Source organism: Blautia sp. An46, from assembly GCF_002161645.1.
Lineage (GTDB): Bacteria > Bacillota > Clostridia > Lachnospirales > Lachnospiraceae > Blautia > Blautia ornithocaccae.
On the sequence record NZ_NFIF01000004.1, the window covers coordinates 115,344 to 172,825 of the forward strand.

Consider the following 57,482-nt stretch of genomic DNA (forward strand, 5'->3'; position numbering starts at 1 on the left):
ACAATCTGTCCCTCGGTAATATATCCTGTCAGGTCCGGGATAGGATGAGTGATATCGTCGTTAGGCATGGTCAGAATAGGAATCTGGGTAACAGAACCTGTTCCCCCTCTTACGATGCCGGCTCTTTCATACAGAGTGGCAAGCTCGCTGTAAAGATATCCGGGATAACCCTTTCTGGAGGGAATCTCTCCTTTTGAAGAGGATACCTCACGCATTGCCTCACAGAAGGAAGTGATATCTGTCAGGATTACCAGGATATGCATGCCCTTCTCAAAAGCCAGATATTCTGCGGCAGTGAGAGCTACCTTTGGAGTGATCAGTCTTTCCACCACCGGGTCGTTGGCAAGGTTGAGATACATGACTACATGGTCGGATACGCCGCTTTCCTCAAAGGTCCGGCGGAAAAACTCCGCTACGTCGTATTTTACACCCATTGCCGCAAAGACAATGGCGAAGTTTTCATCACTGTCCCCTCCCAGAGAAGCCTGCTGTACGATCTGGGCTGCCAGCTGGTCATGGGGAAGGCCGTTGCCGGAGAAAATAGGCAGCTTCTGCCCACGGATCAGAGTAGTCAGTCCATCGATGGCAGAAATACCGGTCTGGATAAAGTTTCTGGGGTATTCTCTGGTCACCGGATTCAGAGGCAGGCCGTTAATATTCAGACGGGCCTCGGCGGCTACTGGCCCCAGGCCGTCTATGGGCCTTCCGATGCCATCAAAGGTACGGCCCAGGATTTCCAGAGAAAGATCAATTTCCATAGGCCGCCCGCTGAGTCTTGTGTGGGTATTCATAAGGGACATGTTCTCTGTGCCTTCGAATACCTGGATAACTGCTTTATCTTCGTAAATCTCTACGATACGTCCCAGCTTTCTGCTTCCGTCATCAACACGGAATTCTACGATCTCATCGTAGGAGGCGTCCTTTATTCCTTCCAGAACAACAAGAGGGCCGTTAATCTCGCTTAATCCTAAATATTCTATTGCCATTTCCAGTCCCTCCTTAACCGTTCTTTTCCATTACTGTATTATAAAAATCGTCAATGGCTTTCATGTAATCATCCATCATTTCCAGATGATCGTTGGGAACATCATATTTAATGGAGATTACTTTTTCAAAAATGTTCTCCCGTTTCAGCACCGATACGGGCATTCCCATGCCCACCAGGATCTTGCATTTCTGGTTCAGATAGAGGATGACCTCCATCATTTTAAACTGCTTCTCCAGGGAAACGCAGGTGTCGTCAGGATGGAAGGCGTTCTGCTGGAGGAAGCCCAGGCGGATCACTCTGGAGATTTCCAGAGTCAGTTTCTGGTCATCAGGGAGCACGTCGCTTCCGATGAGCTTTACAATTTCCATAAGGCTGCTTTCAGAGTTCAGGATAGCCATAAGCTGATTCCGGTCTTCCACAAATTTGGGAGAAACGTTTTCACTGTACCAGTGAGCCAGGTCTCCCAGATATTCGCTGTAGCTGGTAAGCCAGTGAATAGCGGGAAAGTGCCGGGCATAGGCCAGAGACTTATCCAGTCCCCAGAAGCAGCGGACGAAACGTTTGGTGTTCTGGGTAACAGGCTCAGAGAAATCTCCTCCCTGAGGAGATACAGCTCCAATAATGGATACAGAGCCTTCTGTGCCGTTTAAGTTCTGCATCATTCCAGCTCTTTCGTAAAAACCAGAGAGACGGGAGGCCAGATAGGCGGGAAAACCTTCTTCAGCAGGCATCTCTTCCAGACGTCCGGAAAGCTCTCTTAAAGCTTCGGCCCAGCGGGAAGTTGAGTCAGCCATGATAGCCACGTCATATCCCATATCCCTGTAATATTCTGCCAGAGTAATGCCGGTATAGATAGAAGCCTCACGGGCAGCCACAGGCATGTTGGAAGTATTGGCGATCAGGGCTGTACGGGCCATAAGGGGATTTCCTGTTTTCGGGTCATGGAGCTTGGAGAAATCCTCCAGTACCTGAGTCATTTCATTGCCGCGCTCGCCGCAGCCGATATATACGATAATATCTGCATCAGACCACTTGGCGATCTGATGCTGGGTCATAGTCTTTCCAGTTCCGAAACCTCCGGGTACAGCAGCTGTGCCTCCCTTGGCAATAGGAAACAGGGTATCCAGGATACGCTGTCCGGTGACCAGGGGCACAGAGGCCGGATAGCGGCGGCTGGTAGGCCGGGGAACACGGATCGGCCATTTCTGGGCCAGCTTTAATTCGTAATCACTGCCGTCTGCCAGGGTCAGCACTCCTATGGTCTGGGTAATATTGTATTTACCATCGGGAACTACAGATTTTACAATTCCATGGATATTTGGAGGAACCATGGATTTGTGGACAATAGAAGAGGTTTCAGGAACCTCGGCTATAATGGTTCCGCCGTAGACCTCCATTCCCGGAGAAATGGTCATGTGCACATCCCAGAGTTTTTCCGTATCCAGGGAATCTACCTGTACACCTCTGGAAATATATTTTCCGGACCCTCTGGCAATTTCAGAAAGAGGCCGCTGTATACCGTCGAAAATATTGTCCAGGATTCCAGGACCCAGGGTTACAGAAATGGCATCTCCTGTGGCAGTAACTGTCTCTCCTGGTTTCAGGCCGCTGGTCTCCTCGAAGACTTGTACCGTAGTGGTATCCTTTTTCAGAGAAATGACCTCCCCTACCAGGTGTTCCTTACCCACATGGACCATCTCGGACATCTTAAACCCGGTATTTCCTTTTAGATAGATGACAGGGCCATTGATGCCGTAAATAATACCAGTTCTACTCATATTTCAGCCCTCCGTCAAAATTAAAGTTTTCCTTCTCCCCTTCCAGCAGGGTCAGGAGCGTGTAGTCAATAAGAATATTTTTTTCGGGGATTACTGCCCGGATACCTCCCAGGAAAGAAGTCTGGGAGATCAGAGGACAGATTCCTGTGCGTTTTTCAAGTTCCTCTGCCAGAGCCTGGTCACCTGCAGAAAGATAGATTTCCATCTGGTCCTCTCCAGCAGCCTCAAGGGCTCTTTTTATTTTGTCTTCCAGCCAGTCTGTATACTGGGGAGTGGCAATGAAGGCCCGGAGCATGTCTTCTACTTCATCGAAAAGCTTTTCTTCAAGTTCCTGATGCTTTTTGGAAAGACGACGCTTAATATGGAGATGCTCTGAAGAGAGGGCTTTGTTAATCTCTCTGGCAGCATTTTCCGATTCTATTTTAAACTGATTTTCCGAAGCCGCTTTCTTTTCTTTTTTATGCTTTTCCAGGTTTTCCTCCAGAGAAGCACGGTATTCAGAAATGGCTTTAGACGCCTCCTCTTTGGCGCTTTCTATGGAAACTGCGTAAAAGTGCTGCAGTTTTTCTTCCGTTGTCATACCTATCACCTTCCTGTCATAATTTTAGTCCGATAGCTTCATTTACATAGGAAGTAATGAAGTCGGGGGCCCGTCCGGTTCCGTGGCGGTCAGGAATCTCTATAAGAAGAGGAAGGCTGTGATTCAGCCGGACATCGTCTATGATATCCGGAAATTCCTTTCCAAATTTCTCTGTGAGAAGGATCACACCATTTTCCTTGTCGGCGATGGCGCCCTCCAGAGCTTTTTTAAGCTCTTCTCTTTCATGGACAACTACGCCTTCCACCCCGGCCAGACGCATGCCGGTGTAAGTATCAATATTGTCACTGATCAAAAACATTTTCATAGGAAATCATCCTTCCATATATGTCAGCCTAATCTTCCCAGGATCATAAAGGAAATGATCAGACCATAGAGAGCAATACCTTCTGCCATGGCAACGAAGATCATAGACTTACCAAACAGAGAGCCGTCTTCGCTGATCGCACCCAGAGCTGCACTTGCAGAGCTGGCAACGGCGATACCAGAGCCGATGCCGGAAAGACCTGTAACCAGAGCAGCGCCCAGATATCCAAGGCCTTCTGCCAGACCGGAACCTGCAGCGTCTGTAGCAGCCTGAGCGCTTACAGTTCCGCCGAACATAACGATAGTGCCCACCAGAAGGGTTCCGAAAAAGAAGAAGCAGTTGGCTGCCAGAGATTTTTTGTAACGTTTTTTGTTTTTCTCTCCCAGGAAAAATGCTCCAAAGGGAACGATGATGCTTAAGATCAAAGCTGCTGCAATAGTGATTTGGATAATAGTTGTCATAATATAAATCCTCCTAATATTTTCTGTTTTCTATTGAGACCTATGCCTGGTCTGATGAACCTTTGCGGTTTACACGTTTTAAGAAAGGACGGAATTCCTTTCCGCTGCCCTTGTAGAAGCGGCTGAACATTTCGTAGTATTCCAGACGGAGTACCTGGATTCCTACGATCAGGCCCTCCATAGCGCATACAAAAAGATTTCCCAGAACGATGATGAGCCAGTTTGTACTGCCGCCCCCTTCTGCGCCAGCCAGCATAAGGACAACGCCCATCATGGCTGCGTGGCTTACGGCGAAAGCTCCGATACGCACAAAGGAAAGAGTATTCGAAAGAAAACTCAGCATAATTTCAAAAAGTTCAAAGAAACTCTGCACAAAGAACATAGGCTTGCTGCCTTCAATGGCAGGAGTTTTCTTCTCTGCCAGCCGGGTAATGGGCTCCTTCAGCATGATTATGATCAGAGGAACCGCGAAAAGTACCACCAGCACTGCAGCTGCAGGAAGTGGATTTCCTGTGAGCAGCAGGATTGCAGAAACGGTCAGAGTTCCGTAGAATATCAGCCCGCACACCGCATTCTGGTCAAACCAGGTACCTTCCACATCTTTAGCCTTAACAGCATTTATAATGTGGAAGACCATAGTCAGCAGGATCAGGAACATACCAAAGATAATGGCTGCCACGAAGATAGTGTTCATATTTCCAAGTCCCGGGACCAGGGTCATGGCCTCTGCAGGCCTTAGCCACAGGGCGTCTATGATATCCTCGAATCCAAAGACGCTGCCGAACATAAATCCGAAAAAGGTGGAAAAGATACCGGCGGTACCGATAATAGCTGCCAGATCTAAATGTTTCTTCTTATATAACAGGAATCCTCCGATTGCTAAAAGAAGGCCCTGGCCCACATCCCCAAACATAACGCCGAAGATAAAGGAATAAGTGATCGCCACAAAAACAGTAGGATCTAATTCATGATAATCAGGAAGTCCATACATCTTCACATACATTTCAAAAGGCTTGAAGACTTTAGGGTTTTTCAGCTTTGTGGGGGGCTTGCAGCTTATTTTGTTTTTATCATCTTCTACCACGCAGAAAAGGTTAGGGTCATCTTCAATATCCTTCATAAAGGCAGAGGCATCTTTTTCTGTCATCCATCCGCATAATATATAGAAGGTTTCCTGATGCTCTTTTACACAGGCGGCTACTTTCCGCACGTCAAAGTTTGTGGATAGAGCATTTAAGGCTGCCTGAGCGGAAAGGATCTTTGAAGCGTCTCTTTCCAGAAGCTTTTGAATCTCATCCTGCCGGCTGTCGTACTCTCTGCGGAGATTTTCCAGTTTTTTCTCATACTCCGCGCAGAGAGCCTGAGGCGTACCATGATAGTAATCTTTCTTTAAATAGGTACGTTCAAAGTGCATGGAAGAGAATACGGCGTCTACTTTTTCCATTTTGGTCCAGAGAACGAAATACAATCCCCAGACATAATCGGAATCTTCCCTGCAGGGATAGAACATGGTGTCCAGGTCGTCATATACATAGGTTTTGAATTTCTCATAATATTCCCTTTGGATTCTTCCAAACCGTACCTGGACGAAACGATAATGGACCAGTTTATCCACATCTTCAGGCAGAGAAGAAAAAGGGGAGAGACGGTTCAGATCCTCAGCAACAGAGGAACGCTCCGCCATAATGGCATCACATTCCTGACGCAGCTTTGAAATCCTTTCTCCCAGGGAGTCCAGCAGGGGCTGGATTTCTTCCAGAGAAATATCCTGAATAGGGATATTTTTTGTGCTTCCCAGCAGGCTGGCAAATTCATTTACCTTTGCCAGCAGATCTCTGTAGGGATTGATCTGGATATAGGGAGATAAATGCTGGACCTGAGTAAGCTGGGCCATGGCATTTTCCAGATGGATTTCATATTTGGAAAGATAATCGTTTACCACCCGGTCAATATCCGTCTTAGGTCCCGTAATACTCAGGAACTTCATCTTCTCGATCATGTAATCACCTCCGAGTTCTTACGTTTTATGAATATAATCCAGTGTCTCAGCAGGCGAAAGTCCATAACGGACACATTCTATGGCCGTGGTCAGCCTGTCTACTTCGTGTTCCTTGTGATAAAGATAAGAATATATCACAATTACTGAGTGTGGATAATTCCTTGCCTCTTTTTCTATAATTGTTTTCAGATTCAGATTATAGAATTCTTCCAGTTTTTCCGGGGCAAGTTCGGGAAAACGTTTTTTGTAATAAGTGGTATCCAGGGCCCGGCGGAATTCTTCCAGGTCGGAAGCCTCCACCAAAGCAGTAATGTCATTTTTTGAGAGCCGGTAGTGCACCGGAATCAGCAGTGCATAGATATCTGCCGGCGACATATGATAATATTTTTTTGAGCGGTAGATCCACTGAAGATTCAGCATGTCAAATTTATTGCCGTAGGCAGTGGTAATCTCCGCAAGATCCCTTTTTTTGAACAGCTTCTCCTTTACCGACCAGATATTGGCAAAGTAGTACTGATCCAGAGCCATACCATAGTCAAAGAGAGAAGGGGTGAAATCATTGCTCAGCTTTTTTAAAGGGGCATAGTATTCTGTACCCTTCAGCTCTTCTACAAAGCTCTCTATGGCAGGGGCTTCGCTAAGCCTTTCGATATTCAGCTTCGAGTGCTGGTCAAAAAAGGATTTAAAAATAGAGAGATCCAGCTCGCCCCGTCCTTTATCGAATACCTTCCGCAGACAGTCTTTCATAATAGCAATCTCGTATCTTTTAAAATAGAGTTTCATGAAAGTCCTCTGTTCAGGATTAGCAAAACGGTATAGTTTGGCAAAATTTTGATGGACGGTGTGAAGGAGGAGCTTTTCAATGTCTCCTCTGTGAAGGCTGTTCTCATCTAAATCTGCCCATAAATCGGAAAATCCAGGCTGCTTTTTCAGATAGGCCATTACCTGGGGAACAGAGTCCATCTGAGCGATTTCCTGAAACTGGGACTCGCCGACAAGCTTGCTCTGCATGGCCCGGATTTTAGTGGACAGACCGCTGTAAGAAAGCAGATTTCCCATAGTCTCACATCCTTAATATTCGGTTATATATTTGAGCAGCCAGGTCTTTATGGTGTTCCTCATAGTGGTCCTCCATCTGCTTCAGTGTACGGGCTGTTTCAGATTCCTGATGAGAAAGCTTTTCCTTCATCCGGACTTCCAGCTCTTTCCTGATACTGGCTGTCTTTTTTTGGGTTTCTTCGTCTATGGCCCGGTCAAAATCCTGAACTGCCTGGTCATATTCCAAAGCCAGCTGTTTCTTCTGTTCCGACACATCATCCATGATGTGAGAGGCAGCAGCTTCTATTTCAGCCAGTTTGTTGATGATGTCTTCCATAGAATTTCCTCCTCGTAAATTACTACCACTTATCATACACCATTTTTAGAGAAAAGTCATATAAAATCCAAGGAAAAAACAGGAAAAAACATAAAATTGCATCAACAAATCAGAAAAGAAAAGGGGTAAGGCAGGAATTCGGGAAATGTACTTGAAATACCCATGGAAAATCATGTATACTCTTTTTTGTAAATAAGGAAAGGCAGGAATACCATGAGATTAAGAAACATACCGGGAGCGAAAGAAACCATTGAAAATAATAGATTTGTAGTTCATGAGCTTCAGGAAAAGAGGGGAAACTGGAAAGAGGTTTTTGGGAACAGCAATCCCATACATATAGAGGTTGGAATGGGAAAGGGCCGATTTCTTATGGAAATGGCGGATTTGAATCCGGAAATCAATTATCTGGGGATCGAGATGTATGACAGTGTTCTTCTCAGGGCTGTTCAGAAAATGGAAGAAAAGGCGGAGGAGGGAACTGCTCCGGAAAATCTCCGTTTTATCCGGATGGACGCCAGGGAACTCCCGCTGATATTTGATAAGAATGAAATAGATAGAATTTATTTAAACTTTTCTGATCCCTGGCCTAAGGAACGCCACGCTAAGAGGCGGCTTACTTCCCGGCAGTTTTTTCAGCGGTATGACCAGATTTTGGCTCCCCGTGGGGTAGTGGAATTTAAGACAGATAACCGTCCTCTCTTTGAGTTTTCTCTGGAAGAAACAGAGGAAGCAGGATGGAAACTTATGGCTCATACCTTTGACCTCCACCATGACCCGTCTATGAACGAGGGAAATGTTATGACAGAATATGAAGAGAAATTTTCCTCTATGGGAAACCCTATCTATAAAATGATCGCCGGGCGTTAATGTATCGGGTAATCAGTCTCTGATACAGTATTCCAGATAAGCAGGTCAGATATCCAGGACCTTTCTTCCTCTGATATCATATATTATAAAGAAGATCTTTTTGGGGGGAATTTATGGGGAAAAAGAAAGGCGGGCTGGAGAATGCCCTGTTTCAGTGGGCTTACCAGAACCGGAAGGCTGGTACACGAGCAGCAGAAATCCTCAAATCTATAGAAGAGACAGAAAAGATTTTAGAAAGTGTAAAATTCAAAAAAAGAGGATGAAAATAAAAAATTAAAAAAATATAAAAAAAAGCTTGCATTTTGTAAAAGCCTGAGTTATAATATCTCTTGCGTTAAGGAAAACGCAAAAAAACATAAGAGATGCGCCTTTAGCTCAGTTGGTAGAGCAGTAGACTCTTAATCTATTTGTCCAGGGTTCGAGTCCCTGAAGGCGCAGTTAAAGCACTGTTTTTGAGGCCGTAGAGCTTCGGGGACGGTGTTTTTTTGTTTTGAATTTACATAGATTTGAAAGAACCATAATATGTTTCAAACATTCTTGTGCTATTATAAATATGCAGCCACAGAATCAATGTCTGCAGGCCGTAGGAAAAACAAAGATCCGGCAGGCCTGCAGGCAGAAAAAAGGCATAAAACAGGCTGTGTTTATTCTATAAAGAAAACAGCGAGGTGTTTGAAATGAGAAAAGAAAGAAGAAACCGGAAGCAGATGAAATATGATCTTATGCGCAGCTATTCAGGAATGGAAGCTAAAGTCAGCCAGAAGGCAAAAGATATTTTCAAAAGAAAACCCTACGCTGTTGCCCATTAGACTCAGCTTAGTTTTTGGCTGGGAAAATTAAAATAAGAATATAAGGGAGTGCGCCCTATTAGGCAAAGACAAAAGGTATGCTTTGCGTGGGCCGCTCCTTTTTTATTATATAAAAGTCCTTGGGCGCCAGATGAGCATAAATGCTCGCGTGGCTTTCTACTTTATGGTATAATAACATCTACTCTGGGTGGGGAGAAGGGGAAGGGAGGATTTTTACCATGAATGAAAAGACAAAATATCAGCTTATGAAAAACAGAGAGCTATTAAAGGGATATCAGAAAAGTGATGCAGGAGAGGAGCCTACAGATCAGCAGCAGAAACTGCCTGGGCCCAGGCCTTTAAAGGAAAAACTTGGGCGGGGAGAGATATCTTTGCCAAAGGACTTTGGAGAACTTTCCATAAACGGGAATTTTCTGGAACTTGTCACAGGGAGAAAGAGCAGAAGACAGTACAGGGAAGAGACTCTTACTCTTCTGGAACTGTCTTACCTTCTGTGGACAACCCAGGGCGTCCGGAATATGGCGGGACATAAAAATCCGGTAACTTTCCGGAACGTACCCTCTGCAGGCTCCAGACATCCTTTTGAAACCTACCTGTTTGTCAGCAGTGTAGAGGGGCTGAAAAAAGGAATTTATCATTACCTTCCGGAAAACCACCGGCTGGAACTTTGGGAAGACCGGCAAGATTATGAGACAGAGCTGACTCAGGCGCTATGTGGACAGTTTTTTGCAGCTTCCGCTCCTGTGGTTTTTGTCTGGAGCGCCCTTCCTTACAGGACCGAATGGCGTTATGGACAAAAAGCGGCAAAATATATTCTTCTGGATGCAGGCCACATATGCCAGAACCTATACCTTGCCTGTGAGTCTATTGGATGCGGTACCTGTGCCATAGGCGCTTACGACCAGGAGTGCCTGGATGAGCTTTTGGGTTTTGCACCAGGACCCTCAGGGGAAAAAGACTATGAATGTACTGTCTATGCGGCGCCAGTAGGCAGGAGAAAGGAAGAAGAATGACTTATCTGATTACTTTTTTAGAAGGCCTGATCACATTTATATCACCGTGTCTCCTTCCAATGCTTCCGGTATATGTGGCATATTTTGCCGGGGGGAGAAGCGGACAGGAGAAACGCTCTCCCTTTTGGAAAGCCCTGGCTTTTGTGCTGGGCTTTACAGTAACTTTCGGAGTATTGGGAGCGTTTGCAGGAACAATAGGAGGCCTCCTCAGGAGATATCAGACAGAGGTGAATCTGGTCTGCGGATTGATGGTAATTATTTTTGGTCTGAACTTTCTGGGTGTGCTCAAACTGAATCTTTTTAAAGGGACTGGCGGTATGGGACAGAATACAGAGATGGGGATAGTCTCTACAGTCCTTTTTGGTATTGTATTCGGCCTGGGATGGACACCTTGTATTGGGGCATTTCTGGGCTCGGCGCTGATGCTGGCATCTTCACAGGCCTCCTGGGGACAAGGAATTTTGCTGCTTTTATGCTATTCGGCAGGTCTTGGAATTCCTTTCCTCATCAGTGCAGTGCTGATACAGAAGTTAAAGACTACTTTTGACTGGATAAAAAGCCATTATGGAATAATCAATAAAATTTCCGGAGGTCTTTTAATCCTGGTGGGAATACTTATGATGACCGGGTTGATGAATCAGTATCTGGCTTTGGTAAGCTGAGGAAGGAGCGGATATGAACGCAAAACAGAAATGGATAATGGGAGCAGTGGCTTTTTTTCTGCTGCTGGTGATCGGGGCATTTGGCTATCAGGAACTTCAAAAGGAAGCAGAGCGTCAGCGGGAAATGGAACTGGCCAAGCAGGAAGAGGATATGAGTGCAGAAGACGCTTCGGGAGAAATAACAGAAGATGAAAACCAGTCTCAGGAGGAAACTGCAGAATACGCAGACGCGCCGGATTTTACAGTGTGGGATCAGGAAGGAACCCAGACCAGTCTGAAAGAAATTTTAGAAGGAAAACCGGCAGTGATCAACTTCTGGACCAGTAAATGTCCGCCCTGCCGGGAAGAAATGCCAGATTTTGAAGAGCTGTACCAGGAACTGAAAGATCAGGTCCAGTTTATTATGGTAGATGGAATAGGCTGTATGGGCGAAACAGAGGAATCTGGCCGAGCCTATGTAGAAGAACAGGGATTTTCCTTTCCGGTATATTATGACAAGGAAATGGATGCAGTGATAACCTACGGAATCCAGGCTTTCCCTACGACCTATATTCTTAACAGCAACGGAGAGCTGGTGACCGGAGGAAGCGGTATGATATCCAAAGCCACACTGCAGGAACTCTTAAATGAAGTAGTGGAATAAAACAGAAAAAGGATAAACAAAAAGAAAGAGCTGGAACATTAATCAAAATCGAGGATATTTATACATTATTCCTGATATAGGATCAATGTGCCAGCTCTTTCTTTTGGCTGTGGTATCTGAAAAATCTGCTGTAAACAGCAGGATATCGTGTTTTTGCTGATACAGAGAATACTTCCAGGATTTTTACTGGAGCATAGAGGCCAGTACCTGGTTTACTACTTTCCCTTCAGCGATTCCTTTGACCTTAGGCATAAGAACTTTCATAATCTTGCCTTTGTCTTTTGCGGTAGGAGTCTCAATGGAAAGTTCCGCCAGAACGCCCTGGATGACTTCTCTGATTTCTTCTTCACTGAGCATTTTAGGAGCAAACTCTTCATAGACAGCAATACGTTTTGAGCATTCTTCTATAATGTCTGTTCTGTCTGCAGGTGTCATTTCCAGAGTTTCTTTTGTCTGCTTGATTTCTTTTAACACAACTTCATTTTCTTCTGCCTCGGTAAGGTCTTCCCTCTTGTCAATGGCTTTGTTCTTCAGGGCTGCCAGCAGCATGGACAGGGAATCCTTCCGGTCTTTATCCTTGGCTTTCATGGCTTCAACCATGGCTTTTCTTACATCATCAATTTTACTCATATCTGAACATCTCCTTTTTTCTAACTGATTATAAGTATACCATTTCTTCGGAACGAGTCAATGGATGGAGAAAAATTCTACTTGATGCGGAGAAGATTCCAATGAAAATAAGCAGCCAGAGAGCGGACAACTACAGTGACAGCCATTCCAAGGACAGTTCCTGCGGCCTCTCCCATGGAATTGCTGCATACCACACAGGTAATGCCTCCGGCAATGGCAGCACTGGCATAAATTTCTCTAACCAGTATATAAGGAGTTTCTCCAGCCATAATATCTCGCAAAACACCGCCTCCTACACCGGTAAGTACGCCAATGAAAATAAAGAAAAAAGCATTATCCTGAGAGATTATCCGGGATGCAGTCTGAATTCCTACTACAGTGAAAATACCAAGTCCTAAAGTATCGCACCAAAGCATGATTTTGTCATAGTACCGGTTTTTAATTCTGGATTGTAAAATTTCCGGATTCGTATAGACGATGGCAAAAAGCATAGTAGAGGTCAAGATAGAGAAAAGGATATATACTGGCTGGGAGAAGGCGGCAGGAGGAGTTACTCCTAATATGATATCCCGCATCATTCCTCCGCCTACGGCAGTGGTAGCGCCGAGAACATTTACTCCGAAAATATCCATTTTTTTCTCAATGGCAGTCATGGCTCCTGAGGAGGCAAATGCTATCGTGCCAATAATTTCCAGAAAAAATATAAATGTATCCATAAAAAGCTCCTTTTGTAAAAGCAATATATTACACCGCGGACCATTATATCACATAGGATAGGCAGGATTCAATTTATGATTGTATTAAAAAAGGGAAAAATTGTAATCATGATACATACAGTTCAGAATTGCGAAAAAGAGGAAAGGATGTTATGATAGACCATAAAGCCGGTTTGGAATAAGATGAGGTGGAAATATGGGAGAGAAATATGTCAGAGAGTATACGATATACTGCCCAAGAACACAGCAGCGGGGAACTCACAAGGTAGAGTATGCAAAAGCTACCTGTACAAGGGTTCCAGACACAATGCTGCATTTTTTGTGCAGCGTAAATGGTAAGTGCAAGGACTGTGAGGGAGACTATCAGGATTAAGAAAGGCTGCAGTATGAAATTCTGGCAGAAAGAGACGGAGGAGCCCCGCTGTGCAGAAGATCATACTGCAGTTTTTTTTGACCTGGAGAAGCTTTTTGGCAGTCTGACGGGAAAGGAAGATATCCAAGTCGTAAATTTGTAGGGGAGTTCTGTGGCCAGGGCAAAGGTAAGCAGAACACAGAATCCCAGCAGCAGGCCTGTCTCTACAGGGAAATCCACTTTTTCCAGAATACGGCTGTCTTTTAAAATGCTGTATACAAGGCCGTGAAACAGATAAATCGGCATTGTACGGACGCCCAGGATGGAATAAAAATGCTGCTTCCTGGGGATGAAGGCACAGAGGGCAAAAATCGCCAGAAAAGAAATTCCATAGCAGACCAGACGGATGAGAAGTCCCCAGCCATTAGTCAGCCCCATGTCTTCGTAGGAATATCTTCCATAGAAAATAAAAGGAGTCAGTTCCTGACCTGTAATCAGGACCCAGCCGCCCAGAAGTCCGGCCAATGAGGCAAGGCCTACAGTAAAAGCTTTCCAGTGTCTGCGAATGGATTCAAACCAGCTTTCCTGAAAATAATATCCTGCCAGAAAAAAAGGATAGAAAAATAAGGTCCTGGGAATGCTGAAAAAGTTTCCCAGCTGAGTAAATCCAATGAGCAGCCCCCCAGTAATGGCAATGAACAGGTTTCCGGGAATCTTTTTAACATAAGGAGTGGCAATTCTCCAGAAGAACAAAGCCATCAGATACCAGAGGGAAAATTTAGGACGGTTAAAGTACAGGCCAGTTTCTTTGTGAATGACAAATACATATAAAAAATAATAGAGCAATTCAAAAACAAAGTAAGGAATTACCAATTTTTGTATGAGCTTTTCCAATCCCATATCTTTTTTGGAAAAATAGCCGGATATAAAAATAAAGGCTGGCATATGGAAAGAAAAAATAATCCATTTTAAAACAGTAAGAAATAAAGTGTTTGTATAACAGGGCTCAATGAAATGGCCAATGACTACCAGCAGAATAAGAAAAGCTTTATAATTATCTAAAAAGTAATTACGGGATTTTGTTGACATAATCTTCACTTTCATATTATTATATTGAATATTATATTTAACAAATATGAAATTAATTAGTAATTTTTTCTTCTGATTTCGGAAGTATCATACACCGTTTTTATGGAGAACGCAAATAGAAAAAAAGTCTGAAATCCCAGGTGATTTTAGGTGAATTTTCACATATTAGGAAAGGAGGAAATTATGAGCGAACGCCGCAGAAGCAGCCAGAGAAGAAGGAGGCAGATGGAGGAAGAAAGACTCAGAGAAGAGGAAAGGCGAAGGAGGATTGCCAGAGCAAGAAGACGCCGACAGGTTATTCGCCGCCGTCGGATGATGGCACTTGGAGGAGTGCTGCTGCTTTTGATTATTATCGTGGCAGCGGCTGTTACTATAAATAGAAGGAACCAGGAAAGAAAACAACAGGAGGAAATCGAGAGACAGAAGCAGGAAGAAGCAGCGGCTCAGGCTGAGGAGGAGAATAATACTCTTCATATCACAGCTGTGGGAGATAATCTGATCCATGAGGCTTTTATTGAAGCAGGAAGAGACAATGACTGGAATTTTGATTTCCTATATGAAAATATCAAGGATGACATTTCCTCTGCGGATCTGGCTTCTGTTAATCAGGAAACACCTTTGACAACAGATCACGAAAATGCAGCAGGATATCCGGACTTTAATACGCCGTCTGAAGTGGCAGATGCTTTGGCAGATGCTGGATTTGATATTGTTACTCAGGCGACGGAGCATGCTTTTGACCAGGAGGAGACGGGAATTGAAGATACGATTTCTTACTGGGAAGATAAGCATGAGGATATAACGCTGCTGGGAATACATAACAGTGAAAATGACTCCAGATATCAGATTATCCAGGAGAAAAACTTTAAAATTGCTGTTATGAACTATAGCACCATGTTAAGTGAGAATCACTCTATCCCTGAAGAATCTTCGCATATGGTTGATATTTATTCGGAAGAAAATGCTCAGGCGGACCTGGAGGCTGCAAAGGAAGAGGCAGATGTGGCGATTGTATATCTCCATGGAGGCCAGGATGAGTCAGCGGAGCCGGAAGAAAGACTTAAAGAGAGAGTACAGTTCCTGGCTGAGCAGGGTGCGGATGTGATTATCTGCTCCCATCCTCATATTTTAAAGGGATACGAAAAAATAGAGAAACCTGACGGGTCAGAAACTCTGGTATACTATTCTCTTGGAAATTTCGTCAGCGATCAGGCTAGCCTGGATAACCTTCTGGGAGGAATGGCAGACTTTACCTTGAAGAAAAACGGTGACGAGATAACTATTGAAAGTTATACAATGATTCCTCTGGTCATGCATTATAATTCGGATTATACAGAGTGTACCGTATATAAGCTGGAAGATTATACAGAAGAGCTTGCCCAGGAACATGGTATTCATGAGGAAGATCCGGAAGCAGAATTTACGGTTTCTGCTTTGGAAGAAGCCGCAGATGAAGCCGGGGAACTTCAGACAGAATGGGATTTCCAGACAGACAGTTCTGACGGGGAAGACAGCAGCGGCTCAGACAGCAGTTCAGACAATAGCTCAGGAAGCAATTCTACAGATAACACGGACAGTACTTCTGGCAGATATAATACAGAGGAGAGTAACAGCGGCAGTACTTCCGGAGGATATAATACAGAAGAGAGCGACAGCGGCAGTACTTCTGGAGGAGACAGTACAGAAGAGAGCGACAGCGGCAGTACTTCCATTGGATATAATACAGAAGACAGTGGTACTAACAGTAATTCTGAGGAAGACAATACATAAGAGAGCGACACCAGCAGCCCCAAAAAGAGCTAACGTCAGACTGGTATAAAAACAGAGGCCTTTCCGGAAACACAAAAAGATACGTTCCGGGAGGGCCTCTGTCTCAGAATTGCCCTGTACGTGTGGACATGCAGAGTCAGGACTTTTTAGAAGAGTCTTTGGCAATGCAGTCAGGAGAAAATGGCAGAATAGATTTGTAAGAATCCAGCTGTCCCCTGGATTGAGGGAGAGAAGGGATAAGACCTGTTGCCTCGGTAGTCCCGCATCCGTCCAGGTCTCTGGCGGAAGTTGCTTCTACGTTGTATTTATCTTCCTCAGGGCGAGATTTTTCTTTCATGAAATGGACCTCCTTTTGTGAAATAAGCTTATTTTAGGATTTCCATAAGAAAAAAATATATACAGGAGAAATGAAACATGGGAAAACATAAAGAAAAAGAAATCAAGACAAACGCCATGAGAATTTTGGAAAAAAACAAGATTCCATACGAAACCATACAATATGAGTGTGAGGAATTTATAGACGGGCTTCATACAGCCCAAAAGACAGGAGCTCCTGTAGAGCAGTCTTTCAAAACCCTGGTGGTACAGGGAAAAAGTAAAGAGTACTATGTTCTGGTGATCCCTATTGCAGAAGAGATCGATCTGAAAAAAGCGGCCAGAGTGCTGAAAGAAAAATCTATCGAAATGATACATGTGAAAGATATCACCAATGTAACAGGGTATGTAAGAGGCGGCTGCAGTCCCTTGGGGATGAAAAAGCAATATCCGACGGTTATCCACCAGTCTGCCCTGAAATACGGAGAAATCTATATCAGCGGAGGCCGGATAGGCACTACTTTAAAATTGAACCCGGAAGCTCTCGGCAAAGCAGTAAGGGCAATCTTTGAAGACATCATTGTCTGAGGCGGGAAAAGGGTTAAAGCTGGAAGGATTCTTTTATAATCTCAGCCAGGAACTGATGACCAAGCTGGGTGAGATGGATTCCATCTGTAGTAACCGCGTCGTAACCAAGTTCTTCAATTTTCTGATTTAAAGGCTCCTGGGTAGGGATAAAGCGGGCACCGTAATTCTTCGCCAGTTTATGAATGTTTTTTGCCATTTTTTTCTGCCAGGGAATCCAATCCTGGTACTTGTCGCCCTTGGAAAAAACGAAAGGTTCCAGGGTGATGACCTTTGCTGTAGTTTCTCTGGACAGATCGAAAAGCATTTCATGATAGGAACGAATACTGTCCTCCAGAAGGTATAGCTTATCCTGCCAGGAAGCCTGAGAATGGACGATCATGCCAATATCATTAATCCCTACTAAAATACTTACATAGTCCGGACGCAGAGAGATACAGTCATGATGTAAGGTCCGCGCCACCCGTTCGGTTATATAACCGTCTACGCCACGATTTACAATATTCCAGTCTGTATCTGAATCCTTTATTGCCTCTGCAAGTATATTTACATATCCATACCCCAGCTGATTTGGGGAGGCCTTTCTCTCGGCATCTGTAATACTGTCACCTAAAAACACAATGATTCCCATAACATACTCCTCTTTATCCTCAGAAAGGATAGCATACTCCTTTCACCTATTTTAACTGAAAATTCCCAGTATTGCAAACGCTAATTTTCAGCAGGCTCTGGAGAAAGTGGAAAACCAGGTGTTGTATAGCGAAATTCTTCTTTTGCAAAGGCAATGATATCGTTATTTTTCAGAAGTTTTCTTTCTTCAGGGGCCAGAGAAACGCCGTTAATCCGGGTCCCATTTTTGGAATTTAAATCAACCACATAGCAGTTCATCCCTTCTCTTAGGATTTTGGCATGTATTCTGCTGACGGTAGCCTCGTCCAGAAAGATATCCGCAGAATCACTCCATTTTCCCACAAGAAGGCTGTTTTTTTCCAGCATAAAGGTTTTTCCAGCGTTTTTTCCTGTTCCGACGAGAGAGGGATAGAGGGAAACTTGATTTTCCAGCAGAACTGTGGGAGACTCCCAGACGGTTTTCTCCGGCTGCTCCAGATTTCTTCCTTTTTCAGCTTTTAAAGGAGGAAAAGCAGAAGTCGGGAATTCCTCTATTTCTTTTTCTATAGAATGTTCAGAAGATTTTTGTAGGCTCTTAATTTTTAGGGGAGTTTTTGATAATGGTTCGGGTGTTCCTTTTTTTCTAAGCAGCAAAAAATAGATAAGTATCCCAAGTCCAATACTGGCTGACAGAATTAAGAGAAGAATAATAATCCAGAAAAGAGGCAGAAGACGGAAATGCCAGAGAAAGAAAATGAGTATACACAGAAAGAGTATGCCGCACACAGCGGCAAATATCCTATGGGAAGCAGATTCTTCTTCCTCTTCATTATAGAAATCGTCTAACAGTTTTTTGCGGATTCGTTGGGTTTCTTCGTCTGCTTCTGTTTCAGCAGAAGGAATTTGAGGCTCAGGAGATTCTTTCTCCGGATTTGATGGAGATGAATCATATAGAAGTTCTTTTATTGTACGGGGATAGATGTTGTCTTCTGCAGCCTCTTTGTAGACTCCGTAGCCCAGGGAGACTGCACTTTTATCGCTGTGATTGATTTTAGGGAGCAGATATTCAGCCAAAAGTTCAAATCCATATTTTTCCCTGGCTACCTGGAATGGAAACCAGATGAACTGATAGTCACCTGTATGCATATTTCTGTAAATATAAGAAGGAGCCAGAAGAAGATAGTCCATATCTAGAAGATATTCATCCAGAGCGTCACAAACTCTGAGCCAATTCTCCAGGAGCTTTTCCAAGTCCTTATGGGAAAACTTCTCTTTCATAAAAAGATTTTCCAGAGATTGGCAGCCGGTGATATCATAAGAGAAATGTTCTTCTCCGTTTAGCCGCTGTACTTTACAGGGAATCAGTCCAGGAATGGAATTTTCAAGAAAGATGGTTTTCTGATAACTTTGGCCTGCTGTTTGGGAATCTTCCAGAAGAACCAGACAACTGATCCCGCGGCTTCTTTTGTAGCTTACATCCATAGTCATCACACTCCTTCTTAGGGGGCTTTTACCGCTTCTATAACATTTCTGGCTTTTTCTACTTTTTCAATAAATAATACAGGCCGGATGACCTTGCTTTTTAGAACCTCATTTTGCTGCCATCTGAGATTCCGGAAAGGAAGTTTTACGGTATGAGAAAAGCTCGCTGTAATTTCCCGTTTACTTCCAGTAACAGAAAAGTAGTTTCCTTGGTTCCTGAGTCGTTGGGCCGCTGCTTGAACACCGTCTCCCGTTTTGTATACAGCAGAGGCACTGCCATATGCGGATGCCTCTGCCAATGCTGCGGTATCCCGTACCCGGCTGTAAGTGCCTATAATGAGGAAAAGAGAAGAAAAAATTACCAGCAGCCAGACTCCGCTGAGAAGAGCCATTTCTACAGTAAAACTGCCACTATATTTCTTTTTTATTATTTTTCCAGCCAAAAATATCCACCTGCCATTCCTGTAAATAAAAAGGGGATAAAAGGAATCCGAAAGCCTTTCTTTCCCCCACAGCAGAAAAAAACTAAAACGGATGTTAAAAATACCCCCAGCAGTCCTGTAAACAATACCCCCAGAGATTCCCAGAAACCCAGAGATATTCCTATGAACAGAAGGATTAGGCCGTCTCCATAACCAATAGCTTCTTTTGTAACTTTTGCTATAAAAAGAAGAAATAATCCAGGCATCAGTCCAAGAAGACTTTTTTCAATGAGAGAAAATGTATCCTTTTCAATAGTTAAGATATCCCATAAACAGACTGCCAGAGACAGAAAACCATAAATTTTCAGCTTCCATAGAGAAACCTCTTTTTCTTTTATGTCCTGTATGCTGCAGAAAGCAAGCATAGTCATATTTATCATCCAGCCTAAATTCATATGATCCTCCTTTTCAGTTCTGAGAACTGCATCTGGTGCAGATATTCAGACCCTGTGCCTCTGATTCTTTTACTGCAGTTATGATTCTGGTCAGACCGCTGCAGTTTTTTGTGCTGTGATAGCGGTTTCCCGTTCTTGTGATATAGACGAAATTCTGAGAGGAAGTGCTTTCCATGCATTTTTCGCAGGGATGATAATGTTCTCCGTATTGATTTGCCCTTTCCTCAATACCTTTCTTATCCACGCGGCTTATGGAAAGTGCAAGATGGGTACAGGCAGGAGAAGTGTGATAAACGCTTTCCCACTGTGTGATATAGACCAGATTTTCTGAAGAAACAGGCATTCCAGGATTTCCGTGATATCCGGTCCAGGCCTGAGCCTGAGCTTCTACATGGATTTTCACAGGGAAAAACCTGAAAAAGCCCCCTGGACCGGAATAGAAAAAGAAGGCTTTCAGAGTAACGGTTTCATTTTGAAATCCTGATCCCAGAAGATAGATGCCGTTTACGCCGCCTTGGATTCCAGGAAGAGCTTCTCCTTTTAACACATTTCTTACTTTTTCTGTGCCATAAGCCATACAGACAGCATCTGTCACAGCGCCTACAGGTGAACTGCTGTCCTCTTCTGTACAGTAAGCGTACATCCCCAGTTCCTTTGCTCCTTCGCAGAGGGCTGTCTGTATCAGCATATTAATCCTGTATAGATCCAGGATACATGCCAGCAAGGTAATAGTAAGGAAAAAGAGAGGCAGAACAAAAGCACTTTCTGCTGTTAAACTTCCTTTATACCGAAGAGAGCTGCCCTCCTTTCTGTTTTTATACTTTCTTTTTGACAGAATGTCCATGTTCTCCCTCCTTTTACATATCGTAAGTGTAGAATCGTTCTCCCTGCCACTGCTGTCCTTCGGGCCCGGAAATCAGAAAATTCATGGACACAGCATCAAGGCAGGCATCAAAGGAAAAATTTGCCCGTCCCTCTTTGGCACGGATATTTTGTTCCATCATATCCATGCATCGGAAAGTCAGTCTATCTTCAGAAGAGAAGGATAGGAGAAGAAAGAGATAGTCTCGGTAATCCAGACCGGCAGAAGCAGAAGAAGCATCTTCTGTGCTTAGATGATTCAGGTGGGTTTTCCAGGAACCATTGTCTTTAGTCAGAGGAACCTTGCCGCCTGACAGCAGGGTTTTTACATCACAGATGCTTTCAATATAGGCCCACCCTGCGGCAAGGACACCCTGTACCAGAGTCATACCTTCAGGAATCAGCAGGAGGAGAGAAAGGGCAGAGGCACAGGCCTGAAGTTCTGCCCGCTTCTGGGGATCTGTATAGAGAAAGGCAATATTCGAAGCTTCTCTTATGAGCAGCAGCCGATTTACCACGTATTGGAGATTTTCACGGTCAGTATCTTTCCCGCCCAGCACATATTCCACCTGGTATTCCAGGGGGCCTGGATGTGATTCCTGGGTGTAAAAACTGAGACTGTCCAAAATATATTCCTGTATAAGCAGTTTATCGGTTACGGCACTTTTCCCCTGAGACAGGGGAAGAGCCCCCATGCCCTGTTCCAGCTCTCTGAAGGACAGAAGAGATTCTGCCTCCACAGATTTTTCTGAAACAGTTCCTCCGTCAGGAAGAACAAGCCCCAGGAATCCGTGGCTGCGGATATTTTCTATTATTTCCAGAGGATTATTGGAAGGAGAAATGTCTTCCATGGGAACTTCTTCCTCAATGGGAGCTTCTTCCAGTCCTCCTTCTTGAATTTCCTCCTGTTCTTCCATAGCTTCCACATTTTGATTAAACCTGTCTTTTATAAGCTGTATCCCTTTAGTCCCCAGATTATCTTTCATATAGCGGAGAATCTGAGCCTTTACAGCTTCTCCTTTGCCGTCAGAGGCAAGGCGGAAACCAGTTATACCGCATGTATCCAGCTCACAATTTGTGAGACCAGAGGAGAGTATAGGCAGGGCAAAAGTTTCTGTCTGTGCGATGACTTGTGCAAGATTAGGGCGGCTATCCCCATAACCGGAGTCAAGGAAAAACAGATGATAATCTTCTAAAAGATCCCGGTCATACTGAGCGAAAAGAGAATACATGGCAGCACCCATGGCGTTTGCAGCCTGGGCTCTGGCACAGGAAACTCTGGAAGACTGGATACATGCGGCCAGAAGAGAAATGATTACCAGGAGCAGAAGGCTCATGGCACAGGTCATACTGCCTTTTGTTTTCATAGATATGTCTTTCACCCCTTGTCTGTAAATTGGCTAAATACTGTTGCTCTGACTTGTGATCTTTGAAAGAATATTTTCTACCAGACTGGTGAGCTGTTCCTTGAAAATAATCACAAGACCAATTAAAACCACCAATATCAAGATGATTTCCACAACGCCTACAGCGTCTTCGTCTTTCCATAAATTTTTCAACAGAGTCATTGTGTATACACCTCCTCAGATTTATGATTTAAAAGAAATTTAGAAATGCTGGCACCATCAGTATGATGAGAACCACTATAAGCTGAAGGATCATAGGGAGAAGCAGTTTAGTAGAAGCCTCTTCTCCCTGTATCCTGGCTCTTCGGAGACGATCCTCTCCTGCGGAAACGGCTTCTCTTTCCAAAAGCTCCAGAATACTCTGATTCCCTTTTTTCAAATTCTGCACCAACAGAACAGACAGAACTTTATACTCTGCAAGGCCGCAGCGCCTGCCTAATCTTTCATATGCATCTTTTTCATATATCCCTCCTTTCAGTTCCCGGCAGGTTTTTACAATCTCTTCATATGCCCAGCGGGTTTCTGTAAGGGAGGCTTCTTTTCTTTTCATATAATCCGCAGCAAGCTTTTCAACGGACATTCGTATACTGAGCCCAGCTTTAAGATAAAGAATCATTTTTTGAATAATATCAGGATAGTCCCGCTGCATTTGCTGTGTCTTTTTGAGCTGTGTTTGCTTTTCACGCTCTTTGGACAGAGGAAAAATTCCAAGGCCCAGGAGAAGAGATAAAATCCATATCAGCCAGCTGTCCCGGCTTTCCAGGCGCTGATATGAAACCTCCTGTCCCTGCACAACCGATGGAAGAAGAAGCTCCTTCTCAGAGCTGCTGCTGATATTTTCAGCCTCCTGCTGGACCGCCTTTTCTAATTCTTCAGCAGGGGAAAGGGCAGGAGGAAAAACCAGGACAGACTGTTCCCAGACGTTTTCAGTTTCACCCAGAGAAAGGGTACATCGAATAGTTACCGGGCTGCCTTTGGGAGAAATATGTTCTCCCAGATGTCCGTTCCAGGAAAGCAGATCTGGAGAATTGGTGCTCCAGAAAAGCTGTACAGGATTTTCTGGGATTTCTGAGGGAAATAGCAGGTCTTCCCCTATGCTGCCTTCAGAACCGGTATTTTCTTGAAACCATTGGGACAGAAAAGAATAGGCCTCTTTCAGAAAGGTTTCCACTTGAATCTGGGTATACTTCTGCTCTTCGACGGTTACCTGTATTTCTTCGGTACCTTGAGGCGTATGTATTTTTAAAGTTTCCTCATAAGCGCCTTCTCCCCAGCCCTTCCGGGGAAGTGAATGGGTATCAGTTTCCCTGTTTTCCTGCAGGAACATTCCAAGGCCTATAAGACCGCCGGAAAAAATAGTCAAAAAAGACAGGATGAGTTCTTTTTTTCTTTTTTTCGGAAATTTAAACTTCAATATCCACCAGCCTTTCTCCCCACCGATAAGCTAGGAGATAAATTCCAAGACAGAGGGTCATGATACAGATACCTGCCGGATTTCCATAAAGAACAGACAAAAGAGAAGGGGAGGTAAACTGCATATAAAGGATAATTCCAATAGGGATTAGGCTCATGACTTTTTGCTCTAATATTCTAGAAGCAAGCATGGACTGGATTTCTTTTTTTACATCCATCTGCTCTTCCAGGGAAGAGATACAGTTCTGGAGGACTTTTCGCATATTTCCGCCCATTTTTCTGGATTGAAGAAGGATTTGAGAGAAGTTCTGGATATCTTCAATGCCGGTTCGGATGCCTAAATCTGTCAAAAGCTTATCGATAGATGCCCCATGTTCCAACTGGACTTCCATATAGTAAAATTCCAAAGTCATTTCCCCTTTCTTTCCGTAAATCTTTTCCAGATCCTTTCGAGCTTCTTTTATGGAATTTTCGATAGAATAACCGGCGGAAATACTTACCTGGAGAGCAGCCAGAGCATCTCGGAACTGAATCTGAAGATGCTTTTTCTGCTTCTTTTGCTCCTGCTTTTTCCGCCCCCTGATATACCACAGACAAAGAGGCCAGAGGAAGAGAAATGCCAGGAGATTCTTATAAAACAGATAGTTGACCCCCAGGCAGAGAAGCAGAGACTCGCCTGCAAAGCGCAGCCATTTCTGCCATGAAAATTTAGAGTAATCAGATTTCTTCATAAATAATGCCCGCCTTTTCAAATTTTTCCCGGTGAAGAAGACTACCTGTTCTAATCAGCTCTTCATTCCTTATAAAGAGGGGGTTCAGCTCTACTTCTTCGCCTGCCATGCCTTTTACCTCGGCAATCTCCAGTACCTTACGGCTTTTATCCTTCAGTCTTCCCAGATGGACAAAAAGGTCGAATCCAGAGACGATCTGCCTGCGGATTACGGGAATAGGAAGCTGGATTCCCATTAACGCCATAGTTTCCAGTCTGCTGACCATGTCCCAACAGGTATTGGCATGGAGTGTGGAGAGACTTCCGTCATTGCCTATATTTACAGCTTGGAGAAGCTGGGCGGCTTCTCCGGAACGGACTTCTCCCACTATGAGCCTGCTGGGGCGCATGCGGAGACATGTTTTCAGAAGATCTGCAATGGTTATTTCCTGAGACTTTTCAATATTTGCCTGTCTGCATTCCAGTCTGACCAGATTAGGGATTCCCTGTATCTGCAGCTCTGCGTTGTCTTCAATAGTTATGACTCTTTCATCATTAGGGATATATTGAGACAGTGCATTCAGAAAGGTAGTTTTTCCGGAACCGGTGCCTCCCCCTATCAGTATGGTGTATCCAGCTGTGACTGCTTTCTCCAGAAAACACGCAGCCTCTGGTGTAATACTGCCTAAATTTAAGAGTTTTTCCATGGTTATAGGCTCCTTTGGGAATTTGCGGATGGTCAGAACAGGTCCGTCAAGGGCAACCGGAGATATAACTGCGTTGACACGTTCGCCTCCTGGAAGCCTGGCATCTACTACGGGCTGAAGAGTATTGATCACCCGGTTGCATCTGGAAGCAATCTGACTAATAACATCTTCCAGTTTTTCGGGGGAGGTAAAAGTTTTGGGCCAGAGAATCAGATGGCCTTCCCGCTCGATAAAAATCTGATCCCAGCGGTTCACCATGATTTCAGTGATCGTATCATCTTCCAGCAGCTCTTCCAGCACGTCCATTTTTCTCAGAGAACGGAACAGTTCTTTTCTCAGTTCTTCCATACGCTTGAGAGAAAGATAGAATTTTTTCCGCTCCTCCAGCAACAGCTCATCAATAATATTCAGGACTTCCTGATCTGAGGTTTCCCATGTATTTTCCAGCTTTCGGGCCAAATCTGACCGGATTTTGGAAAAAAGCTTTTCAGATTTATCCAAGGGGCCCTTTCACCTCCAGTATTCTTCGCACTTCTGCACCCCATTTTCCATGGAGGAGACTTTTGGGAAAATCCGGATTTTTTTCTGCGCAGGGAGCAAAAGAAAGATGGAGTTCCGTGATTTTTTCCAATAAACTGTCCGATAATACTTCTGCCATATTCTTGAATTGCTGTATTTTATACTGTGATATCCAATCCTCTAAAACCGGCATATAAATTTTGTCGCAGAGCTCCAGCATTGAGAATAGCTGATCTGCACCGTTTCCTATATCCAGTACCAGCTGTTGGTAACTGCTTTCCTTTTCCAGGAATTCAAAAAGTGCTGTCCACTCCTGGAAACTTATACCTCTGAGATCCTCAAAAGAGGAGACTGGTGAGAAGTAGTCCAGGTTTCCCCAGCTTTGAATAAGAGTATCCAGAGCAGGTTTTTCTCTGCCTGTACGAAGGCAGTAGAAGAAATCGCTGAGATTTTCACAGTCTGCTTCATGAATAGATTTCTGCCAGCCAGAAAAATCTTCCATGTTGATATACAGGGTATTTTTCTGCTCTCCCAGAATTTGGCCCACGGTAAGGGCAAAGAGTGTTTTTCCACATCTTCCCAGAGGAGAATATATTCCTGCCATCCCAAGCTTCTTTTTATATCCCAGCTCAAGTTCGGTGGGAGGGGATTCCTGACAGTATGTCATTACTTCACGGACAAGGCTTTCGGCAGACTGATATTTATATACATATCTGTCTTCTCCAGCTTCAGATTCTTTTTCTGAGGAGAGTATGATCATATGAGGAATCTGAAGTTTTTGCACCTGATCAGTTAAATTTTCCTTTGCGATCAATAAAAATCTGGGACAGTTTTTTTCAGCATATTGACACAGCTTTTCAGAATCAGTAAAAGCCTCTGCCCGAAAGGGGAATTTTTTTCTGGCGTTTAAATAGTCTGCAAAATTTCCAGCGTATCCCGCTTCAGAATCACAGACAGCAATCATATCTTTTTTCAATAGCAGCCTCCTACAAATAAGATGATTCCCGTAAAAATAGGAACAGTGAAATGGTAATTTTCAGGCCTCGGCCCTTTCTTTCTGTAATTTTCTCTAACTCTTTTTGTCCTGTATCCGGAGAAGTAAGAAATAAAATAAGAAATGCGTTCTTTCAGATTCCCACAGAGGATAAGAAATGCCAGAGAAAGGATACCTCCGGTAAGAAATGTAAAAAACAGAAGCTTCACAACTGCAGGATAACCCAGGATGCCGCCCAGAACAGACAGAAGCTTTATATCTCCGCCGCCGAGCATGCCAAAATAATGCAGAGGAAGGAGACAGATCAGAGGAAAAAGGAAACCGGAAAGAAAGTCCAAGATTCCCCCTGGGCCAGAGTGGAAAATCCAGAAGAAAAGACCTGTGCCAAATCCCAGGCAGATCAGCCGGTTATCCACCTTTTCCTGTAATACGTCCATAAATACCCCTCCGCCGGCAATGGTTATAAGCAATATATCCCGGACGGGCACTTTATCACCTCTTTTCTTTTATATCAGTCAAACTGGAGTCATGGACCGACAGGCCCGCAGAATAAAAAGATACTTGAGATTCTCCTGTGTGGAGAAGAGAACATCTGTTGATGTAAGTCAGATTATACCCTTACAAAAGAACTCTGTAAAGGAAAATAATGCACAAAAAGAGTTTTTAGAAGTTCTGCATAAATTTACAGAACAGTATTGACTCTATATTGCATAAGTATGCAAAAAGTTTTATAATACAACTAAATCAGAAAATTTAGAAAGATATAGAAAATTGAACGAATTCAAGTCAGCTGTGGCCTTTTGGAAAAAGGCGCCTGTTAATCATACGATTATTTTGTTAAATATTCTAATATTTATTCTTGTAGAAATTACCGGGTCCTGCGAAGACGTAAGACATATGCTCCGGTGGGGAGCAGCAGGAACTCTGGATATTGCCCAGGATCATGAATACTACCGGCTGATCACTGCCATGTTTCTCCATTTCAGTCTCCAGCATCTGGGAAATAATATGCTGGTGCTTTTATTCATCGGAGATTGTCTGGAGAGAAATCTAGGGAAAGTCAGATATGCACTTATCTACTTTCTGGGCGGAGCCGGAGCAAATCTGCTCTCTGTTTTCCATGAAGTATATGTGAATGAATATGTGGTGTCTGCTGGGGCGTCCGGAGGAGTTTTTGCAGCTATAGGCGGGCTGCTTTATGTGGTAGTGAGAAATAAAGGTCATATAGAGAACTTTACCTCACGTCAGCTTCTTATTCTGGCTTTCCTTTCTCTTTACCATGGCCTGACCAGTACCGGAGTAAACAATATGGCTCACCTGGGAGGACTGGTCCTGGGCTTCCTTTTTGCCCTGCTCTTTTATCACAGGAGAAAGTCCTCGATCCCAGTCAGGTGATTGGCAGAACAACTGTAAAGGAAGTATCCTCTCCAGCGGAAGAACGAAAGAAAATCTGACCGCCGTGGGCGGAAATGATTCTTTTACAAATGGCCAGTCCAAGGCCGGTACCACCCTGCTTATAGGTGACAAAAGGTTCAAAAATATCTTTTTGATGGCTGACAGGGATACCGCTTCCTGTGTCTTTTACACACAAATAGATATTTTCTCCGTCACAGCTGAGAGAACAGCGGATCAGACCCTGGCGTCCAATGGCTTCTCTGGCATTTGTGAGGAGATTCAGCAGTACTTGACGTATTTTTGTAGGGTCTGCTGAAATCAGAGGGACTGCAGTTTCTTTTTCATAGAGAAGAGAGATTTCCAGAGTCTGGCAGAGCGGAGTCAGAGATTCTACAGTTTCCCGGAAAATGCTGTCCAGATTTATTTCTTGAAGGTGGAGTTTGGCAGAGTTATTGAAAGAAGAGAACTCTTCCAGCAGAGCTCTGAGAAAACTCATGTTTTCCATGATCTTTTCCCAATAGTCATCTTCTTTGATTTCTGGATGGTGGCTTTCAAATAACTGAAGAAAGCTGTTGATGAGAGTTACCGGGTTGCGGATTTCATGAGAAATCTGAGACAGCAGAAACTGCTGTTTTACCTGTAATTCCTGATAAAGGGTTTTATAGTCAGGATTGCTGTTTCCTGAAAGCTGAAAGACAGAAGATCCTGTTTGCGATTCCATAATATTCCTCCCAATTTGTTTTTCGTAGATAGTTTAGCACTGAAATTTTTAAATGGCAAATAAATTTGTTTTACAAAAAATACCAAATTTCGACAAAAGTGTCACAAATGCCGAATTAAATTCGGATATATTATGAAAGGAAAGGAGAAAAAATATGAAAGAATGTATTTTTTGCAAAATCGCCAATGGAGAAATTCCATCGGCAACACTTTATGAGGATGAGAAATTCAGGGTAATCCTGGACCTTGGGCCTGCAACGAAAGGTCATGCCCTGATTCTTCCAAAGTCACATTATGAAAATCTTTATGAATTACCCGAGGGGTTGGCAGGAGATGCAATGGTGCTGGCAAAAAAAGTCATAACGGAAATGAAAGAGGTTTTGAAATGCGACGGATATAACGTAGTACAAAATAATGGAGAAGCAGCAGGACAAACGGTATTTCATTTTCATATGCATCTGATACCGAGAAGAGACGGTGACAATGCCGGTATCTCCTGGAATCCAGGCACACTTACGCCAGAAGACAAAGAGGAGATTCTTTCAAAATTTTCTTTAAAATAATAGAAATGGATACAAAAGATGAACGATGAGCGGTTTCGTGAAATTTATCAGCAATACTATGGTTTAGTAAAGAAAACGGCGTTCAGTGTTTTGAAAGACTATGATTTTTCAGAAGATGTGGCTCAGGAAGTATTTCTTTTATTTTCGTTGAAAGAACATACTTTAAAGGAAGAATATTATCGTCAGTGGCTCCTTGTAAATGCCAGAAGAAAAGCCATTGACTTTTGCAGGAAAGCCTATCAGGTCCATGAGGTTACGGCCTCTATGTCTCCTGATGAGGATGAAACGAACCAGGATAATGCAACAGAGTGGATTTACGGCCAAAGACAAGATTTCTTTGAGGATGAGATTGCACATAAGATTATGTTGAGAGAATTGACAGGAAAATTATTTCAGGATTTGGCAAACAGAAACAGTGAATGGTATGAAATCATGATGAGAACAGTTGTAGAAGGCGAAAGCCCGGAAGAGACGGCTCGTGCTCTTGGCATCTCAGTAGAAAATCTGAGAGCCAAGAAACATCGAATGAAAGAGTGGATAAAAGAGCACTACAGAGATGACTTTGAAAGAGCCTGATTATTTTACCGCTTTTTCAATAAGCTGCACAATCAATTCAATAGAGTTTTTGTGCTTGCTGGAAGACATTGCGGTAATGTAAGATTCTCTGTGCTCGTAAAGGTCATAGACAGCAGTCAGCAGGGATTCATTTGTAAGTTCTTCTTCTTCCAGAACCTTACTGTATCCCAGATGTTCGAAAGAACGGGCATTGAGTATCTGGTCACCTCTGCTTGCACGGGCAGAAAGAGGAATCAGGAGATTCGGCTTGTTTAAAGCGCTGAGTTCGCAGATAGCATTGGCGCCGGCTCTTGAGATCACAACATCTGCCAGAGCAAAAAGATCTGCAAGTTCTTTTTTGATATATTCATACTGAACATACCCTGGGGTGCCTTCCAGGCTGTCATCTATTTTGCCTTTGCCGCAGAGATGGATGACTTGGAAATCCTGGAGGAGTTCCGGAAGGACTGCTCTTACCGCCTGATTTACGGCAGCGGCACCAAGACTTCCTCCGATGATAAGGATAACTGGTTTATCAGGTGAGAAACCTGTAAATTCCAACCCTTTTTCTCTGCTTCCAGTGAGAAGCTCCTGGCGGATAGGCGTTCCGGTGAGAACAGCCTTTTCTTCAGGAAGATGGGAAACAGTTTCGGGAAAGTTGCAGCACACTTTTGTGGCAAAGGGTATACATATTTTGTTGGCCAGACCGGGAGTCATATCTGACTCATGGATAAAAGTAGGGATTTTCTTCCTGCTGGCGGCGATTACAACAGGAACTGTTACAAAACCGCCTTTGGAGAATACTACATCAGGCTTCAGATCTTTCATGAGTTTTTTGGCTTCCATAAAACCTTTCACAACCCGGAAAGGATCTGTAAAGTTTTTGACATCAAAGTAACGCCTTAATTTTCCAGAGGAAATCCCATAATAGGGAATTCCCAGCTCCTCAATGAGTTTTTTCTCAATTCCTTCATAGGAACCAATATAAGAGATTTTATATCCCAGTTCTTTTAAACGGGGTATCATTGCAATATTTGGGGTTACATGGCCGGCAGTACCTCCGCCGGTAAGAACGATATGCTTCATGGTGTTCCTCCTGATTCTAAAATGTAACTATAAGATAATATGATACACTTGCGGGGAAAAGTCAAGAAAAGATAGGAGTTTCATGGGTAAAATAGAAGAAAAGAACGGCGGTGCAGGGCTTCAGTCTGCTGAAGAAGCGAGAGACAGGGAGTTTGAACAGTGGGTACAGCAGCAGTTTTTGAAGGAAGCGGCGGCTATCGAGAAAGAAATTGACGAGATTCCCGATTCTGAAAACTGGAAACCCACAGAAGAAAGTTTCCAGAAGCTTTTGCAGAAGGCAAAGGAGCAGGGCTCTGTTCAGTCTGCACCGGATTCTGTACAAACTACAGTAAGCGAAGATAAATTCAAAGATAAAGAAAACAAAGATACAAAAGAAGAAATTGTAAGCGAAAAACTGAATAAAGAAAAATTAAATAGTGAAACGAAAAAAATCCTTAATAAAGACACAGGTAGACATAAGTTCGCAGATATTAGAGAGAAGGTGATAAAGTGGGCCGCTGTTGCGGCGGTAACTGTATTTGGAATCTTTGGGGTTTCCATGAGCAGTGAGGCGAACAGGGCGTATATAATGGAGAAAGTCGATGTTATAATTGGAGACGATGTGGGAACAGCAATAGATAACGATGAAGAAACACTAAAGAGAGATTTGACTGAAGATGAGGCAAAAGCGGATATAGAAAAAGAACTATTAGTGGAACTTCCAGAATTTTTTTACGTTCCTGAGAAGATGGTATTCGATACGTATGGAATTGATAACGATGCAAAAATGGGGTTTATCCAATACCAAATGGAGGATAGGCTGGTAGTACTAGCAGTGTATGTTAATGATAAAAGTGCTTCGGCATTTGCTGTAAGTGATTCGGGAGAAATGCTTGCTAATATTAGCAGTAAGATATTTAGCCCAATTCAAACTACACTTTGGAAAGTACAGGAAGAAGGAGATGATTTACCGGCTTATATTCTTCAGTGGGATTATAAAAATGTTTATTACGAGCTGACAGGGAAAATACCAGAAGAAGAAATGAGAAGGATTGCAGAAAACATAATGTATTAGATATAGTAAAGGAGAAATGTATGAAAAAAATATTGAAAAGAATAGTGGTATTTTGTTTAGTGATTACAATGACATTAGGAATATCTGTTTCTGCATATGCAGAGACAATTCCGCCAGAATTAGGTAAAGTCGTTGATGGTTCAGTGCTTACAGATGATAGCTCTTCGGAAAAAACTTTATATAATCCGGCAAGAGGGAATATTTTGAATAGAGGAATTGCCAGAATATCTAATAATGGTAACGGTAATGTAAATGCGTATGGGTCCGCAATAGGTGCTGTAGTATGTGATAAGATGGAATTAACAATAGTATTACAACGATATAATGGAACAAAATGGGTAGATGTTACTTCAAAGTCATATAGTGCTTCTAACATAGGTGTATTTTCTAAAAGCTTTAATACAACTGTCACTAAAGGCTATTATTATCGGGTGCGAGTAGCTTGCGTAGCGACAGATGCGGGAGTAGTAGAGAGTCAAATACCTGTTACGGAAGGTGTTTGGATAAGCTAAAAAATTGGGGATATTCATATACCCAGACATCCTTAAATAATTATAGAGTTATTATTCCCTGTTATTTTAGTAATAGTTATTATTCCGAAATATGAGTTATACATAAAAACTGGAATCCCAATTTTTGGATTCCAGTTTTTCTTATACCTTCCTCTCACATCCAATACAACAAATCCAGAACTTTTGTCGAATAACCGAGATAAACTTCCAGCTCTGAAATATTGTAATTCCACTACCCCTTTTGTATAATTAATATAGAAATATCCATACAAAAGATAGCATAATAACAATAGTGCAGGAGATTATAAGTATGGAAACAAATGAACGGCAGGAAGATTGGGAAAGTCTCGGTTTATCTAATGATTTTTTATTTGGGAAAGTAATGAGTAACCCGAAATTATGTGTAAAGCTTTTGGAACGGATTTTTCCAGACCTGGAGATTGAGAGAATTGAATATCCAGAGCTGCAGAAAACGATTAAGGAAGATGTAGATGCAAGAAGTGTCAGGCTGGATGTCTATGTAAAGGATTCTGAAGAGAAAGTCTATGATATCGAAATGCAGACAACGAACAATGGCGAGCTGCCTAAAAGGAGCAGATATTATCAGGGGATGATAGACCTTCAATTGATTAACAGAGGAGAATCTTATAGAGGGCTGAACCAAAGCTATATAATTTTCATCTGTATGGAAGACATCTTTAAGGATAACAGACACATATATACATTTGAAAACATATGTATACAGAATAACGGAATCGTGCTGAGGGATGGAGCGGTAAAAATTTTTTTGAATACAAAGAGTGACCGAGAAGATGTAACTCCCCAGCTAAAAGCCTTTTTGGATTATGTAGATGGCAGAAAAACCCCAGACCCTTATGTAGAAGAGCTTGAGAAAGCAGTTGCTGAGGCAAAGAAAAATCGGAAGTGGAGGCATGAGTATATGACTTTATTGATGAGAGATCAGGAGAATATTGAAAAAGGAAGAATTCAGGGAAGAAAAGAAGGCATAAAAGAAGGTATAAGAGAAGAGCGCCGTAAGATTATCATCAATATGCTTTCTAAAGGCTATACTAATGATCAGATTATGATGCTCTGCGATACTTCCTACGAGGAAATCAATGAATGCAAAAAGAGTTTATAAAATAAATAAAATATTGTAGGAATTATTGGAAAGAATAATAAATTTTATATAATTTCCAGAAAATCTCTGTCCATTCTTTCCCCTCTGGGGTATAATGAAAACAGCAGATTTATTATACCGTAAAGCAATGAGCAAAGGGAGTTTTTTACTCTGGGGTTAGTACAACAAAAAGGGGGTTTTTTATGAGACTGACTTTTATAGGGGCTGCCCATGAAGTGACCGGAAGCTGTTATTTTCTGGAAGCAGCAGGGAAAAAGTTTCTTGTGGACTGTGGTATGGAGCAGGGGCCGGACCAGTATGAAAATCAGGAGATTCCCGTGCCTCTTTCGGAGATCGATTTTGCCCTGCTGACCCATGCCCACATTGATCATTCGGGAAATTTCCCATTGGCCTATGCCAAGGGGTTCAGGGGACCAATCTACGCTACTGCGGCTACTTGTGACCTCTGTGATATTATGCTTCGTGACAGTGCTCATATCCAGATGTTTGAGGCAGAGTGGCGGAACAGAAAGGCCAGGAGAAATGGACAGCCGGAATTCGTTCCTGCGTATACCATGGAAGATGCCTTGGGAGTGATCCGGCAGTTTGCAGCATGTGATTATCATAAAATCATTGAGCTGGCAGAAGGGATCAAAGTGCGTTTTGTAGATGCGGGACACCTTTTAGGTTCCGCCAGTATTGAACTGTGGATTACAGAAGATGGAGAAGAGCGGAAACTGGTATTCTCCGGTGATATTGGAAATACAGAGCAACCTCTTATCAAAGACCCGGAATACCTGGAAAGTGCGGACTATGTGATCATGGAATCTACCTATGGAGACAGAAGCCATGGGGAAAAACCGGAGTATATCGGAGAGCTGACCAGCATTATAAGGAAAACTTTCAAGAGGGGCGGCAATGTGATCATTCCTTCTTTTGCCGTAGGAAGGACCCAGGAGATGCTATATTTCCTGAGAAAGATCAAGGCGGATAATCTTCTTCCGGAATTTCCGGGATTCGAAGTGTATGTAGATAGTCCTCTGGCAGTACAGGCCACAACGATTTTTAAAGAGCATTACAGTGAATGCTATGATGAAGAGGCCATGGAACTGATCAATCAGGGAATCAATCCTATTACATTTCCGGGGTTAAAGCTGTCTATTACCAGTGACGAGTCGAGAGCGATCAATGTGAATGAGAAGCCAAAAGTTATTTTGTCTGCCAGCGGAATGTGTGATGCAGGACGTATTAAACATCATCTGAAACACAACCTCTGGAGACAGGAGTGTACGATACTTTTTGTGGGATATCAGGCAGTTGGAACACTGGGAAGAGCCCTGATCGAAGGAGCCACAGAAGTAAAACTTTTCGGAGAAGAAATACATGTAAACGCTGAAATCATCCGGATGCCGGGAATCAGCGGACATGCAGATAATGAAGGACTTATGCGATGGGCAGGAGCCTTCAAGAAAAAGCCTGAAAAAGTTTTTGTAACTCATGGAGATGACCAGGTATGTGAGCTCTTTGCTAAAAGACTGGAGAGTGAGCTGGGATATTCTGCTGTAGCGCCTTACAGCGGAACCATTGTAGAGCTGCTTTCCGGCCAGGTAGTAAAGGAAACTTTGGGAATTGCAGTAAAACATGCAAGAGAGAAGGCAAAGACCAGAAAAGCTGCTGGAGTATATGCAAGATTACTTGCGGCTGGACAGAGGCTTATGACAGTTATCCGTCATAATGAAGGCGGAGCAAACAAAGATCTGGCCAGATTTGCAGACCAGATCAATGCTATGTGCGATAAATGGGACAGATAATAAGCAGATTGTACGAGAATAAAATATCGGCAAATCAGGTTTTCAGCTTTGCATGACTCTGCCGGAAACCTGAGGGGGACATTTTTTCAGATTGATAAAAAACCCGGTTAAAAGTGCTGCTGCTGTTGAAACCGGCTTCCATTGCAATATCGGTTATGGATGCCTGGGTAGTCAACAGCAGCAGTTTTGCTTTGTGGAGCCGCTGCCCGGTGACATACTGAGAAAAAGACATTCCAACAAATTCCTTAAAAAGTCTGGAAAAATGAAATTTGGAAAAGCCTGCATAGGAGGCTGCCATTTCCAGAGTGATATTTGAGGAGAGATTTTGATTCAGATACTGGCATACAGCCAGAAATTTTTCCTGATATTGATGAGTTTCCTGGCGGCAAGTTATTCTGCCTGGATTTTTGCCGGGAAGAATCTGCATTTGAAGAGCAGAAGACCGGAAAAGCAAGGTATAAAGCTGCAGGACCAGGGAATACAGACTGGCCTCCCAGAGGAGCTTTTTGCGTCTGGACTCCAGTATCACAGAGAGGAGGAGTTTCTCTGCTGCTATATAAGTAGGATTTTTTATGTTCCGCTTCAGAATAAAAAAAGAGGGGAAGGAAAACAGCAGAGACTGGAATTCTCTCAGGGAATACAGAATTTCCACGTCAAACTGAAAGATCAGCCGGGTGCCTTTGGAAGACCCGGTGAGTTCATGGATAGTCCCGGACTGTAGAAATATAATATCGCCCTTATCCAGATGATACGTTTCTTCTTCAGTTTTTACCTGATAATCCCCGGAAAGGGGCAGGATAATCTCCACACAGGGATGCCAGTGAGGATCAATATGATAGCAGCCTTTCTGGAGGATTACCCGAAAATTGGAAGAATCCGGATAAGCTATATTTTCGCGGAAACCGGAGAAAATCTTTTTCATAGTTCAGACTCCAAGGAATAATGTAATAATAAAAAGAATAACAGTATCTCAGTGGAAAATCAACTATTAAAAATATGAGAGCTTTTTCTATAATTATGTGACATAGAGGATAGAAAAGAAAGAAAATTATAGAAGAAGGACACTTTATTTTATGGGCATTATATACATGGAATGCTATGATATAGCCATCAAAACTATTGAAGATGCCGAATGGCAAAAGGAAAAGGAGGAAAGAGTATGAAAAAAAGAATGAAAAGACTGGCAGCGCTTTCCATGGCAGTTCTGATGGCAGCATCTATGGCAGCCTGCGGCGGTTCAGGCGGTGGAAGCAGTGATGGCGGATCCAGTTCAGGCGGTTCCGGTTCAGGAGATGACAAGGAGATTGTGTATTGGAACATTGGTACAGAGAGTCCTGATAAGGATATTGTTACAGCTGCGGTTGAAAAATTCAACTCTGAAACGGAATCTGGATATACTGTAACATCTGTTCCAACTCAGAATGACTCTTACAAAGAAAAATTGGTTGTGGCTATGAGTTCTGGTGAGTGCCCGGATATGTATTCCTGCTGGTCTGGAGGACCTATGTATGAATATATTGACTCTGGATTCGGTCAGCCTATTGATGATCTGTTTAATAATTCTGAGATTAAAGACAAACTGATGGAATCTGCCATCGGTCAGGCAACTTACAATGATCATATTTATGCAGTTCCTTATCAGAATGTATCTATGTCAGGTATTTTCTATAACAAAGAGATGTTCGAGAAATATGGTTTGGAAGAGCCTGCTACATTAGCTGATCTGGAAAATATTTGTGCAACTTTAAAAGAAAACGGTATTACACCATTCGCTTTGGCAAACAGCTCTAAATGGACAGGTTCTATGTACTTTATGAATCTGGCTGCAAGATACGGCGGACTGGAACCATTCCAGAATGCAGTTGCAGGAACAGGAAGCTTTACTGATGAATGCTTTATCCAGGCTGGAGAAAAGATCCAGGAGTGGGTAAATGCAGGATACTTCCCAGATGGTGTAAACTCTCTGAGTGAAGATGATGGACAGGCAAAACAGTTAATGTATCAGGAAACAGCAGGTATGCTTCTTTGCGGCTCCTGGTATACAGGTACTTTCTCTACTGACAGCGAAGAGTTTTATCAGAAGATAGGCTGGTTCCCATTCCCGGCAATTGAAGGCTCTGACGCTGACCCATCTATTATGATCGGTACAGTAGGTGACCAGTTTATTGTATTTAACTGTGAGGGTGAAAAACTGGAAGCTGCTTTTGAGTGTGCTGAAGCACATCTGTCTGACGAAGTAATTGACCTTGGAGTAGAAAGCGGAAAGATTCCTCCAGTTAACGGAATTGAAGAAAAACTGACAGATCCAATTACAATTGAGGTTGTAGAAGCTGCTAACAACGCATCTGAAATCCAGCTGTGGTACGATCAGTATCTGCCGCCAGCAGTTTCAAATGCACATCTGGATGGTCTTCAGGAGGTATTTGGTCTCACTATGACTCCTCAGGAAGCCCAGGAATCCATGCAGCAGGCAATGGAAGAGTATAATGCTCAGAAAGCAGAATAAGCAACATGACGGAATAATCGGAAAGGCTCTGGAAACAGAGTCTTTCTTTTTGGATAAAACTGCTAAAGAAATCTATAAAAAATGAACAGTATGGATAGAAATTTATAGATTCTGGGAAGATTGTTCTATGTAGTTTTGTTAAACTTTTTGATAGTATTGATACTATCAAAAAGTTCTTAAAGTAATAAGAAGGAGGGAATTCATTATGAAAGAAAAGAGTACTTCTTTGCTTGTCATCAGGCAGAGAAATACGAGAAAAGTAGCGGCGCTTTTCCTGGCACCGGTAACTATTCTGATGGTAATCTACATTTTTTATCCTATTGTAGATACCTTTATCACCAGTACATATCAGTGGAATGGAATTTCTGCTGACAGAAAGTTTATTGGTATTCAGAACTGGATCACACTGCTCCAGGATAAAAGTTTCTGGATTGCTTTTAAAAACAATCTGATCATCATGGTGCTTTCTATTGTAATCCAGATTCCTCTGGGACTTGCCCTGGCCACCTTCCTGGACTTTGGAGGGAAAAAACTTACGGTATTTAAAGTTATCTGGTTTATTCCATTGCTGATGTCTTCTGTAGCTATTGGTTTCCTGTTCACCTATGCTCTGGCTACAAACGGCGGTATTGTAAGTACCATATCCGGTTGGTTTGGAGGCGGAAACATTGACCTTCTGGGAAATCCCAAAACTGCGCTGCTTACAGTAATCGCTGTTATATGCTGGCAGTTTACACCGTTCTATATGGTATACTTTATGGCTGCATTTACAAATATTCCCTATGATGTATTTGAAGCAGCCAGAATTGACGGAGCTACCAGAGGACAGTATTTCTGGAAAATAGCACTTCCTCTTCTGGTGCCATCCATGAAGAGTGCAGCCATTCTATCTATGGTAGGTTCTTTGAAGTATTTCGATTTGATCTACGTAATGACCGGAGGCGGTCCGGGAACTTCTACTGAATTAATGGCAACATATATGTATAAAGAGTCCTTCAGCAACTTCAACATGGGTTACGGTTCTGCTGTTGCAGGAGGAATGTTCATTCTGATTTCTATGATCGCTCTTATTACAATGAAATTGATAAATGGAAAGAAGGAGGCGTAAAAACATATGGATGCTTATAAGAAAAGTCGAGTAAAAAGTATAATATGCTGGGTAATCGCCTTTGCATTGGCAATTTTTTACCTGGTAGTCTCTTTCCTTCCCTTTATATTCATGGTATTAAACTCTTTTAAAGAGAAGTTTGAAATGCTTACAGTGGGTGTCTTTGAACTTCCCCAGAGCTTGAATTTTGCGAATTATCAGGAAGTGCTTACAGGCGGATTTGGAAAATATTTTATGAACAGTGTGATCGTGCTTGCAATTTCCCTGATTTTGCTTCTGTTTATTGCCTCCTGCGCTTCTTATCCTTTGGCAAGATTCCAGTTCAAGCTGGCGAATCCTATTTATGCAGGAATTGTTGCATGTATGTCTATTCCAGTACACATTACACTGATTCCTGTGTTTAAGATGTCCCAGGCTACAGGTCTTTATGACAGTATTTGGGCGCTGATCGGACCCTATGTAGCGTTTGCTGTTCCGATTTCTGTGTTTATTCTTACCAGCTTTATGAAAGAGATTCCAAGGGAGATTGAAGAGTCTGCGGAAATCGACGGATGCGGAAAGATTAAAATGTTTTTCTCCATGATTCTCCCGCTCTCCAAACCAGGACTGGCTACATTGGCAATCTATAACGGTGTAAATATGTGGAATGAGTTCTCCTTCGCATACACATTGACACAGTCCTCTGAAAACCGGACGCTGCCTCTGGCTATTTGGGAGTTCCAGGGACAGTATTCCATGAATACGCCTATGATCATGGCGGTTCTGACACTGACACTGCTTCCTATGATCATAATGTTTATTATCTTCCAGGATAAGCTGGTGAAAGGTATGACAGCAGGAGCTGTAAAAGGTTGAGTTCATTTAAAAAGGGCGTTTTATACGCCCTTTTTTTAATCTTAAGCTAAAGGAAACCTGTGGACATAGGTTAAAAATAAATATATACTAATATTCATAGAGACTTAAAAGTAAAGACATTAGGAGGGCAAAAATGAAAAAGTGGATAGAACAAATTAATCAATGGAAACTGGATAAGAAAATGCAGGTTCTGGTTACCACAGCCATTATTGTTATGACCTTGATTATTTTGGCTGTATCCACCATTTCCTCAGTAACCTCCATGAAGGAAAAATCCATAGAACTGCTGCAGACAAATAATGATACCATGTCTGAAAACTATGCATCTTCTCTGGAACAATATAAAGCCCTCGCCATAGCTATTGTAATGGATGATACAGTGCAGAGCTATCTTCACTGTACCAGCAAGAGAGATCCTTCCTATACCGGATATGCCAACAATGCGGTTAATACTATGACCAGCTGTCAGAATATGTATCCAGATATGAATTTTATCGGTATTGTAAGCTATCAGATGGACGATTATCTCTATAAAGGGATAGAAGCCCTTAGTTCAAGTGATTTTCAGCAGGTCTATGCCCAGGATTACCAGCAGTGCGGGGCAGTGCGGGATGGTACTATACGCATAGGATTTTCCAACAAGTACTACAGGGGAGATCGATATACGCTTAGTGTATATTTTCCGATCTATGATCTGAATACCATTATGATGGAACGAGGACTTCTGTGCATGAACTTTACAAATCCGGTTCTGGAACAGATTTTGGAAGATAAATCAGGAACTGGAAGGCAGACATCAGTAATTCAGAAAGACGGAACAGTCATTGCGGATCATGATCTGGACAGTATTGGAAAAACGGTGTCCTATAAAGAAAAGCTGATGGGCATTGAAGGAGAATTTTCCTGGGAGGGCAGGCTCTATATCTATCAGAAAGTGTCAGACTGGAACTATTACATTGTCAGCAGTATTGAAAATATGGAGCTGTATGCTCCCAGCGTCCGAACTATTATCATTATGACGGCAATTCTTTTTTTCATGGTTATTCTGAGCTTTTTTGTGATAAAAGGTATCATAAGCCGGGTATACCGGCCTCTGGATCAGACTGTACAGAAAATGGACGAGGTAGCGGCAGGCTGCCTGGAGTCTCGATTAAATGTAGCGAGTATGGGAGAAGATTTCCAGAAACTGGCTACAGGCTTTAATTCCATGATGGAAGAAATCCTGGTACTTATGGAACAGGTAAAAATGGAGCAGCATCAGATAGAGCAGATCCGTTTTAACTCTCTGCAATCCCAGATCCAGCCCCATTTTCTTTATAATACCCTGGAATGTATTCACTGGCAGGCTATGGCAGATGGAAATAAAGAAATTTCCACATTGGTTATGGCTTTGGCAAAATACTATAGGATTTGTCTCAGCAAAGGGCATGATGTGATTTCTTTAGGATTAGAGATTGAACATATCAAGAATTATCTGATCATTCAGAATATGCGTTACGATAACATTATTGGAAGTGAGTTTCAGGTTGATGATACCTGTAAAGATGCAATGGTTCCTAAGCTGACTCTTCAGCCACTGGTGGAAAACTCTATTTATCATGGGATAAAAGTAAAAGAAGGAAGAAAAGGAAGTGTTTTTCTGAAGGCTGTAAGAAAAGAAAATACGGTGCTGATTACTTTGGAGGATACTGGAAGCGGAATGACTCAGTCTCAGATTGACGCTATGAACCAGCAGCTTTCAGAGTATGATGAATCTTTTGGCTATGGAGTAAGGAATGTCAATAAGAGGATCGAGCTGCTTTACGGGAAAGATTATGGACTGTATTATCTTAGAAATGAGTTTGGAGGAGTGACTGTAGAAATACAGCTTCCCTATACTACAAAAGTGGACGAGGGAATTTTAAAAGGGGATATGATAAATGTATAAAGCTTTAATTGTTGATGATGAAAAGATGATCCGTATGGGAATGAAAAAAGTGATTCCCTGGGAACAGCTGGGGATTGGCGAAGTATATACCGCGGCTTCGGCAACCGAAGCCCTGGATGTTTTGGAAAATTACAAACCCCAGATTATGATCACAGATATCCAGATGAACGGAATGACAGGCCTGGAATTGATCGAGAAAGCCAGGGATATAATCCCGGAATTAAGAGTGATCGTTCTTACGGGATATGATAACTTTGAGTATGCCAGACAGAGTCTCCGCCTTCAGGTTCAGGACTTCTTTCTGAAGCCAATTGAGGAAGAAAATCTTTCCAGAGTTCTTAAAGAACAGGTGGCGTATTTAAACGAAGCCGAAGAAGAAAAGCGGAATTTCCTTCTTCGCCAGAGAACCCAGGGGACGGCAGAACAGATGGAGCTGGAAAAGTGCATCAGAGGAATTATTAACCGGTCTAAGGAAAGCAGTGAGTTCATGGGTGTTCTGGAACAGTACTATGGATTTCAGATGGACCAGGGACTTCAGATTGTGCTGATCATGCCTGCCCAAAATTATTCCGGGCAGGAATCAGAGCAGTATTTTCACGAGATGTCGGTGAAAAACATTTGCATGAGTGTTGTAGACGCTCAGGGAAAAGGAATCACTTTTTCCGATGATGGTATCATAGGAATTGTTTATTTTACAGAGGAAGAGAGCTCGGTCTTGGAACATATTGAGGAACTTTCAGGAATTCTCAAAGATGAGTTTGACACGAACCCTAAGATTGTGATGGGAAGTGCTGTATCGGGATTTTCGAATTTGCACATTTCTTATAATGATGCTAAATATCTGTTAGATACAGAGAAGGAAAGTATTTAGGATATTATCCAGACTTTCGGAGAGCAGAATAAAAATAATATTTTCCGTGATATTTTCAGTGAGCTAAAGGGAATCATGTGTTCCAACACGGGAAATACCGAGTATGTTATGAAAGCTTTCCGCACATTTGCAAAGGCTACCAAGTCTTATAATTTATCGCAGCAGACAGTGCGCAGGCTTTGCTTTGAGATGGCATCTGCCACCTATTTTGCCTATATGGGGGAGTCTAAGGAGACAGAGTCGGGACGCTTGGATGCATTATCAAAAAGTCTTCTGTCTGCCAATCGTGAAGAGGCATGTGAGGTAACAGAGATGTTTTTGAATCAAATGCTGGGGAAGGAAGAGGAAAGTGTTCATGAGATTGTAGATAAAGCAAAATATTATATTTCAGAACATCTAACAGAAGAACTTACAGTGTCAAATATTGCGGCGTCTCTGTATATTACGCCAAATTATTTTTCAAGATTGTTTAAACGAGTAACTAAAGAAGGCTGTAATGAATATATTGTACGGAAGCGCATAGAAAAGGCAAAATCTCTTCTGGAAACCACCAGCCTGAAGACAGGAAAGATTGCCATGATGGTAGGATACCGTGATACCAATTATTTTTCTCTGGCTTTTAAGAAGCATACAGGGAAATCTCCTACAAAATACCGGGAAGAAATGCAGAAATAAGGGACAGGATCATAGAGCAATAAATGGGCAGTTTTTCGCATAAAGAAGATAGAGAAAGATTTGGGATCCAGTGTAAAATAAACACATACATCAATGAGAACGGAGGATAGTGTATGAAAAATTTTAAAAAAGAACGGTCAGAGGCAAGAAAAAAGGCAAAAGAGCTGGTAAGTAAAATGACACTTATGGAAAAGGCAGCTCAGCTAAAATATGACGCATCGCCAGTAGAAAGACTAGGAGTACCTACATATAATTATTGGAATGAAGCCCTCCATGGAGTTGCAAGGGCAGGAGTTGCTACTATGTTTCCTCAGGCTATCGGAATGGCTGCGGCTTTTGACGAGGAAGAGATGAAAAAAGTAGGAGACATTATTGCCACAGAGGGCAGAGCAAAATACAATGAATACTCGAAACATGGAGACAGAGATATCTATAAGGGATTGACATTCTGGTCTCCTAATGTGAATATTTTCAGAGATCCACGCTGGGGAAGAGGACATGAGACCTATGGTGAAGACCCTTATCTGACATCACGTCTGGGTGTGAAATTTGTAGAGGGACTTCAGGGAGACGGACCGGTAATGAAAGCGGCTGCCTGTGCGAAACACTTTGCAGTACATAGCGGCCCTGAGTCGATCCGGCATGAATTTGATGCAAAAGCCACAATGAAGGATATGTGGGAGACCTACCTTCCTGCTTTTGAAGCGTTAGTGACAGAAGCGGATGTGGAATCTGTTATGGGAGCTTATAACAGAACAAATGGAGAACCCTGCTGTGGACACCAGTATTTAATGGAAGAGGTACTGAGAGGCAAGTGGAAATTTGACGGACATTTTGTATCTGACTGCTGGGCCATCAAAGACTTCCATGAAAACCATAAAATTACAAAAAATGCCAGAGAATCAGCTGCACTTGCTTTGAAGAGAGGATGTGATGTGAACTGCGGCAATACTTATCTGCACCTGCTGGGAGCTGTAGAAGACGGACTGATCACGGAAGAGGACATTACAAAATCGGCAGAGAGGGCTCTTACAGCAAGATATCTTCTGGGACTTTTTGAGGGAAGCGAGTATGATGAAATTCCATATGAAAAGGTAGAATGTAAAGAACATGTGGAAGAAGCCCTTAATATAGCCAGAAAAGGCTGTGTACTTCTGAAAAATGACGGTGTGCTGCCTTTGGATAAATCGAAGATCAAGACTATTGGAGTAGTAGGACCTAATGCAGACAGCCGTGCTGCTTTGATTGGAAATTACCATGGAACTTCATCCAGATATATTACCGTGCTGGAAGGAATCCAAGACGAAGTAGGAGAAGACGTGAGAGTCTTATATTCTCAGGGCTGTCATTTATATAAGGACAGAGTAGAAAACCTGGCGTGGGAACAGGATCGTATCTCGGAAGCTGTAATTACCGCAGAGCACAGCGATGTAGTGGTAATCTGCGTGGGGCTTGATGAGACATTGGAAGGTGAAGAAGGAGATACAGGAAACAGCGATGCTTCAGGAGATAAAAAGGACCTCCATCTGCCAAAGGTTCAGGAAGAACTTATAGAAAAAGTGGCTGCAGTAGGGAAACCTACCATAGTTGTTCTGATGGCAGGCAGTGCGATTGACTTAAATTATGCCCAGGAGAACTGTAACGGAATCCTTCTGGCATGGTATCCGGGAGCCAGAGGAGGAAAGGCTGTAGCAGACCTGCTCTTCGGAAAGACTTCTCCTTCAGGAAAGCTTCCGGTGACTTTCTATAAAGATCTGGAAGGTATGCCGGAGTTTACGGATTACTCTATGAAAGGACGGACTTACCGTTATATTGAGAAAAAACCGCTGTATCCCTTTGGATATGGTCTGACCTATGGGGACATTGAGGTTACATCTGCGAAAGTGCTTAATCAGGTGACTGCAGATTCTGATATCGAAGTGGAAGTTACTGTGGAGAATAAAGGGACAAGAGCTACGGAAGAAGTAGTGCAGCTTTATATTAAGGATCTGGAGTCTCCTCTGGCAGTGCGCAATCATAGCCTGTGCGGATTTAGAAGAGTGGCTTTGGAAGCGGGAGAGAAGAAGAACGTTACTCTTACTGTAGCAAACAGAGCTATGGCAGTTGTAGACCAGGCAGGAGAGCGTCATGTAGACAGCAGGAACTTCAAGATTTTTGCCGGAATTTCACAGCCTGATGAAAGAAGCCAGGAACTTACAGGGAAAAAATCAGCAGAAATAAATGTGACACTTGGATAAAGAAAGAAGACAGATTTCTCTATAGAAAAGGAAAACTACTTATGTTAACATAAGGGGCAGAATAGGCATACCCTATCCTGTCCCTTCTATTTATATTAATGAATGCACATGATTTTATAGGAGAACAGGGGGGAATTTTGACCAGAGGAAAGAGAAAGGACTGAAGAGCTATGCAGAACTGGAAAAAGAAAATTGCAATCCTGGGATTGAGCGTTTCCCTTGGAATGTCAGGAGTATATGGATGCGGAAACACAGAGGAGACTAAAGCGGAAACGGAAAGTGCTTCAGGAGAAAGCCAGGAAACCGCAGAGAATGCGGAAGAGAGCAGTCAGGTCCAGGAAGAAAAGCCGGAGACCACTCAGGCGGAACATCCACAGTTTGTGGCAGATGGCATCAGAAAGGTGGTACTGGTAGAAGACGGTCAGGAGATTTTCAACCTTTCAAATGAACCGGCAGGGTACAAGATGGATTTTGACTATTGGGAAATCCTGAATCCCTACGATGAGACGGTAACTGTAAATACAGAGACAATGTATGATCTTTTTGATGTGCTCTGCGGCTTAGACTTTCAGGCACCGGTAGCTGTAGATGCTGAAATGGATACAGGAATTGCTGATTCACAGACAAGTATCACACTTGACTTTGTGAATACGCTGGATGCCACCCAGGCAAAACAGACAGACTATGCAGATAAGACAGCCACTATTATTCTGGGAAATGAAGATGGGGCAGGAAATCGTTTTGCAGCAGTACAGGGATTTGAGGATCAGATATATAAGCTGTCAGCCAGCACCATAGATTCTATTTTCGGCTTAGACCCGTTTTCCTATATTCTGAAGATTCCGGTTTTGGTTAACATTGATACAGTAGAAAGTCTGGAAATTCAGGCAGGAAAGAAATCTTATGAAATGAATGTGGATTCCGTAAATGGGGAATACCAATTTGGAAATAAAGATGTAGAGAAAACAGATTTTACCACCCTTTATCAGGAAATCTGCAGTATAATGCTGGAAGCAGAGGCCGAGGAGGAGAAGATTACAAAGGAAGAAGAACCGGGGCTGAAAATCACTTTCCACAGAAACAGTGAAGAGTATCCGGAAATCCAGGTGGCCTACTATTCTTACGACGATACCTATGATTTGCTGGAAGTAAACGGAAACAGCTATTTCCTGGTAAATGCAGAAGAAGTGGATAATCTTGTGAGCTCCATAAAGAAAGCCTTTTAACAGAATAAATATTAAGGGGAAATTATATAGCAATATTGCCCTGGCAGAATAAGATTCTTATCCTGCCGGGGCTTTTTCTATGAAAGTATATGAGAAACCGGAATACCCCAAAACCCCAGTAAATACAAGGACTTTCCTAACAGTCGAGTTCCAAATTCGCCTGGTATTCTTGACTTTTTCAACTCTGCTTCCTATCCTGTAGATAGTAAACAGCAAGGCCGGTAAAATTTTCTGCCTTTTGCTGTGACTGATCGAGAGGAGATGAAGTGTATGGAAAATAAGAAGACATTTGGAGCCTATATCCTCCAGAGACGCCGGGAATTGGGAATGACCCAGAAGGAACTGGCTGAGAAATTATATGTGACAGAATCGGCGGTCAGTAAATGGGAGAGAGGGCTCAGCTATCCGGACATTACGATCCTGCAGAACCTTTGCGCCATCCTGCAGGTAACAGAACACGAGCTTCTTACGGGAAGCGAGGACACCAGCCGGAGAGTTTCTGAGAAGCTGGCGCAAAAATACAGGAAGCTGACACGAAACTACCGGATCATTCAGTATGTGATCTATGGAATGATCTTGCTGGGATGCGGCATCGGAAATCTGGCGTCTTCCCATACTCTGGACTGGTTTTTTATTGCAGCCGCCGGAGTGCTGATGGCCGCCTCCCTGACTTTGGTGCCGGCTCTTGCGGCACTGGATCCCAGATTTGATAATTATAAGCTGCCTCTGGCTATGGCCAACAGAAAAACATCCGTTTATCTTCTGACTGTGACAGGACTGCTCATACTTTTGCTTCTGGCTTCCTGCCTGTCAGCGGGAGAAACCTGGTTTCCCGTAGCAGCTGTAAGTGTGATCTTTGGTCTGAGTCTCTTTATCATGCCGGTGCTCTTATACCAGCTTCCGCTGTCCCAGTGGATGGGAGAAAGGAAGATATCCATGTATTTGCTGATAGAAACCGGCTTACTGCTCTTTTTGCTGCTGGTCTGTGATCTTAACGATCAGGGAAGCTGGTTCTTTACTGCAGCGCTGGGCGTTCTTCTGGGTCTGGGACTGGTATTTCTGCCTGTTATATTGAGGCAGACCCTCCGGGATCTGCCTCTGTACCGGCATAAATCTCTCCTATATTTATCAGCAGAGACGGTATTTCTCCTGCTCCTTTTGTTTGTGGCAGCCCTTCAGGAGGGAAATCCCAGAAGCTTTTGGACTTTAAGCCTCCCCAATGCCCTGCTGTTCCTGGCCCTTCCCTGGGGCGTTATGGGGGCGCTGCGCTATCTTCCGGTAAACCGCTGGCTGAGAGCCTCGGCAGCTTTTGCCTGGATGGGACTGTGGATATGGCTGGCGCCTGCCGGTTTTGACCAGATCATGATTCCGGTATATGGCCAACCCGATAAACCCTACTCCCTGATCATTCCCTTTGACTTTACAAAATGGGAGCTTCCATATAATGCATGGAATGTCATTATGATCATTCTGCTGATGCTGGGAGCCGCAGCGGTATTCTGCGGATATATGGGTCTGAGATCCGAGAGAAAGAGAAGAAAACAGTGAATCCTATATTTCTTTCTGTTCTTCCTCATTATATAAAAAGGAGGAGAAGGGGTAATAGAAAAAATGATTTTCTTAGTATAATTATTGACTTTTAAAAAAGAATGTGATATTTTAAACAAAATCATAATCCTGTGAGGGAGTAGGAAGCGTATTAGAAGATACGTGGCAAGTCAACATATTGGCATAATCTGCCTGGCTTGTCTTAAATTGCGAGACTCATGTACCTGTAATGCCATAGGTGGAGTCTCTGTATCATAAAATAGTAGAAGGCCCATGCTGTGCCTTCTATTTTTTTTGCCCAGTATGCCAGGTAAAGTGCAGTCGTTGACTGGACAAGTACAGATTCACAGGAGATGATATCAACGAAAAGGGAAAAAGAGAGGAGTTAGCAAATGGATATTATTACTTTATTTTCTCTGGCCGTGGGATTGGCTATGGATGCCTTTGCAGTTTCTATCTGCAAAGGCCTGGCCCAGGAAAAGCTGTCAGTAAAACATATGGTGACCGCCGGTCTCTGGTTCGGAGGATTTCAGGCTCTGATGCCTACCCTGGGCTATTTTCTGGGAAGTCAGTTCAGAGATAAGATTACAGCAGTGGATCATTGGATCGCATTTATTCTTCTGGGCTTTATCGGCGTGAACATGATAAGGGAGTCTCTGGACAAAGAGGAAGTCTGTCCAGAGGGGAACATGGGGCCAAAGGCCATGTTTCCCCTGGCTATAGCTACAAGTATTGATGCTCTGGCGGTAGGCGTTACATTTGCCTTTCTGAAGGTGAACATTGTTCTGGCAGCAGGGATGATAGGCGTGATCACCTTTATTACTTCTGCCATAGGCGTGAAAGTGGGAAATATTTTCGGCGCCAGATACAAATCCAGAGCAGAGCTGGCAGGAGGTATTATCCTGGTTATCCTGGGTGTGAGAATACTTTTGGAACACCTGGGAATCTTGTAAAATATTTTGTAAAAAAGTGTAGAAAAATAGAGAAATTCCCTATACAAAAGTATACCTATTGGTTATAATGGGAGAACAGAAGACTAGCAAGGGAGCCGTATAGGATATATATGAGTAAAGGGATAAAATCTTTGAAAAAGAAGGAATATAGAGAAGAAAAGCTTCCGGAAATTCATACAGATGAAGAATATGAGGCCAGGCTGCTTCGAATGCTAGAGCGGAGAAAGGCCGAGAAACAGCGGCAGTTGAAGCGAAGACAGATCATACGTCGCCTGCCCTTTGCGGCGATTATCCTTCTGGCCCTGGTCCTGGTAGGACTTGGCGTTTATATGCTGGCGGACAGAATACAGACCAACAGTTTCCAGAACTCTGTGGAAGAACTGACAAAAGAGGGAGAAATCCAGGCGCAGAAGCAGCCGGTAATGTCTGGCGCTGATGTGGCGAAAATGGCATCGAGTACATCTCTTGTCGGCTGGCAGACTGACGAACAGGGAAAATGGTATCGGAATGAGGACGGGACCATTTATCAGAACGGCTGGAAGGAAATTGACGGAGAAAAGTATTATTTCGATGAAAATGGTTACATTATTACCGGCTGGAAACAGATCGACGGAAAAGACTGCTATTTTGACGAAAATGGAGTCTATGACAGTACAAAAGAGCCGCCTCTGGTAGCCCTGACTTTTGATGATGGGCCAGGACAATATACGGACAAACTTCTGGACTGCCTGGAAGAAAACGGAGCAAGGGCTACTTTTTATATGCTGGGACAGAATGTGGAAAAATATCCGGATACAGTGAAGCGGATGGAGGAGCTTGGAATGGAACTTTCCAACCATACATATGACCACAAGGATCTGACAAAACTTACCAGCTCACAGATTACAGAGGAAATTGAAAAGACAAACAGCCTGATCCAGAATGCGGCAGGAAGGGCTCCGGATACTTTGAGACCTCCTGGCGGTACATATAATGAGAGTGTTCAGAATCTTGCAGGAATGCCCATTATAAAATGGAGCATCGATACAAAGGACTGGAAGACGAAAAGTGAGGATCAGACATACCAGTGCGTTATAGATAACGTTCAGGATGGATCTATAGTTCTTATGCACGATATACATGAGTGGTCTGTAGATGCAGCTCTCAGGCTGATCCCGGATCTGATGGAAAAAGGGTACAAACTTGTGACAGTCCAGGAACTGGCCGAGGCAAAGGGAATCACCCTGGAGAATGGAAAAGTATATACGTTTTTAGGCGAAGGAACACAGGTAGTAGAATAAATTCTGCTACCTGTGTTTTTGTATATAAGCCAGAGACGGAGGGGTGCTTGCAGACCAAAGACACTATACTTCAGCTGGTTTTCTGAAGAAAAATATGTACCAGAGAAGAAACAGAAAGAATCCTCCTATGCAGAAGAAACCTCCAGCGCTGAAAGCGAGACCAAGATTCTTCTGAGCCAGAGAACCAAAGATTGGTTCTAATACAGCACTGGTGACTTCCAGAAACATAGCCTGAAAACTCAGAGCTGCAGCACGGCGAGGGGTGGAAATTCCCCGATTCTGAAGCTCTGTCTGGAGAGGCTGAAAAAGAGAGATGAAGCCTTGGATTCCCAGAATACAGATAGCAGAACACAGAGGACTGTGGGTAAAGGCCAGAATAAAACACAAAAGAGCCGGACACAAAAAACAGCAGGCTGAAAATAAAGGAATCCCCAGTTTTTTTGTGAGGGAGTAAGACCAGGGACCTGCCATGCCTGCAATCTGGGTCAGAATATACAGCAGAGCAATGGTTCCGGCAGACAGGCCACAGGCAATGTATTGAGGCTGATTTAAAAATACTGTAATATACTGCCGGGTTTCTGCCAGAAAGCCGGCACCGGAGAGAAAGAACAGGAAGGAGGGGCTGACCGCGTGTAAGACATTTTGTGAAAGTTTCAGAGATGATTTGCTGGCTTTTCCCGAAGGCTTTTCCGCTCTTTGAGTCTCCGGTTTTCCGAGAAACAGAGCAAGGACAAAGGCAAGTCCATAGGCAGCAGCAGTCAGGAAGGCTGCTCTGCGCCAGTGGTTTTCTAAAAAGATGGAAAAGCAGACAGCGGCAGTGAGAAGCCCACCGGTTCCCATGCTTTCGTAAATGCCAAAGACTTTTTGAGACTTTCCTTTAGGGGCATGGAAATACAGGAGGGTAATATCTACTCCAGATAACCCGGAGACTGCAATGCTCAGAAAAATGCGCTCCAAAAGAAAATCCTGGAAGTTCCAGGCTTTCCAGAAAATAATTTTGGAAACAAAGTAAATAAGACAGCACAGCCCCATAGTCAGCCGATAGCCAATCTTGTCTGCCAGGATCCCCCAGGGGATTTCCAGCCCAAAGCATAAAAAAAGGGATATGCTCTCTATAACAGAAATCTGAAAAAGGGTCAGCCCGGCTTCCTGACGGTAAAGAACCGCAGCCGGACTGTAAAACACCATTCCCTGTAAGAAAGCAATCCCGTATAAAAGACAGAGATTTCTTTTCATGATATTCCATTATCCTTTCCATATTAAATTTGACGTCAATAAAACAAGAGCCTGTCAAAATCCGGGCAATTATCCGTAATTTGATAAGACTCTGAAAAACTGGCATCAAATGGGATTGGAAAAAATAAAAAGATACATCATAAAATCTCCTTGTGGCATTAGAATGAAGTAAGTATAGCGCCTTCCATGGGAAAAGTCAATATGCAAAGAGGTCTGGAAAGAAGAGGGAATGAGCTGCTTTACCGGTAAGATTTACACAGGATTTACAATTTCCTGCCTTAAATTTTATATAGATCTTATATAATAAAAATATAGCTTCATTTCTGCAGGCAGCGAGCCTAAGGGTCATGTTTGACTTGGTTGATAAGAGGGTGAACACTATGAAGAAAAGAGTGAATATTCCCGGAAAAATCTGGAGATGTTCTGCCTGCTTGCCGGAGGGTCTTCAGTGGCAGGAACGGTGCTTATTTTTCTTGCCCGACTAATTATCCGCAGGTTGAAAAAACCTTAGCCGAGCTGTATGGAAAAAGAGCCTGGCTAAGGTTTTTTATATGCCGGGGCCATAGGCATTTGCTCACAGCCCCAGGCATTTATAGGGAAGAGAGGAAATATCAACCTTCATGATAAGCTTTTAAGTACATTTCTTTCATTTCGCTCATCAGCGGATATCTTGGGTTGGCGCCGGTACACTGGTCGTTGAAGGCGTTCTCAACCATCTCATCTAATGTTGCCATGAAATCTTCCTCAGTGATTCCGTATTCTTTGATGGTTCTCTTGATGCCTACTTTTGCTTTCAGATCAGCAATGGCTTTGATGAAGTTTTCAAATACTTCATCGTCATCTTTACCCTGGATGCCTACGAAACGTGCCATTTCACAGTATCTTTCCTTAGCGTGTGGATATGGATACTGGGAGAAGGTTCCCATCTTTGTAGGAGCCGGATCTGCGTTGTAGCGCATTACATGCTCGATCAGCAGGGCATTTGCGATACCGTGTGGCAGGTGATGATAAGCTCCCAGTTTGTGAGCCATGGAGTGGCAGATTCCCAGGAAAGCGTTGGAGAACGCCATACCGGCAAGGGTAGAAGCATTTGCCATTTTCTCTCTGGCGATAGGATCCGCTGCGCCTTTTTCGTATGCAGATGGCAGGTAGTCAAAGATTAATTTGGCAGCCTTTAATGCCATACCGTCTGTGAAGTCTGTAGCCATAATAGAAGCGTAGGCCTCTAACGCATGGGTCAGAGCATCAATACCGGAAGCGCTGGTCAGTCCCTTTGGCTGGGTCATCATAAAGTCTGTATCAACGATAGCCATGTTAGGCATTAATTCATAGTCTGCGATAGGCCATTTTGTTCCGGTGGTTGCATCGGTGATAATGGCAAAAGGTGTTACCTCAGAACCTGTACCGGAAGATGTAGGAATGGCAACCATCATGGCTTTTATGCCCATTTTCGGGAATACATAGACTCTCTTGCGGATATCCATGAAATCCATAGCCAGATCTTCAAACTTGCATTCCGGATGTTCATACATCAGCCACATGATCTTGGCTGCGTCCATTGCGGAACCGCCGCCCAGAGCAATGATAGTATCTGGTCCGAAGTCTTTTAACTGTTCCAGACCTTTCTGTGCGCACTGAAGAGTGGGGTCCGGAGCTACATCAAAGAAGCAGTCATACTGGATTCCCATTTCGTCCAGCTTGTCAGTGATTGGTTTTGTATAACCGCTCTGATATAAGAATGTATCGGTAACAATGAATGCTTTTTTCTTGCCGTAAACAGTTCTCAGCTCGTCTAAAGCTACAGGCAGACAGCCCTTTTTGAAATAAACCTTCTCAGGTGTTCTGAACCACAGCATGTTTTCTCTCCTTTCAGCAACGGTCTTAGTGTTGAGCAGATGCTTTACTCCTACGTTTTCAGATACAGAGTTTCCGCCGTAGGAACCGCAGCCCAGAGTCAGTGACGGAGCCAGCTTGAAGTTGTAAAGATCACCAATGCCGCCGTGGGAAGAAGGTGTATTTACCAGGATACGGCAGGTCTTCATACGGTCTGCAAATTTGTCCAGTTTCTCTGTCTGTGAAGGATGTACATAGATAGAAGCTGTGTGTCCGTATCCGCCGTCCTTTACCAGCTGGTCTGCCATGTCAAGAGCAGTATCAAAGTCTTTCGCTTTGTAGAGAGCCAGAACCGGAGAAAGTTTCTCATGAGCAAATGGATCAGAGATATCCACAGAAGTCACCTCGCCGATAAGAATCTTGGTATCTTTCGGAACAGAAATTCCGGCAAGTTCAGCGATCACGGAAGCTGGCTGTCCAACGATCCTGGCATTTACGGTGCCGGCTTCAGTAAGGATGATCTTGCGGACTTTGTCCAGTTCTTCACTATTTAAAACATGGCAGCCTCTCTTGACAAATTCAGCTTTCACCTTATCGTATATATCTGCAATGGCAGTTACGGACTGCTCAGAAGCACAGATCATGCCGTTGTCAAAGGTTTTGGAATGAATCACAGAGTATACAGCAGTCTGAATATCACAGGTGCTGTCCATGATAACCGGAACATTCCCGGGACCTACACCGATAGCCGGTTTTCCGGAAGAATAAGCAGCCTTTACCATTCCGGGACCGCCGGTAGCCAGGATCACATCTGCAGAACGCATCAGCTCATTGGAAAGTTCCAGAGTAGGTTCTTCCACCCAGCCGATGATTCCTTCCGGAGCCCCTGCCTTTACAGCAGCTTCCAGAACAACCTTTGCAGCCTCAATGGTACATTTCTTTGCACGGGGATGAGGGCTGATGATAATGGCGTTTCTTGTCTTTAAGCAGATCAGACATTTGAAAATAGCGGTAGAAGTAGGATTGGTAGTAGGGATAACTGCACCTACGATTCCCACGGGCTCCGCAATCTTTTTGATACCGTAAGATTTGTCTTCTTCCACAACACCGCAGGTTTTTACTCTCTTATAGGCATTGTATGTATACTCTGCTGCATAGTGGTTTTTGATAACCTTATCTTCCAGAACACCCATGCCAGTTTCTTCGCAGGCCATTCTGGCCAGGGGGATACGCTGTTTGTTTGCTGCCATAGCGGCTTCGAAAAAGATTTTGTCTACCTGCTCCTGAGAATAGGAAGCAAACTTTTTCTGGGCCTCACGCATAGAAGCGATCTTTGCCTGAAGGGCTTCTACGCTGTTGACGGTTTCCGGTACATTGCTTTCTGTTTTTTTAGCCATGGGAAATCCTCCTTAAAAAATGTAAAATGAAATAGTTTTATATAACAGAGAGATAAGATTCTCTGTTGATATTGATAAATATTTAACAAGTGTTGAGACTATTATAATGCTTTGTTAAAAAAATGTCAATATGTTACAGGAAAAAATTTTTCATTTTTCTGGTGATTTATGTACATTTATTTTACTATATTTTTCGGGAAAAATAAAGAAAAAAGATTGTTAAATATATAATTATCTGAAAATAAAGAATATAAGAAAACTAAATACAATTTATTGTTTTTAGTGTCTAAGATAGGGGGGTAAATTTGATAAAAAAATATCAATATGGTCATATGTAAAATAATGAATAAAAAAGAACGCCATAAAGAGCAGAAACGAAAGGGCTGTTCATCTTTGCTCTTTACAGCGAACTATTTCTATTACTAGGTAAGATAATTATTTTTTCATATTCTGTCTTTTCCGCAGGCGGGAGTCCAGGATTTTTTTACGGATTCGCAGAGACTCAGGAGTAACTTCCAGCAGCTCATCTGTATCGATAAATTCCAGAGCCTGTTCCAGACTGAGAATTCTTGGCGGGGTCAGCTTCAAGGCTTCGTCTGCGGAGGAAGAACGGGTATTGGTAAGATGCTTGGTCTTACATACATTCAGTTCAATATCCTCGGTTTTTCCACTCTGCCCGATGACCATACCGCTGTATACTTTTTCGCCTGGGCCAATAAAGAGAGTACCTCTGTCCTGGGCAGAGAAAAGGCCGTAGGTTACTGCTTCCCCTGTTTCAAAAGCAATGAGTGAGCCCTGTTTGCGATACTGCATATCGCCTTTATAGGGGGCATAGCCGTCAAATGCAGTGTTCAGGATTCCGGTGCCTTTGGTGGAAGTGAGGAAATCCCCACGGAAACCGATAAGACCACGGGAAGGAATGTGAAATTCCAGACGAGTGGTTCCGTCACTGGCAGGACTCATGCCCTGGAGTTCTCCTTTTCTCTCACTGAGTTTCTGGATCACGGTCCCTGAAAATTCTTCAGGAACATCTACATAAGCAATTTCCATTGGCTCCAGCTTTCTTCCACGTTCGTCTTCCTTATAAATGACTTCTGCTTTGCTTACTGCAAATTCATAGCCCTCACGTCTCATGTTCTCGATAAGAACAGAGAGATGGAGCTCGCCTCTTCCGGAGACCTTGAAACAGTCAGTGCTGTCTGTATCCTCTACCCGGAGACTTACATCTGTATTCAGCTCCCGCATAAGACGCTCTCTCAGATGACGGGAGGTGACGAATTTTCCTTCCTGCCCGGCAAAGGGACTGTCATTTACCAGAAAATTCATAGAAATAGTAGGCTCAGAAATCTTCTGGAAAGGAATTGGATCTGGATTTTCCGGAGAACAAAGGGTGTCTCCGATGTGGATATCTGCAATACCGGAAATGGCTACAATAGAGCCGATACCTGCCTCTTTAACCTCTACTTTATTAAGTCCATCAAATTCATAAAGTTTGCTGATCTTTACTTTTTTCATCTTGTCCGGGTCGTGGTGGTTGCAGAGCATGACCTCCTGATTAACGCTGATAGTCCCGTTTTCCACTTTTCCGACGCCGATACGGCCCACATACTCGTTGTAGTCAATGGTACTGATCAGAACCTGTGTGGGAGCTTCCGGATCTCCTGTTGGAGCAGGGATATACTTCAATATGGTTTCAAAAAGGGGCTCCATGCTTTCTGGTGTATCAGCCAGGTCAAGGACAGCGTGGCCGGTCTTTGCTGAAGCGTACAGGAAAGGACAGTCAAGCTGCTCGTCAGATGCATCAAGATCCATAAGAAGTTCCAGAACCTCGTCAATGACTTCGCTGGGCCGGGCTTCTGGCCGGTCAATTTTATTGATACATACAATTACATGAAGATCCAGATCCAGAGCTTTTTTCAGAACAAACTTTGTCTGAGGCATGGCGCCTTCGAAGGCATCTACCAGAAGGATAACGCCGTCTACCATTTTGAGCACTCGCTCGACTTCGCCGCCGAAGTCTGCATGGCCTGGGGTATCGATAATGTTTATTTTGGTTCCTTTATAGTGTACGGCTGTGTTCTTGGAAAGGATAGTGATTCCTCTTTCACGTTCCAGATCATTGGAGTCCATGACTCTTTCCTGAACCTCCTGGTTTTCCCGGAAAACGCCGCTTTGCCGGAGAAGCTGGTCTACCAGAGTAGTTTTTCCGTGGTCAACATGGGCGATGATCGCTACGTTGCGAATATCTTCTCTTGTTGTTTTCATATATGACAATAACCTCTTTTCTTATTAAATAGGGTTTTTCCCTTAAAATCCGGAAATTATTCTATCATACTTAAATATAAGTATCAATAGAGGAATCGCCGGAAAATACAGTGTAAAGAAATAGAAGGAATGTGAAAAAATAAAAATAGTTGTTCTAAAAATCTGTTTCCCTGAATAAACATGATATAGACAAGATACCAGAAAGAGGAAGGGGA

Annotated in this window: 57 protein-coding genes and 1 tRNA gene (1 of these 58 only partly in view); 28 read left to right on the plus strand and 30 right to left on the minus strand. The window is 43.2% G+C overall.

What is annotated here, in order from left to right; translation table 11 throughout:
- The 8 genes in view from B5G00_RS04960 to B5G00_RS04995 are tightly spaced (at most 40 nt apart) and all read right to left on the minus strand, a layout consistent with a single transcriptional unit that may run on beyond the window.
- Window positions 1-986 carry the 5' portion of a V-type ATP synthase subunit B gene (locus B5G00_RS04960; protein WP_087269424.1) on the minus strand. It extends 400 nt beyond the left edge of the window, so only the first 986 of its 1,386 coding nucleotides appear in the window; the start codon lies at window positions 984-986; its stop codon lies beyond the left edge, outside the window.
- A 13-nt stretch (window positions 987-999) separates the two neighbouring features.
- Window positions 1,000-2,766, minus strand: a complete 1,767-nt coding sequence (locus B5G00_RS04965; RefSeq protein WP_087269427.1) for a V-type ATP synthase subunit A — start codon at window positions 2,764-2,766, stop codon at window positions 1,000-1,002.
- Window positions 2,759-3,346, minus strand: coding sequence for a V-type ATP synthase subunit E (locus B5G00_RS04970; protein WP_087269430.1), 588 nt, complete (start codon window positions 3,344-3,346; stop codon window positions 2,759-2,761). Before B5G00_RS04970 ends, B5G00_RS04965 begins: the two co-directional genes overlap by 8 nt.
- Window positions 3,347-3,362: 16 nt before the next feature.
- Window positions 3,363-3,671 carry a V-type ATP synthase subunit F gene (locus B5G00_RS04975; RefSeq protein ID WP_087269433.1) on the minus strand — a complete coding sequence of 103 codons (309 nt, stop codon included), beginning with the start codon at window positions 3,669-3,671 and terminating at the stop codon, window positions 3,363-3,365.
- Window positions 3,672-3,694: 23 nt separating this feature from the next.
- Complete coding sequence (locus B5G00_RS04980; RefSeq protein WP_087269436.1) at window positions 3,695-4,132, minus strand: ATP synthase subunit C; 438 nt, start codon at window positions 4,130-4,132, stop codon at window positions 3,695-3,697.
- A gap of 40 nt (window positions 4,133-4,172) precedes the next feature.
- Window positions 4,173-6,131 carry a V-type ATP synthase subunit I gene (locus B5G00_RS04985; protein ID WP_087269439.1) on the minus strand — a complete coding sequence of 653 codons (1,959 nt, stop codon included), beginning with the start codon at window positions 6,129-6,131 and terminating at the stop codon, window positions 4,173-4,175.
- Between the two features lie 18 nt (window positions 6,132-6,149).
- Entirely contained in the window at window positions 6,150-7,190 is a 1,041-nt protein-coding gene (locus B5G00_RS04990; RefSeq protein ID WP_087269442.1) for a V0D/AC39 family V-type ATPase subunit, read from the minus strand.
- Between the two features lie 4 nt (window positions 7,191-7,194).
- Complete coding sequence (locus tag B5G00_RS04995; protein ID WP_087269445.1) at window positions 7,195-7,506, minus strand: hypothetical protein; 312 nt, start codon at window positions 7,504-7,506, stop codon at window positions 7,195-7,197.
- Window positions 7,507-7,719: 213 nt separating this feature from the next.
- Between B5G00_RS04995 and trmB the strand changes: the two genes are divergently transcribed.
- The 7 genes from trmB (at window position 7,720) to B5G00_RS05020 (ending at window position 11,500) form a co-directional block, all read left to right on the plus strand.
- The gene (trmB, locus tag B5G00_RS05000; RefSeq protein ID WP_087269448.1) at window positions 7,720-8,373 is read left to right on the plus strand and encodes a tRNA (guanosine(46)-N7)-methyltransferase TrmB; all 654 of its coding nucleotides are present in this window, start codon (window positions 7,720-7,722) and stop codon (window positions 8,371-8,373) included.
- Between the two features lie 113 nt (window positions 8,374-8,486).
- On the plus strand, window positions 8,487-8,636 hold the full coding sequence (locus B5G00_RS18985) for a hypothetical protein (RefSeq protein WP_164496686.1): 150 nt from the start codon (window positions 8,487-8,489) through the stop codon (window positions 8,634-8,636).
- Between the two features lie 101 nt (window positions 8,637-8,737).
- A tRNA-Lys gene (locus B5G00_RS05005) sits at window positions 8,738-8,810 on the plus strand.
- Window positions 8,811-9,050: 240 nt separating this feature from the next.
- Window positions 9,051-9,182, plus strand: coding sequence for a hypothetical protein (locus tag B5G00_RS19490; RefSeq protein WP_275532362.1), 132 nt, complete (start codon window positions 9,051-9,053; stop codon window positions 9,180-9,182).
- A 218-nt stretch (window positions 9,183-9,400) separates the two neighbouring features.
- The gene (locus B5G00_RS05010) at window positions 9,401-10,195 is read left to right on the plus strand and encodes a SagB/ThcOx family dehydrogenase (RefSeq protein ID WP_087269451.1); all 795 of its coding nucleotides are present in this window, start codon (window positions 9,401-9,403) and stop codon (window positions 10,193-10,195) included.
- The gene (locus B5G00_RS05015) at window positions 10,192-10,857 is read left to right on the plus strand and encodes a cytochrome c biogenesis CcdA family protein (protein ID WP_087269454.1); all 666 of its coding nucleotides are present in this window, start codon (window positions 10,192-10,194) and stop codon (window positions 10,855-10,857) included. The genes B5G00_RS05010 and B5G00_RS05015 overlap by 4 nt, the downstream gene beginning before the upstream one ends.
- 13 nt (window positions 10,858-10,870) lie before the next feature.
- Window positions 10,871-11,500, plus strand: coding sequence for a TlpA family protein disulfide reductase (locus B5G00_RS05020; protein ID WP_087269457.1), 630 nt, complete (start codon window positions 10,871-10,873; stop codon window positions 11,498-11,500).
- 183 nt (window positions 11,501-11,683) lie between these two features.
- Here the strand turns inward: B5G00_RS05020 and B5G00_RS05025 are convergent, their stop codons facing one another.
- Window positions 11,684-12,130 carry a GatB/YqeY domain-containing protein gene (locus B5G00_RS05025; RefSeq protein WP_087269460.1) on the minus strand — a complete coding sequence of 149 codons (447 nt, stop codon included), beginning with the start codon at window positions 12,128-12,130 and terminating at the stop codon, window positions 11,684-11,686.
- A 77-nt stretch (window positions 12,131-12,207) separates the two neighbouring features.
- Complete coding sequence (locus tag B5G00_RS05030; RefSeq protein ID WP_087269463.1) at window positions 12,208-12,846, minus strand: trimeric intracellular cation channel family protein; 639 nt, start codon at window positions 12,844-12,846, stop codon at window positions 12,208-12,210.
- Window positions 12,847-13,042: 196 nt separating this feature from the next.
- On the opposite strand from B5G00_RS05030, the gene B5G00_RS18865 reads away from it, so the two are divergent.
- Complete coding sequence (locus B5G00_RS18865; protein ID WP_158229615.1) at window positions 13,043-13,219, plus strand: hypothetical protein; 177 nt, start codon at window positions 13,043-13,045, stop codon at window positions 13,217-13,219.
- Between the two features lie 60 nt (window positions 13,220-13,279).
- Here the strand turns inward: B5G00_RS18865 and B5G00_RS05035 are convergent, their stop codons facing one another.
- Entirely contained in the window at window positions 13,280-14,287 is a 1,008-nt protein-coding gene (locus B5G00_RS05035; protein ID WP_087269466.1) for an acyltransferase family protein, read from the minus strand.
- 183 nt (window positions 14,288-14,470) lie between these two features.
- Here B5G00_RS05035 and B5G00_RS05040 point away from each other — a divergent pair, with 183 nt between their 5' ends.
- Window positions 14,471-16,057, plus strand: coding sequence for a CapA family protein (locus B5G00_RS05040; RefSeq protein WP_087269469.1), 1,587 nt, complete (start codon window positions 14,471-14,473; stop codon window positions 16,055-16,057).
- Between the two features lie 136 nt (window positions 16,058-16,193).
- Here the strand turns inward: B5G00_RS05040 and B5G00_RS05045 are convergent, their stop codons facing one another.
- Complete coding sequence (locus B5G00_RS05045; RefSeq protein ID WP_087269472.1) at window positions 16,194-16,394, minus strand: GTPase; 201 nt, start codon at window positions 16,392-16,394, stop codon at window positions 16,194-16,196.
- Between the two features lie 77 nt (window positions 16,395-16,471).
- On the opposite strand from B5G00_RS05045, the gene ybaK reads away from it, so the two are divergent.
- Window positions 16,472-16,960: a Cys-tRNA(Pro) deacylase gene (ybaK, locus tag B5G00_RS05050; protein WP_087269475.1), complete on the plus strand. Its 489-nt coding sequence runs from the start codon at window positions 16,472-16,474 to the stop codon at window positions 16,958-16,960.
- A 13-nt stretch (window positions 16,961-16,973) separates the two neighbouring features.
- Here ybaK and B5G00_RS05055 read toward each other — a convergent pair whose 3' ends face one another.
- The 12 genes from B5G00_RS05055 to B5G00_RS05110 all read right to left on the minus strand — a co-directional run bounded on the left by B5G00_RS05055 (window position 16,974) and on the right by B5G00_RS05110 (window position 27,022).
- Complete coding sequence (locus B5G00_RS05055; protein WP_087269478.1) at window positions 16,974-17,588, minus strand: SGNH/GDSL hydrolase family protein; 615 nt, start codon at window positions 17,586-17,588, stop codon at window positions 16,974-16,976.
- A gap of 80 nt (window positions 17,589-17,668) precedes the next feature.
- On the minus strand, window positions 17,669-19,048 hold the full coding sequence (locus B5G00_RS05060) for a DUF6382 domain-containing protein (RefSeq protein ID WP_162613484.1): 1,380 nt from the start codon (window positions 19,046-19,048) through the stop codon (window positions 17,669-17,671).
- 17 nt (window positions 19,049-19,065) lie between these two features.
- A complete protein-coding gene (locus B5G00_RS05065; RefSeq protein WP_242971284.1) occupies window positions 19,066-19,491 on the minus strand; it encodes a hypothetical protein in 426 nt (141 codons plus the stop codon).
- Window positions 19,476-19,925 (minus strand): prepilin peptidase, encoded by a 450-nt coding sequence (locus tag B5G00_RS05070; protein WP_087269484.1) that lies wholly within the window; start codon window positions 19,923-19,925, stop codon window positions 19,476-19,478. The genes B5G00_RS05065 and B5G00_RS05070 overlap by 16 nt, the downstream gene beginning before the upstream one ends.
- Window positions 19,926-19,938: 13 nt before the next feature.
- A complete protein-coding gene (locus tag B5G00_RS05075) occupies window positions 19,939-20,769 on the minus strand; it encodes a hypothetical protein (protein WP_087269487.1) in 831 nt (276 codons plus the stop codon).
- A 13-nt stretch (window positions 20,770-20,782) separates the two neighbouring features.
- Window positions 20,783-22,153, minus strand: coding sequence for a DUF5702 domain-containing protein (locus tag B5G00_RS05080; protein ID WP_087269489.1), 1,371 nt, complete (start codon window positions 22,151-22,153; stop codon window positions 20,783-20,785).
- Window positions 22,154-22,186: 33 nt separating this feature from the next.
- Complete coding sequence (locus tag B5G00_RS05085; protein WP_087269495.1) at window positions 22,187-22,354, minus strand: Flp1 family type IVb pilin; 168 nt, start codon at window positions 22,352-22,354, stop codon at window positions 22,187-22,189.
- A 28-nt stretch (window positions 22,355-22,382) separates the two neighbouring features.
- The gene (locus tag B5G00_RS05090) at window positions 22,383-23,606 is read right to left on the minus strand and encodes a type II secretion system F family protein (RefSeq protein WP_242971285.1); all 1,224 of its coding nucleotides are present in this window, start codon (window positions 23,604-23,606) and stop codon (window positions 22,383-22,385) included.
- Window positions 23,596-24,336, minus strand: a complete 741-nt coding sequence (locus B5G00_RS05095) for a type II secretion system F family protein (protein WP_087269498.1) — start codon at window positions 24,334-24,336, stop codon at window positions 23,596-23,598. Before B5G00_RS05095 ends, B5G00_RS05090 begins: the two co-directional genes overlap by 11 nt.
- Entirely contained in the window at window positions 24,323-25,522 is a 1,200-nt protein-coding gene (locus B5G00_RS05100) for a CpaF family protein (protein ID WP_087269501.1), read from the minus strand. Before B5G00_RS05100 ends, B5G00_RS05095 begins: the two co-directional genes overlap by 14 nt.
- Window positions 25,515-26,516, minus strand: coding sequence for a hypothetical protein (locus tag B5G00_RS05105; protein WP_087269504.1), 1,002 nt, complete (start codon window positions 26,514-26,516; stop codon window positions 25,515-25,517). Before B5G00_RS05105 ends, B5G00_RS05100 begins: the two co-directional genes overlap by 8 nt.
- Window positions 26,513-27,022 carry an A24 family peptidase gene (locus tag B5G00_RS05110; protein ID WP_275532363.1) on the minus strand — a complete coding sequence of 170 codons (510 nt, stop codon included), beginning with the start codon at window positions 27,020-27,022 and terminating at the stop codon, window positions 26,513-26,515. The genes B5G00_RS05105 and B5G00_RS05110 overlap by 4 nt, the downstream gene beginning before the upstream one ends.
- 283 nt (window positions 27,023-27,305) lie before the next feature.
- Here B5G00_RS05110 and B5G00_RS05115 point away from each other — a divergent pair, with 283 nt between their 5' ends.
- Window positions 27,306-27,929, plus strand: coding sequence for a rhomboid family intramembrane serine protease (locus tag B5G00_RS05115; RefSeq protein ID WP_087269507.1), 624 nt, complete (start codon window positions 27,306-27,308; stop codon window positions 27,927-27,929).
- On the opposite strand, the gene B5G00_RS05120 is transcribed toward B5G00_RS05115, so the two are convergent.
- The gene (locus B5G00_RS05120) at window positions 27,922-28,650 is read right to left on the minus strand and encodes a sensor histidine kinase (protein WP_087269511.1); all 729 of its coding nucleotides are present in this window, start codon (window positions 28,648-28,650) and stop codon (window positions 27,922-27,924) included. The genes B5G00_RS05115 and B5G00_RS05120 overlap by 8 nt on opposite strands.
- A gap of 154 nt (window positions 28,651-28,804) precedes the next feature.
- Between B5G00_RS05120 and B5G00_RS05125 the strand changes: the two genes are divergently transcribed.
- Both B5G00_RS05125 and B5G00_RS05130 read left to right on the plus strand, forming a co-directional pair.
- Entirely contained in the window at window positions 28,805-29,212 is a 408-nt protein-coding gene (locus tag B5G00_RS05125) for an HIT family protein (RefSeq protein ID WP_087269514.1), read from the plus strand.
- A gap of 18 nt (window positions 29,213-29,230) precedes the next feature.
- Window positions 29,231-29,788 (plus strand): RNA polymerase sigma factor, encoded by a 558-nt coding sequence (locus B5G00_RS05130; protein WP_087269517.1) that lies wholly within the window; start codon window positions 29,231-29,233, stop codon window positions 29,786-29,788.
- On the opposite strand, the gene B5G00_RS05135 is transcribed toward B5G00_RS05130, so the two are convergent.
- Window positions 29,789-30,853 carry an undecaprenyldiphospho-muramoylpentapeptide beta-N-acetylglucosaminyltransferase gene (locus B5G00_RS05135; protein ID WP_087269520.1) on the minus strand — a complete coding sequence of 355 codons (1,065 nt, stop codon included), beginning with the start codon at window positions 30,851-30,853 and terminating at the stop codon, window positions 29,789-29,791.
- 82 nt (window positions 30,854-30,935) lie between these two features.
- Here B5G00_RS05135 and B5G00_RS05140 point away from each other — a divergent pair, with 82 nt between their 5' ends.
- The 4 genes from B5G00_RS05140 (at window position 30,936) to B5G00_RS05155 (ending at window position 35,350) form a co-directional block, all read left to right on the plus strand.
- On the plus strand, window positions 30,936-31,907 hold the full coding sequence (locus B5G00_RS05140) for a DUF4367 domain-containing protein (protein ID WP_087269522.1): 972 nt from the start codon (window positions 30,936-30,938) through the stop codon (window positions 31,905-31,907).
- 20 nt (window positions 31,908-31,927) lie between these two features.
- Window positions 31,928-32,419, plus strand: a complete 492-nt coding sequence (locus B5G00_RS05145) for a DUF6147 family protein (RefSeq protein WP_087269525.1) — start codon at window positions 31,928-31,930, stop codon at window positions 32,417-32,419.
- Between the two features lie 310 nt (window positions 32,420-32,729).
- Entirely contained in the window at window positions 32,730-33,560 is an 831-nt protein-coding gene (locus B5G00_RS05150; protein WP_087269529.1) for an Rpn family recombination-promoting nuclease/putative transposase, read from the plus strand.
- Window positions 33,561-33,742: 182 nt separating this feature from the next.
- Window positions 33,743-35,350: an MBL fold metallo-hydrolase RNA specificity domain-containing protein gene (locus B5G00_RS05155; RefSeq protein WP_087269532.1), complete on the plus strand. Its 1,608-nt coding sequence runs from the start codon at window positions 33,743-33,745 to the stop codon at window positions 35,348-35,350.
- Window positions 35,351-35,384: 34 nt separating this feature from the next.
- Here B5G00_RS05155 and B5G00_RS05160 read toward each other — a convergent pair whose 3' ends face one another.
- Entirely contained in the window at window positions 35,385-36,272 is an 888-nt protein-coding gene (locus B5G00_RS05160) for an AraC family transcriptional regulator (protein WP_087269535.1), read from the minus strand.
- A 237-nt stretch (window positions 36,273-36,509) separates the two neighbouring features.
- On the opposite strand from B5G00_RS05160, the gene B5G00_RS05165 reads away from it, so the two are divergent.
- The 11 genes from B5G00_RS05165 (at window position 36,510) to B5G00_RS05210 (ending at window position 50,536) form a co-directional block, all read left to right on the plus strand.
- Entirely contained in the window at window positions 36,510-37,856 is a 1,347-nt protein-coding gene (locus B5G00_RS05165; protein WP_087269538.1) for an extracellular solute-binding protein, read from the plus strand.
- 205 nt (window positions 37,857-38,061) lie between these two features.
- Window positions 38,062-38,964 (plus strand): carbohydrate ABC transporter permease, encoded by a 903-nt coding sequence (locus B5G00_RS05170; protein ID WP_087269541.1) that lies wholly within the window; start codon window positions 38,062-38,064, stop codon window positions 38,962-38,964.
- A 6-nt stretch (window positions 38,965-38,970) separates the two neighbouring features.
- Window positions 38,971-39,819: a carbohydrate ABC transporter permease gene (locus B5G00_RS05175; protein WP_087269544.1), complete on the plus strand. Its 849-nt coding sequence runs from the start codon at window positions 38,971-38,973 to the stop codon at window positions 39,817-39,819.
- 133 nt (window positions 39,820-39,952) lie between these two features.
- A complete protein-coding gene (locus B5G00_RS05180; protein ID WP_087269547.1) occupies window positions 39,953-41,746 on the plus strand; it encodes a sensor histidine kinase in 1,794 nt (597 codons plus the stop codon).
- Window positions 41,739-42,617, plus strand: a complete 879-nt coding sequence (locus B5G00_RS19255; RefSeq protein WP_242971286.1) for a response regulator — start codon at window positions 41,739-41,741, stop codon at window positions 42,615-42,617. The genes B5G00_RS05180 and B5G00_RS19255 overlap by 8 nt, the downstream gene beginning before the upstream one ends.
- Before the next feature lie 108 nt (window positions 42,618-42,725).
- A complete protein-coding gene (locus B5G00_RS19260) occupies window positions 42,726-43,292 on the plus strand; it encodes a helix-turn-helix domain-containing protein (RefSeq protein WP_242971287.1) in 567 nt (188 codons plus the stop codon).
- Window positions 43,293-43,405: 113 nt separating this feature from the next.
- Entirely contained in the window at window positions 43,406-45,529 is a 2,124-nt protein-coding gene (locus tag B5G00_RS05190; RefSeq protein ID WP_087269550.1) for a glycoside hydrolase family 3 C-terminal domain-containing protein, read from the plus strand.
- A gap of 170 nt (window positions 45,530-45,699) precedes the next feature.
- Window positions 45,700-46,755: a hypothetical protein gene (locus B5G00_RS05195; RefSeq protein ID WP_087269553.1), complete on the plus strand. Its 1,056-nt coding sequence runs from the start codon at window positions 45,700-45,702 to the stop codon at window positions 46,753-46,755.
- 270 nt (window positions 46,756-47,025) lie between these two features.
- Window positions 47,026-48,303, plus strand: coding sequence for a helix-turn-helix domain-containing protein (locus tag B5G00_RS05200; protein ID WP_242971288.1), 1,278 nt, complete (start codon window positions 47,026-47,028; stop codon window positions 48,301-48,303).
- Window positions 48,304-48,695: 392 nt separating this feature from the next.
- Window positions 48,696-49,256 (plus strand): manganese efflux pump MntP, encoded by a 561-nt coding sequence (locus B5G00_RS05205; protein WP_087269559.1) that lies wholly within the window; start codon window positions 48,696-48,698, stop codon window positions 49,254-49,256.
- Between the two features lie 110 nt (window positions 49,257-49,366).
- Window positions 49,367-50,536: a polysaccharide deacetylase family protein gene (locus B5G00_RS05210; protein ID WP_087269562.1), complete on the plus strand. Its 1,170-nt coding sequence runs from the start codon at window positions 49,367-49,369 to the stop codon at window positions 50,534-50,536.
- A 63-nt stretch (window positions 50,537-50,599) separates the two neighbouring features.
- Here the strand turns inward: B5G00_RS05210 and B5G00_RS05215 are convergent, their stop codons facing one another.
- The 3 genes from B5G00_RS05215 to typA form a co-directional block, all read right to left on the minus strand.
- Window positions 50,600-51,772 carry an MFS transporter gene (locus B5G00_RS05215; RefSeq protein WP_087269565.1) on the minus strand — a complete coding sequence of 391 codons (1,173 nt, stop codon included), beginning with the start codon at window positions 51,770-51,772 and terminating at the stop codon, window positions 50,600-50,602.
- Window positions 51,773-52,383: 611 nt separating this feature from the next.
- Window positions 52,384-55,002, minus strand: a complete 2,619-nt coding sequence (gene adhE, locus B5G00_RS05220; protein WP_087269568.1) for a bifunctional acetaldehyde-CoA/alcohol dehydrogenase — start codon at window positions 55,000-55,002, stop codon at window positions 52,384-52,386.
- Window positions 55,003-55,437: 435 nt separating this feature from the next.
- Window positions 55,438-57,267: a translational GTPase TypA gene (gene typA / locus B5G00_RS05225; protein ID WP_087269571.1), complete on the minus strand. Its 1,830-nt coding sequence runs from the start codon at window positions 57,265-57,267 to the stop codon at window positions 55,438-55,440.
- Window positions 57,268-57,482 lie beyond the last annotated feature (215 nt).

Coding starts and splice junctions, on each gene's coding strand:
- B5G00_RS19255 (WP_242971286.1), top strand. CDS start 41,739: ATGTATAAAGCTTTAATTGTTGATGATGAAAAGATGATCCGTATGGGA.
- B5G00_RS05140 (WP_087269522.1), top strand. CDS start 30,936: ATGGGTAAAATAGAAGAAAAGAACGGCGGTGCAGGGCTTCAGTCTGCT.
- B5G00_RS05215 (WP_087269565.1), bottom strand. CDS start 51,772: ATGAAAAGAAATCTCTGTCTTTTATACGGGATTGCTTTCTTACAGGGA.
- adhE (WP_087269568.1), bottom strand. CDS start 55,002: ATGGCTAAAAAAACAGAAAGCAATGTACCGGAAACCGTCAACAGCGTA.
- B5G00_RS05085 (WP_087269495.1), bottom strand. CDS start 22,354: ATGACTCTGTTGAAAAATTTATGGAAAGACGAAGACGCTGTAGGCGTT.
- typA (WP_087269571.1), bottom strand. CDS start 57,267: ATGAAAACAACAAGAGAAGATATTCGCAACGTAGCGATCATCGCCCAT.
- B5G00_RS05010 (WP_087269451.1), top strand. CDS start 9,401: ATGAATGAAAAGACAAAATATCAGCTTATGAAAAACAGAGAGCTATTA.
- B5G00_RS19490 (WP_275532362.1), top strand. CDS start 9,051: ATGAGAAAAGAAAGAAGAAACCGGAAGCAGATGAAATATGATCTTATG.
- B5G00_RS05200 (WP_242971288.1), top strand. CDS start 47,026: ATGGAAAATAAGAAGACATTTGGAGCCTATATCCTCCAGAGACGCCGG.
- B5G00_RS05155 (WP_087269532.1), top strand. CDS start 33,743: ATGAGACTGACTTTTATAGGGGCTGCCCATGAAGTGACCGGAAGCTGT.
- ybaK (WP_087269475.1), top strand. CDS start 16,472: ATGGGAAAACATAAAGAAAAAGAAATCAAGACAAACGCCATGAGAATT.
- B5G00_RS05015 (WP_087269454.1), top strand. CDS start 10,192: ATGACTTATCTGATTACTTTTTTAGAAGGCCTGATCACATTTATATCA.
- B5G00_RS05070 (WP_087269484.1), bottom strand. CDS start 19,925: ATGAATTTAGGCTGGATGATAAATATGACTATGCTTGCTTTCTGCAGC.
- B5G00_RS05165 (WP_087269538.1), top strand. CDS start 36,510: ATGAAAAAAAGAATGAAAAGACTGGCAGCGCTTTCCATGGCAGTTCTG.
- B5G00_RS04990 (WP_087269442.1), bottom strand. CDS start 7,190: ATGGGAAATCTGCTTTCTTACAGCGGTCTGTCCACTAAAATCCGGGCC.
- B5G00_RS05190 (WP_087269550.1), top strand. CDS start 43,406: ATGAAAAATTTTAAAAAAGAACGGTCAGAGGCAAGAAAAAAGGCAAAA.
- B5G00_RS05045 (WP_087269472.1), bottom strand. CDS start 16,394: ATGAAAGAAAAATCTCGCCCTGAGGAAGATAAATACAACGTAGAAGCA.
- B5G00_RS05180 (WP_087269547.1), top strand. CDS start 39,953: ATGAAAAAGTGGATAGAACAAATTAATCAATGGAAACTGGATAAGAAA.
- B5G00_RS04970 (WP_087269430.1), bottom strand. CDS start 3,346: ATGACAACGGAAGAAAAACTGCAGCACTTTTACGCAGTTTCCATAGAA.
- B5G00_RS05125 (WP_087269514.1), top strand. CDS start 28,805: ATGAAAGAATGTATTTTTTGCAAAATCGCCAATGGAGAAATTCCATCG.
- B5G00_RS05150 (WP_087269529.1), top strand. CDS start 32,730: ATGGAAACAAATGAACGGCAGGAAGATTGGGAAAGTCTCGGTTTATCT.
- B5G00_RS05205 (WP_087269559.1), top strand. CDS start 48,696: ATGGATATTATTACTTTATTTTCTCTGGCCGTGGGATTGGCTATGGAT.
- B5G00_RS05130 (WP_087269517.1), top strand. CDS start 29,231: ATGAACGATGAGCGGTTTCGTGAAATTTATCAGCAATACTATGGTTTA.
- B5G00_RS18985 (WP_164496686.1), top strand. CDS start 8,487: ATGGGGAAAAAGAAAGGCGGGCTGGAGAATGCCCTGTTTCAGTGGGCT.
- B5G00_RS18865 (WP_158229615.1), top strand. CDS start 13,043: ATGGGAGAGAAATATGTCAGAGAGTATACGATATACTGCCCAAGAACA.
- B5G00_RS05080 (WP_087269489.1), bottom strand. CDS start 22,153: ATGAAAACAAAAGGCAGTATGACCTGTGCCATGAGCCTTCTGCTCCTG.
- B5G00_RS05145 (WP_087269525.1), top strand. CDS start 31,928: ATGAAAAAAATATTGAAAAGAATAGTGGTATTTTGTTTAGTGATTACA.
- B5G00_RS05020 (WP_087269457.1), top strand. CDS start 10,871: ATGAACGCAAAACAGAAATGGATAATGGGAGCAGTGGCTTTTTTTCTG.
- B5G00_RS05030 (WP_087269463.1), bottom strand. CDS start 12,846: ATGGATACATTTATATTTTTTCTGGAAATTATTGGCACGATAGCATTT.
- B5G00_RS05060 (WP_162613484.1), bottom strand. CDS start 19,048: ATGGATGTAAGCTACAAAAGAAGCCGCGGGATCAGTTGTCTGGTTCTT.
- B5G00_RS05035 (WP_087269466.1), bottom strand. CDS start 14,287: ATGTCAACAAAATCCCGTAATTACTTTTTAGATAATTATAAAGCTTTT.
- trmB (WP_087269448.1), top strand. CDS start 7,720: ATGAGATTAAGAAACATACCGGGAGCGAAAGAAACCATTGAAAATAAT.
- B5G00_RS05075 (WP_087269487.1), bottom strand. CDS start 20,769: ATGGACATTCTGTCAAAAAGAAAGTATAAAAACAGAAAGGAGGGCAGC.
- B5G00_RS04985 (WP_087269439.1), bottom strand. CDS start 6,131: ATGATCGAGAAGATGAAGTTCCTGAGTATTACGGGACCTAAGACGGAT.
- B5G00_RS05135 (WP_087269520.1), bottom strand. CDS start 30,853: ATGAAGCATATCGTTCTTACCGGCGGAGGTACTGCCGGCCATGTAACC.
- B5G00_RS04975 (WP_087269433.1), bottom strand. CDS start 3,671: ATGAAAATGTTTTTGATCAGTGACAATATTGATACTTACACCGGCATG.
- B5G00_RS04980 (WP_087269436.1), bottom strand. CDS start 4,132: ATGACAACTATTATCCAAATCACTATTGCAGCAGCTTTGATCTTAAGC.
- B5G00_RS05170 (WP_087269541.1), top strand. CDS start 38,062: ATGAAAGAAAAGAGTACTTCTTTGCTTGTCATCAGGCAGAGAAATACG.
- B5G00_RS05055 (WP_087269478.1), bottom strand. CDS start 17,588: ATGGGAATCATTGTGTTTTTAGGTGACAGTATTACAGATGCCGAGAGA.
- B5G00_RS05175 (WP_087269544.1), top strand. CDS start 38,971: ATGGATGCTTATAAGAAAAGTCGAGTAAAAAGTATAATATGCTGGGTA.
- B5G00_RS05120 (WP_087269511.1), bottom strand. CDS start 28,650: ATGGAATCGCAAACAGGATCTTCTGTCTTTCAGCTTTCAGGAAACAGC.
- B5G00_RS05160 (WP_087269535.1), bottom strand. CDS start 36,272: ATGAAAAAGATTTTCTCCGGTTTCCGCGAAAATATAGCTTATCCGGAT.
- B5G00_RS05195 (WP_087269553.1), top strand. CDS start 45,700: ATGCAGAACTGGAAAAAGAAAATTGCAATCCTGGGATTGAGCGTTTCC.
- B5G00_RS05095 (WP_087269498.1), bottom strand. CDS start 24,336: ATGAAGAAATCTGATTACTCTAAATTTTCATGGCAGAAATGGCTGCGC.
- B5G00_RS05040 (WP_087269469.1), top strand. CDS start 14,471: ATGAGCGAACGCCGCAGAAGCAGCCAGAGAAGAAGGAGGCAGATGGAG.
- B5G00_RS19260 (WP_242971287.1), top strand. CDS start 42,726: ATGAAAGCTTTCCGCACATTTGCAAAGGCTACCAAGTCTTATAATTTA.
- B5G00_RS04965 (WP_087269427.1), bottom strand. CDS start 2,766: ATGAGTAGAACTGGTATTATTTACGGCATCAATGGCCCTGTCATCTAT.
- B5G00_RS05210 (WP_087269562.1), top strand. CDS start 49,367: ATGAGTAAAGGGATAAAATCTTTGAAAAAGAAGGAATATAGAGAAGAA.
- B5G00_RS04995 (WP_087269445.1), bottom strand. CDS start 7,506: ATGGAAGACATCATCAACAAACTGGCTGAAATAGAAGCTGCTGCCTCT.
- B5G00_RS05025 (WP_087269460.1), bottom strand. CDS start 12,130: ATGAGTAAAATTGATGATGTAAGAAAAGCCATGGTTGAAGCCATGAAA.